Source organism: uncultured Paraglaciecola sp. (assembly GCF_913020055.1).
Classification (GTDB): domain Bacteria; phylum Pseudomonadota; class Gammaproteobacteria; order Enterobacterales; family Alteromonadaceae; genus Paraglaciecola.
Window position 1 is genome coordinate 1 of the sequence record NZ_CAJWCF010000023.1, and the last position, 47446, is coordinate 47446.

The 47446-nt window shown below is 41.0% G+C and carries 41 protein-coding genes, 1 other RNA gene and 1 pseudogene; 11 read left to right on the plus strand and 32 right to left on the minus strand.

All coding sequences use genetic code 11. The features are described from left to right. Positions 1-74 precede the first annotated feature (74 nt). The 7 genes and pseudogenes from QZ488_RS06885 to QZ488_RS06915 form a co-directional block, all read right to left on the minus strand. On the minus strand, positions 75-827 hold the full coding sequence (locus QZ488_RS06885) for a sulfite exporter TauE/SafE family protein (RefSeq protein ID WP_293747098.1): 753 nt from the start codon (positions 825-827) through the stop codon (positions 75-77). A 39-nt stretch (positions 828-866) separates the two neighbouring features. Then, positions 867-1350, minus strand: a pseudogene (locus QZ488_RS06890) (GNAT family N-acetyltransferase). 12 nt (positions 1351-1362) lie between these two features. Continuing rightward, positions 1363-1830, minus strand: coding sequence for a Cys-tRNA(Pro) deacylase (ybaK, locus tag QZ488_RS06895; protein ID WP_293747099.1), 468 nt, complete (start codon positions 1828-1830; stop codon positions 1363-1365). Between the two features lie 9 nt (positions 1831-1839). Next, entirely contained in the window at positions 1840-2130 is a 291-nt protein-coding gene (locus tag QZ488_RS06900) for a hypothetical protein (protein WP_293747100.1), read from the minus strand. A gap of 40 nt (positions 2131-2170) precedes the next feature. Further along, positions 2171-3385 carry an FAD-dependent monooxygenase gene (locus tag QZ488_RS06905; protein ID WP_293747101.1) on the minus strand — a complete coding sequence of 405 codons (1215 nt, stop codon included), beginning with the start codon at positions 3383-3385 and terminating at the stop codon, positions 2171-2173. A 4-nt stretch (positions 3386-3389) separates the two neighbouring features. After that, positions 3390-4709 (minus strand): Xaa-Pro aminopeptidase, encoded by a 1320-nt coding sequence (pepP, locus tag QZ488_RS06910; protein WP_293747102.1) that lies wholly within the window; start codon positions 4707-4709, stop codon positions 3390-3392. Positions 4710-4763: 54 nt separating this feature from the next. Beyond that, positions 4764-5333, minus strand: coding sequence for a UPF0149 family protein (locus QZ488_RS06915; RefSeq protein WP_293747103.1), 570 nt, complete (start codon positions 5331-5333; stop codon positions 4764-4766). Positions 5334-5497: 164 nt separating this feature from the next. On the opposite strand from QZ488_RS06915, the gene ssrS reads away from it, so the two are divergent. The 7 genes from ssrS to rpiA all read left to right on the plus strand — a co-directional run bounded on the left by ssrS (position 5498) and on the right by rpiA (position 11175). After that, positions 5498-5679, plus strand: a non-coding RNA gene (gene ssrS, locus QZ488_RS06920) — 6S RNA. A gap of 36 nt (positions 5680-5715) precedes the next feature. Then, entirely contained in the window at positions 5716-6126 is a 411-nt protein-coding gene (locus tag QZ488_RS06925; protein ID WP_293747104.1) for a hypothetical protein, read from the plus strand. A 182-nt stretch (positions 6127-6308) separates the two neighbouring features. After that, positions 6309-7199 carry a ribokinase gene (locus QZ488_RS06930; RefSeq protein WP_293747138.1) on the plus strand — a complete coding sequence of 297 codons (891 nt, stop codon included), beginning with the start codon at positions 6309-6311 and terminating at the stop codon, positions 7197-7199. 19 nt (positions 7200-7218) lie between these two features. After that, the gene (locus QZ488_RS06935) at positions 7219-8160 is read left to right on the plus strand and encodes a nucleoside hydrolase (RefSeq protein WP_293747105.1); all 942 of its coding nucleotides are present in this window, start codon (positions 7219-7221) and stop codon (positions 8158-8160) included. 68 nt (positions 8161-8228) lie between these two features. Beyond that, positions 8229-9851, plus strand: coding sequence for a GAF domain-containing hybrid sensor histidine kinase/response regulator (locus QZ488_RS06940; protein ID WP_293747106.1), 1623 nt, complete (start codon positions 8229-8231; stop codon positions 9849-9851). A gap of 20 nt (positions 9852-9871) precedes the next feature. Beyond that, positions 9872-10465 carry a 5-formyltetrahydrofolate cyclo-ligase gene (locus QZ488_RS06945; RefSeq protein ID WP_293747107.1) on the plus strand — a complete coding sequence of 198 codons (594 nt, stop codon included), beginning with the start codon at positions 9872-9874 and terminating at the stop codon, positions 10463-10465. Positions 10466-10518: 53 nt separating this feature from the next. Next, entirely contained in the window at positions 10519-11175 is a 657-nt protein-coding gene (gene rpiA / locus QZ488_RS06950; RefSeq protein ID WP_293747108.1) for a ribose-5-phosphate isomerase RpiA, read from the plus strand. Positions 11176-11240: 65 nt separating this feature from the next. Here the strand turns inward: rpiA and QZ488_RS06955 are convergent, their stop codons facing one another. Together QZ488_RS06955 and QZ488_RS06960 are read right to left on the minus strand one after the other, a co-directional pair. Next, positions 11241-12821 carry an alpha-L-arabinofuranosidase C-terminal domain-containing protein gene (locus tag QZ488_RS06955; protein ID WP_293747109.1) on the minus strand — a complete coding sequence of 527 codons (1581 nt, stop codon included), beginning with the start codon at positions 12819-12821 and terminating at the stop codon, positions 11241-11243. A gap of 9 nt (positions 12822-12830) precedes the next feature. After that, a complete protein-coding gene (locus QZ488_RS06960) occupies positions 12831-14459 on the minus strand; it encodes a DUF5597 domain-containing protein (RefSeq protein ID WP_293747110.1) in 1629 nt (542 codons plus the stop codon). Positions 14460-14766: 307 nt separating this feature from the next. Between QZ488_RS06960 and QZ488_RS06965 the strand changes: the two genes are divergently transcribed. Further along, complete coding sequence (locus QZ488_RS06965) at positions 14767-15654, plus strand: SDR family NAD(P)-dependent oxidoreductase (RefSeq protein ID WP_293747111.1); 888 nt, start codon at positions 14767-14769, stop codon at positions 15652-15654. A 64-nt stretch (positions 15655-15718) separates the two neighbouring features. Here the strand turns inward: QZ488_RS06965 and mtnK are convergent, their stop codons facing one another. The 3 genes from mtnK to QZ488_RS06980 all read right to left on the minus strand — a co-directional run bounded on the left by mtnK (position 15719) and on the right by QZ488_RS06980 (position 19188). Continuing rightward, the gene (gene mtnK / locus QZ488_RS06970; RefSeq protein WP_293747112.1) at positions 15719-16978 is read right to left on the minus strand and encodes an S-methyl-5-thioribose kinase; all 1260 of its coding nucleotides are present in this window, start codon (positions 16976-16978) and stop codon (positions 15719-15721) included. A gap of 69 nt (positions 16979-17047) precedes the next feature. Then, on the minus strand, positions 17048-18223 hold the full coding sequence (locus QZ488_RS06975; protein WP_293747113.1) for a dipeptidase: 1176 nt from the start codon (positions 18221-18223) through the stop codon (positions 17048-17050). 65 nt (positions 18224-18288) lie between these two features. After that, the gene (locus tag QZ488_RS06980) at positions 18289-19188 is read right to left on the minus strand and encodes a LysR family transcriptional regulator (protein WP_293747114.1); all 900 of its coding nucleotides are present in this window, start codon (positions 19186-19188) and stop codon (positions 18289-18291) included. Between the two features lie 152 nt (positions 19189-19340). Between QZ488_RS06980 and QZ488_RS06985 the strand changes: the two genes are divergently transcribed. Next, the gene (locus QZ488_RS06985) at positions 19341-20339 is read left to right on the plus strand and encodes an NADP-dependent oxidoreductase (RefSeq protein WP_293747115.1); all 999 of its coding nucleotides are present in this window, start codon (positions 19341-19343) and stop codon (positions 20337-20339) included. Positions 20340-20406: 67 nt separating this feature from the next. On the opposite strand, the gene mutT is transcribed toward QZ488_RS06985, so the two are convergent. The 20 genes from mutT to QZ488_RS07085 all read right to left on the minus strand — a co-directional run bounded on the left by mutT (position 20407) and on the right by QZ488_RS07085 (position 44527). After that, positions 20407-20808 (minus strand): 8-oxo-dGTP diphosphatase MutT, encoded by a 402-nt coding sequence (mutT, locus tag QZ488_RS06990; RefSeq protein WP_293747116.1) that lies wholly within the window; start codon positions 20806-20808, stop codon positions 20407-20409. Between the two features lie 83 nt (positions 20809-20891). Next, complete coding sequence (secA, locus tag QZ488_RS06995) at positions 20892-23585, minus strand: preprotein translocase subunit SecA (RefSeq protein ID WP_293747117.1); 2694 nt, start codon at positions 23583-23585, stop codon at positions 20892-20894. Between the two features lie 144 nt (positions 23586-23729). Next, positions 23730-24638, minus strand: coding sequence for a M23 family metallopeptidase (locus QZ488_RS07000; RefSeq protein ID WP_293747118.1), 909 nt, complete (start codon positions 24636-24638; stop codon positions 23730-23732). A 293-nt stretch (positions 24639-24931) separates the two neighbouring features. Further along, complete coding sequence (gene lpxC / locus QZ488_RS07005; RefSeq protein WP_293747119.1) at positions 24932-25846, minus strand: UDP-3-O-acyl-N-acetylglucosamine deacetylase; 915 nt, start codon at positions 25844-25846, stop codon at positions 24932-24934. A 152-nt stretch (positions 25847-25998) separates the two neighbouring features. Next, positions 25999-27171 carry a cell division protein FtsZ gene (gene ftsZ, locus QZ488_RS07010; protein ID WP_293747120.1) on the minus strand — a complete coding sequence of 391 codons (1173 nt, stop codon included), beginning with the start codon at positions 27169-27171 and terminating at the stop codon, positions 25999-26001. 99 nt (positions 27172-27270) lie between these two features. Next, on the minus strand, positions 27271-28500 hold the full coding sequence (ftsA, locus tag QZ488_RS07015) for a cell division protein FtsA (protein ID WP_293747121.1): 1230 nt from the start codon (positions 28498-28500) through the stop codon (positions 27271-27273). A 73-nt stretch (positions 28501-28573) separates the two neighbouring features. Further along, complete coding sequence (locus tag QZ488_RS07020) at positions 28574-29332, minus strand: cell division protein FtsQ/DivIB (protein ID WP_293747122.1); 759 nt, start codon at positions 29330-29332, stop codon at positions 28574-28576. After that, on the minus strand, positions 29329-30291 hold the full coding sequence (locus QZ488_RS07025) for a D-alanine--D-alanine ligase (RefSeq protein WP_293747123.1): 963 nt from the start codon (positions 30289-30291) through the stop codon (positions 29329-29331). The genes QZ488_RS07020 and QZ488_RS07025 overlap by 4 nt, the downstream gene beginning before the upstream one ends. Continuing rightward, complete coding sequence (murC, locus tag QZ488_RS07030) at positions 30288-31742, minus strand: UDP-N-acetylmuramate--L-alanine ligase (protein ID WP_293747124.1); 1455 nt, start codon at positions 31740-31742, stop codon at positions 30288-30290. Before murC ends, QZ488_RS07025 begins: the two co-directional genes overlap by 4 nt. Next, positions 31739-32827 carry an undecaprenyldiphospho-muramoylpentapeptide beta-N-acetylglucosaminyltransferase gene (murG, locus tag QZ488_RS07035; RefSeq protein WP_293747125.1) on the minus strand — a complete coding sequence of 363 codons (1089 nt, stop codon included), beginning with the start codon at positions 32825-32827 and terminating at the stop codon, positions 31739-31741. Before murG ends, murC begins: the two co-directional genes overlap by 4 nt. Beyond that, positions 32820-34160 (minus strand): cell division protein FtsW, encoded by a 1341-nt coding sequence (ftsW, locus tag QZ488_RS07040; RefSeq protein ID WP_293747126.1) that lies wholly within the window; start codon positions 34158-34160, stop codon positions 32820-32822. The genes murG and ftsW overlap by 8 nt, the downstream gene beginning before the upstream one ends. Continuing rightward, the gene (gene murD / locus QZ488_RS07045) at positions 34157-35464 is read right to left on the minus strand and encodes a UDP-N-acetylmuramoyl-L-alanine--D-glutamate ligase (RefSeq protein WP_293747127.1); all 1308 of its coding nucleotides are present in this window, start codon (positions 35462-35464) and stop codon (positions 34157-34159) included. The genes ftsW and murD overlap by 4 nt, the downstream gene beginning before the upstream one ends. A 17-nt stretch (positions 35465-35481) precedes the next feature. Then, the gene (gene mraY / locus QZ488_RS07050; protein ID WP_293747128.1) at positions 35482-36564 is read right to left on the minus strand and encodes a phospho-N-acetylmuramoyl-pentapeptide-transferase; all 1083 of its coding nucleotides are present in this window, start codon (positions 36562-36564) and stop codon (positions 35482-35484) included. Next, the gene (gene murF / locus QZ488_RS07055; protein WP_293747129.1) at positions 36558-37967 is read right to left on the minus strand and encodes a UDP-N-acetylmuramoyl-tripeptide--D-alanyl-D-alanine ligase; all 1410 of its coding nucleotides are present in this window, start codon (positions 37965-37967) and stop codon (positions 36558-36560) included. Before murF ends, mraY begins: the two co-directional genes overlap by 7 nt. Continuing rightward, complete coding sequence (gene murE, locus QZ488_RS07060) at positions 37964-39526, minus strand: UDP-N-acetylmuramoyl-L-alanyl-D-glutamate--2,6-diaminopimelate ligase (protein ID WP_293747130.1); 1563 nt, start codon at positions 39524-39526, stop codon at positions 37964-37966. Before murE ends, murF begins: the two co-directional genes overlap by 4 nt. Then, positions 39516-41354: a penicillin-binding transpeptidase domain-containing protein gene (locus tag QZ488_RS07065; protein WP_293747131.1), complete on the minus strand. Its 1839-nt coding sequence runs from the start codon at positions 41352-41354 to the stop codon at positions 39516-39518. Before QZ488_RS07065 ends, murE begins: the two co-directional genes overlap by 11 nt. Next, entirely contained in the window at positions 41351-41671 is a 321-nt protein-coding gene (gene ftsL / locus QZ488_RS07070) for a cell division protein FtsL (protein ID WP_293747132.1), read from the minus strand. Before ftsL ends, QZ488_RS07065 begins: the two co-directional genes overlap by 4 nt. Next, the gene (rsmH, locus tag QZ488_RS07075; protein WP_293747133.1) at positions 41668-42603 is read right to left on the minus strand and encodes a 16S rRNA (cytosine(1402)-N(4))-methyltransferase RsmH; all 936 of its coding nucleotides are present in this window, start codon (positions 42601-42603) and stop codon (positions 41668-41670) included. Before rsmH ends, ftsL begins: the two co-directional genes overlap by 4 nt. After that, complete coding sequence (gene mraZ, locus QZ488_RS07080; RefSeq protein WP_293747134.1) at positions 42603-43061, minus strand: division/cell wall cluster transcriptional repressor MraZ; 459 nt, start codon at positions 43059-43061, stop codon at positions 42603-42605. Before mraZ ends, rsmH begins: the two co-directional genes overlap by 1 nt. A 416-nt stretch (positions 43062-43477) precedes the next feature. Then, positions 43478-44527 carry a GGDEF domain-containing protein gene (locus QZ488_RS07085; protein WP_293747135.1) on the minus strand — a complete coding sequence of 350 codons (1050 nt, stop codon included), beginning with the start codon at positions 44525-44527 and terminating at the stop codon, positions 43478-43480. Positions 44528-44788: 261 nt separating this feature from the next. Between QZ488_RS07085 and glpK the strand changes: the two genes are divergently transcribed. Both glpK and QZ488_RS07095 read left to right on the plus strand, forming a co-directional pair. Next, entirely contained in the window at positions 44789-46282 is a 1494-nt protein-coding gene (gene glpK / locus QZ488_RS07090; protein ID WP_293747136.1) for a glycerol kinase GlpK, read from the plus strand. Continuing rightward, on the plus strand, positions 46279-47337 hold the full coding sequence (locus QZ488_RS07095; RefSeq protein WP_293747137.1) for an aldose epimerase family protein: 1059 nt from the start codon (positions 46279-46281) through the stop codon (positions 47335-47337). The genes glpK and QZ488_RS07095 overlap by 4 nt, the downstream gene beginning before the upstream one ends. Positions 47338-47446: the final 109 nt, after the last annotated feature.

The following is a 47446-nucleotide window of genomic DNA, read 5'->3' on the forward strand; positions in this document are numbered from 1 at the left end:
AATATATGGCAGCAATGAGTGTTGTTAATCAGTCAAATTGGTGTCTTGCAATTGGAGAGGGTCCATATATGGTATTAGAACAGCATCAAAACAGACGCTAAACCTGTCACAGCTATGACCAACCAACGATAATATTTTTCTTCGATACGTTTCACAAAAACAATGCCCACCCAAGCACCCAACGCGATAAAAGGTAAACTGATAAGATTTAACAAAAAAGAGTTCAGATCAATACTCTCCCAGCTAAACAAATGAAAGGGTACTTTAAACAGGTTAATCGCTAAGAAAAACCAAGCTGCGGTGCCAATATACTCGTTTTTGGGTAGTCGCATACTGAGTAGATACAAAGCCATAACAGAGCCCGCTAAGTTGCCAACCATAGTCGTCACACCGCCTAAAAACCCCATCAATAAAGCAAACCATAGGTAGTCTGGGATAGAATCTTTATTGGCTTTTTCCATCCATAACATCAAACCTAAGCTGACAAAAATAATCACACTCATGATGGTTTTAAATAATTGGTCGTCAATGACGTAACCCAGCCATGTACCAACCAATACGCCAATAGCTGCCGACGGAAATAACTTGATTAAGAAATACCAATTGGCATGCCTGTGGTAATACTTAACAGCAAATAAGTCAGCCATAATCAGCATAGGCAACATCAAACCTGCCGATACTTTCCCACCAAAAATAATCGCAAGCAAAGGCACAGCAAACATAGACGCACCATGCACCCCTGTTTTTGCCATGCCAATAAAAAACGCCACTAAAAATAGCAGCGCCAAAGTTGTGTAACTTAAGGAATAGGAAAACAGCTCTAACATGGGTAACAATCAATCATATTGAGCCGACTATTTTATCTATCAAAGTGCTTTTTCCCAAAATAATGCCTTACCCATTTTAGGGTCGAGTTCATAGCCAGCAAAACCAAACTTTAGGTAGGCATTTTTAGCCACTTGATTACCTTCCAACACTTCCAAGGTAATTTTGCAGCAGCCCTTTTCTTCAGCGATATTTTCAACATATTGCAACATTTTTTGACTGAGCCCTAACCCTCTAAATTCAGAGGACACCACTAGATCATGAATATTAATCAAAGGTTTTACACTTAAACGTTGAAAAAGCTTCAAAACAATTTACCAAGCCAGCAGGTTTGCCATCTACATAACAAATTACACTAAAGGCTTGGGGTAATTTTGCCAATTCAGATGCCAAATTATCTTTCACTGTTTGGCTTAACGCCGTTGCTCCCCCCATAGGATCAAGCGCGTAGTTCTCAAGTAGGAATAACATATCTTGAGTGTGTATAGTGTCCTGATAGTTCAGAGTAAAAACATCGATGTTCATTGAGGATTAACTTTATTGGCAGATAGAGGCGAAGAATGCCAGTGTAAGGGTTTGCAAGTCTAGTGGATTTAATTCAATTTCTAGACCCCTTCGGCCACCACTCACATAAATGGTTGGATATTGCTGGGCTGATTGATCAATGACTGTTTTCAACGATTTTTTCTGGCCAAGAGGACTGACACCACCCAACACATATCCCGTGCTGCGCTGCACTTCTGTTTTGTCAGCCATTTCGGCTTTTCTAGCACCACAAGCCTTGGCCACACTTTTCATACTCAACATTAAATTAACTGGCAGAACAGCCACCACCAACTCGGTAGTGTCTAATTTAACGACTAGTGTTTTAAATATTCGTTCAGACGCAACTGCCAGTTTCTCTGCCGCTTCTAATCCATAAGAAGCCTGCCCACTATCATGTTCGTATTGATGAACACTAAATTCAATTTTCGCCTTTTTAGCGCTGTTAACTGCTGGAGTCAAAATATAGGCTTATTTTTCAACCACACAATTTTTTTGAACTCTGGCTTTGACTTGGCGGATCATATTTATATCCCCTTCAGCTTCTGCATCAACTAAATCTAATTTGGAATCTTGGCATTTGAGTTTGTTGGCTTGGTTTTTCATATAGGCCTCGTCTTTCTGCTTTTGAATCACACCAGCCACACCAGTATATTGACCTCGGTCTTCTGGGCGTTTCTCTTTTTCGTAAGGTGGCGCTTGACGAGCACCACAAGCAACAAGTGTTAGGGTTAATGCACTAATAATAAAAATTTTGTTCACTGAATTTTCCTTTTAAAAATAAAACACGGCTATTGAAGCGCTACTCTAAATGAACTTTAGCTAATTCAGGCAATTCGCCTTCAAGACCCATGGCATGTTGAATAATTTTTTGTTTAGTAAATGATGAGTGATTAGCCAAACTTAAGCCAGTATCCCTGATTAATTTTTTAACCGGTTGATCTCCAGCAAATAAACGCTTAAAACCTTCCATTGCGGCAACCATTTTCACTGCTTCAGTTTTTCGCCAGCGTTCAAAAGGTCGTAAATTTTTAGCTAAGCCAAAATCCTTGTCTTGTTTGACCAATTTAATAATCTGTTCGGCCAATGCTGCAGCATCCAATATTCCTAAATTTGCTCCCTGACCTGCTAAAGGATGGATAGTATGCGCAGCATCGCCAATGATAGCGACTCTATTACCTACCCATTGGCGCGTATAACGCATTTTAAGCGGATAACTTTGCCTGTCACTGACTAATTCACAGATGCCTAATGTGCAATCGAATGCGGCAGTTAGAGCTTTGTTAAAATCTTGATTTGATAGTTTGAGCAGTTCAGCTGCTCTAGGTTCATCTTGAGACCAAACAATCGAACAATAATGGGGATCCCATAAAGGTAAAAAAGCCAAAGGGCCAGTAGGCGTAAAAACCTGCCGAGCAATGTGCTTGTGCGGCAAAGTAGTTTTTACTGTTGCGACTATCGCATGTTGATCATAATCCCAAAATGTTTGCGCTAAATTAGCCAGCTTTTTTACCATTGAATTAGCACCATCAGCGCCTATCACTAATCTGGCACTTAACTGACTACTGTCGTCTAAGGTAATAAAACATTCTTGTTGGCCAAATACTAACTGCTTTATCTTTTTAGGGGCAAGTAGCTCAATAAAACTACTGTTCTGGGCTTGTATCCATAAACTGTGTCGAATCGCTTGATTTTCTACAATATGACCAAGTTGTTGTTTTTCAACTTGCTGAGCAGAAAACTCGATTTTAGCAAAACTGTCTTGATCCCAAACCTGCATGTCCACATAACTGCAGATTCTACTTACATCTAAATGCTGCCACACACCTAAGTTACGTAAAATATTCTCTGTGGCTAAGGTTAGTGCGCTTACACGTAGTTGCGGATCACCACTTGGCATAGACTCACTAACATGTCCTTCAACCACAGCAACCGACAATCCACTGCCTTTTAAAGCAAGCGCTTGCGTCAGCCCAACTATGCCGCCGCCCACCACAACTATGTCGTATGCATGCATTCTTTTAGCTGCTCTTTTTAATCATAAGGGTTTCAATGTCGCTGATGGTTTTAGGTGCAGCTAAGGTCAGGTTTTCATAACCGGATTGAGTTATTAGTAAATTATCCTCAATCCGAATACCTATGCCCCGCCACTTTTTATCAACGTCAGCATCAGGTGCCACATAAATTCCGGGTTCGACTGTTAGTACCATTCCCGGTTGCAACGGTCGGTCCTGGCCATCAATTTTGTAATTGCCCACATCATGCACATCCAAACCAAGCCAATGACTCAAACCGTGCATATAAAACTGACGGTAGGTTTGCTGTTCAATATTGTCGACTAGTTCCCCTTTAAGGATACCCAAATCGATTAAACCTTGAGTGATCACTTTAATTGCCACATCACTGGCCTGGTTAATAGTGTTGTTAGGCTTAATCACCTCAAAGGCGGCGAGTTGTGCATCTAGCACTAGTTGGTAGAGTTGTTTTTGTGGTGCTGAAAAGGTGCCAGATATCGGGAATGTGCGGGTAATATCCGATGCGTACCCCTGCCATTCGCAGCCCGCATCAATTAACACTAGGTCACCGTCTTTCAATTCTTGATTGTTCTCGGTGTAATGCAAGATACAAGCATTGTCTCCCGCCCCAACTATAGTGCCATAGGCTGGATATTTAGCACCTTGCATGGCAAATTCATGATGAATTTCTGCTTCGAGGTGATATTCGTTTTTACTTTCCTCAACAAATTGCATCGCCCGAATATGCGCTTGGGTGGCGATAGATGCCGCTTGACGCATCAAATCTATTTCACAAGTAGATTTAATTAAGCGCATTTCATCTAGGATGATGCGAACGTCAATCAGACTAGAAGGCGCATTTTTACTTTGTTTAGGCGCTTCACGTAAAGATTGCAAGGTTGAAAAAACAAGATCATCGGCATCATGATTATGCCCTTGAGCAAAATACAGATGTTGGTGTCCATTGATTAAATCGACTAACCGGTCTTCTAGTTCATCTAATGCAAAGGCCATGTTCACAGGGTACTGCTGTTTAGCTTGTTTTGGACCAAACCTGCGACCATGCCAAATTTCCATATTAGGGTCTTTGTCTAGGCAGAATAAAATACACATACCATTTGAATATTCTTGATGGTTAGACAGCACTAACCATGCCTCGGGCTCCGGAAATCCACACAAAAATTGAAAATAGCTGTCTTGGCGAAAAGCATACTCAGTATCACGACTACGCGTGACTAAGTGAGCAGCAGGCACCAAACAAATACTGTTTGGTTGCATTGTTTGTAATAGGTACTTTTGACGGGTTAAAAATTCGGTATTATCCATAAGCAATGCTGTGACTCACTTTACAGTTTTACAAAAACCAAGACGTTAATTGAATTAATGAACTGTTTTAGGTTCACTTTGCTGTTGTTCTGGAGATTTACCTAACTCGTTAAAACATAACATAGCGGTAACTCGCACATATTCCATCACTTCAAATAAAGCCTGCTCTGACTCTTCATCTTCATTCATTTCATCGTCCATGCGGGCGATTTCTGCAAAATCTTCTAAGGCTTCTTTTACATCAGCAGAGCAACCGGTTAAATCATCCTGATGTAAACCAAACCCAAGCATAAAACCTTGCACCCAACTTAACAAAGCTTGGCCTCGCTCATTAATAGGTGACGAATCCTCTGGCAAACAAAGTACTAGCGCAAAGTCACTTTCAACTAATTGCTGACAAGTGGTGTCAAAAAGGCTTTTAAAGGCTTCGTCTACTTCTTTAGAAAATGACTCACCTTGATGAATGAAATCAGCTAATGGCTCTAACCAGTCTTGGCATTCTAATGGCATTCCACCACCTAACATGCCACAAAACATCCCCTGAACTTCGGCGGGAGAGGTTAAAATATTGTTGCGTTCAAGTAACGCGGTTAAAGTATCGAAAAGGTTGGTTGATGTATTCAAAATGCTCTCTCAATCGTTGGACAAAACAATGCTACCACTCTCAAGATGGCAAATACATGATAGTAGGTACGATAGCGCTAGTATATCTAACAGCTAACATATTATAATGGCTGTGTTTGTTGTGTGGCGAGTTTTTTACTGGCTTTACAACAAATTATTTTCTATGCCTCCTGGGGTGTTTGCCAGTTTAGTTATGTCCCTGGCCGATGCTTTTTACCTAGGGAGTTGATTCCACTACTATTGCGCAAGCTCGGCTCGTATCGAGAAGCCTAAGGTAGCGATGATACTTCCGCCCTGAACTTTCGGTTCACGGGCTTACACCGAACAGCGGCATTTTGGGAGGCATCCAAACTATTCAGAACGGATTGAGAGTAATAGTCATATGAATCAAGAAGAACAAGTACAAACTTACGGAAAAGATGTGATAGAAGCTCTGTCTTCGATAGTAAAGTGGAAATATGACGATTTTCATAAAGTGATGTTAGCTGAATTTTCGGTAGACAAACAAGATCAAGTTTTGTTTACCTTACAACAGGTATTACCTGTGAGTTGGGATATAAACACCATCAAAAAAGCACCTGGCGAAGTCAAACATTACGCAGGGTCATTCTCCAAACTAGTTAAGCAACAAAAACTATTCAGTACCAGTGTTGAACGTCATCCCAAAGTGATGGCAGCTTGGTGGCCTTGGGGTCATGGTGCTACCGTTTCTGTTAGGTTGTTTTTAACTGATACTTCTCCATATGTTGCCAAAACTGGTTTTATCAATAAGTTAACACGCCTTTTTGCTTAGGGGCTGTTGATCCTAAATAAATTTGCTGTCAGAGAAAAAATCAATATACTTGCATGTATGTAGACCAAATGGTCAACTTTTAAAATTAAGGAACCGGGTCTGATGACCTAATATATGGTTTTATTCTGCTAGAATAAATGCCATGCACTAGCACGTTAAAACAAGAGGCACAGCAACGTATTATGGCCGTTATCAACTTTGGTTCAATCAACATCGACCATGTCTATCAGGTCGACCATTTCGTTCAACCTGGTGAGACTATTGCGTCAAGCCATTATCAATGTCTATTAGGTGGTAAAGGCGCTAATCAATCTATCGCATTAGCCAGAGCCGGATCTGAAGTGCGTCATGTGGGAAAAATAAACGAAGCAGATGTCTCCTTCAAACAAACCATGATCCGAGATGGCATTGATTGTAAACATGTATCTTGCACCGAAATGGCCACTGGCCATGCAATTATTCAAGTCACGCCTTCCGCCGAAAATGCCATAGTGTTGTTTGGTGGAGCCAATCATGAAATGACACCTAAAGATATTATGCAGGCATTGGATACTGTGTCATCTGCCGATTGGGTGTTGACTCAAAATGAAACCAGCAATATCGACCAAGTGCTAATTCAGGCCAAAGAAAAAGGCTTACAGGTAGCATTTAATCCCGCTCCTATGACTGAGTCTGTTAAACATCTTCCACATGAATGTATTGATTTATTAATCGTTAATGAAGTGGAAGCTGAAGAAATTTCAGGACGCCAAGACTTAGACAAAATAGAAGACTACTTTCGCCAAGATTGGCCCCATGCTGAAGTGTTGATTACGTTAGGTAAAGCCGGCGTACGTATGCTCAAAAAAGATAAAACGATTAATGTACCCGCTTTTGAAGTAGAAGCTGTAGATACAACGGCAGCTGGTGATACATTTATCGGCTATTTCTTGTCTGCGTACAGTACCCACACAGATTCCAAAACCGCTTTAACACGAGCTTGCGCCGCCTCAGCCTTGGCAGTTATGCAAGTTGGTGCAGCACAATCTATACCTAGCATAGAAGACGTGAACCGTTTTCTTGCTAAGCAATAATTTTTCAGGGAGACACTAAATGAGCCACAAAATTATACTAGATACCGATCCGGGTATTGACGATGCAATGGCAATTTTCTTTGCCTTTCAACACCCTGAAATAGATGTGTTAGGACTGACCACTGTATTTGGTAACGTGCCTGTTGATATGGCGGCCAAAAACGCCATTACTTTGTGTGCATTGGCGGATAAAAAGATCCCAGTATGCAAGGGTGTGGGAATGCCATGGGTTGGCAAAGAATCAGGATACGCACATTTTGTGCACGGTGATGATGGTTTTGGCAATATCAATTTTCCTGCGATTAAAGGTGAACTAGATCCCCGCAGTTCGGCGCAGTTTATTGTTGATAAAGCACGTGAGTTCCCGGGTGAAATCACTGTTGTTGCTATTGGCCCATTGGGTAATTTAGCCCTAGCTTTGCGTCTTGAACCTGAACTACCAAAGTTGCTCAAAGCAGTTTCTATTATGGGCGGCGCTGCCTTTGTACGTGGAAATGTTACGCCTGTGGCAGAAGCCAATATATGGAATGACGCATACGCTGCAGAAATTGTATTTGGTGCTGATTGGGAACTCAATATGTTTGGTTTAGATGTGACTAACTCTTGCCCATTTACACCAGATTTTTTGACTCAACTTAAACAAAACAACCCTAAACTAGGTGGTTTTGTACACGATGCAGCGCAATTTTATGTGCAGTTTTACTCACAAAATAGAGATGAAGATGTATGTTTCTTCCACGACGCTATGCCCATTGCACATCTAATTGACCCAAGCTTGTTTGAATTACAAACCGGTCATGCAAGAGTGTCCACTGATCCTTTAAATATTGGTCAAACCTCAGTAGCGCTGCCTAATACTACGACTAGCCCTGACTGGCTTAACGCACAGAAAATCAATGTAGCAGTTAAGGTAAACAATGAACGTTTGACTCAGTTGTACATAGATACTTACGGCAGATAATATGGTTTGGTGAGAAAATAAATTATGTTATGGTCTTGTGTATTGCGAGACCAATTATGTATATACAAATGAAAATTGCCCCTCCAACATTAGACGAAGCAGCTCGCTTAAAAGCGCTCTACGACTATGACTTATTAGACACTGAAGCTGAAAAAATTTTTGACGACTTAACTCAGCTTGCCGCAAAAATTTGTGATACCCCGATAACTTTAATTAGCTTGGTTGATGCCGACAGGCAGTGGTTTAAATCTAAAGTTGGATTAGACGCAGAAGAAACCTCCAGAGATATCGCATTTTGTGCCCATGCCATTCATCAAAAAGAAATTTTTGAAGTCGAAGATACCCTGCTAGATGAACGTTTTTGTGACAACCCTCTCGTTACCTCCGCACCGAATATTCGTTTTTATGCAGGTACACCTTTAGTCAGCCACAACGGACATGCGATTGGCACATTATGCGTAATTGATGACAAACCTAATAAATTGACCGAAATTCAGCGTCAAGCCCTTGAAGTTTTAGGCAGATCAGTCATTTCACAAATGGAATTGCGAAAAAATATTAAAGAGCTGAAACAAGCCAACGAACATAAAACCGAATTTTTATCTAATATGAGTCACGAACTACGCACTCCACTCAATGCGATTATTGGTTTTAGCCGTTTGATGTTAGATGATATTAATCATCACAAATTACCTGCAAAATTTTCTGAGTATATAAGCCATATAGACTACTCAGGTAAACGGTTGTTAAGCGTAGTGAATTCAGTTATTGATTTAAATAAAATTGAAGCTGGCATGATGCAAGTCCAAGTCGAACTGATTTGCATAAGAGAGTTCATCAAAGATTTAGAAGGCATGTTAGCGATTACAGCCAACGAAAAAGATGTAGCTTTTTTGGTAAATATTAGTGATAACGTACCGACTCATTTAACTATCGATCACGCCAAAATCAGCCAAATTATTACCAACTTAGTGCATAACGCGATTAAGTTTACGGATAGCGGCAAGTGGGTCAAAGTTGAGTTTTCCCTTAATGATGAAAACCTTATGATCACCGTTGCAGATCAAGGGGCCGGCATTTCATCTACCGATCAAACAAAATTATTTGGTAAATTTCAACAAGTCGGACAGTCCAAAAGTTCAGAAGGTAGTGGTCTAGGCTTATCAATTACACTTGGATTAGTGGAGCTTTTAGGTGGCACAATAAAGGTTTTGAGTACCCTAGGTTCAGGCAGTATTTTTAAAGTGATGTTGCCACAACAAAGTCATCATGACGTTTTGCAAAAAAGTGTTGTTCAAGAAAAAGCAAATTTTGACCGCAGCAGCCAGATATTAATAGTAGAAGACAATGAAATCAATCAAGCAGTTATGCTTGCCGTATTTGAATCTTTGCATACCTCTGTCACTATTGCTGGGACAGGCGAAGAGGCTTTAGAGATAGTCAATGATAGACATTTTGATCTGATCTTAATGGACATTCACTTACCTGGTATTGATGGCCGTCAAACCTCCGAAAAGATTAAACAAAACTATCCACAGCTCCCCATTATTGCTTTATCAGCCGACGCATTTAACCAGCATAAGTTTAACGAAAATGATAAAATTTGGGTTGAGTATTTATGTAAACCCTTGGAAAAAGAAAAACTTGTTCAAGCACTCAATCGCTTTATTCCTCTTTCTCCAAATACCTAAATTATGTAGGTTTAAAAATAGTGCAAAGACAAAAAATACGCACAGAGTATCGCAATAAGCGTCAAGCATTGTCGGCTCAGCAACAATCCACAGCGGCAAATAATCTATTAACAAGCTGTCTTTCATCTACCATACTCGCTCAAGCAAAAACTATTGCCTGTTATATTGCAAATGATGGTGAAATTGACCCGAGTGCAATTATTGATTATTGCTGGCAACAAGGTAAACGTGTATTGCTACCAGTTTTACATCCTTTTAGTAAAGGGCATCTGCTGTTTGTGGAATATCATCCTAACTCAGCCAGCCGAAAAAACGTTTATGGCATAGATGAACCCATAGTCACCAGCACAAACATACATACTCTAGACACTATTGAACTGATATTAACGCCACTGGTTGCCTTTGATGCCCAAGGCAATAGATTAGGCATGGGGGGCGGATATTACGATCGTACTTTAGCCCCTATTCGTCGAGATTCATTACCCACTCAACTCGTTGGATTGGCGCATACTTGCCAACAAACAGATAAGTTACTCGCCGATAGTTGGGATATCCCGTTAGATGGTATTGCCACGCCAGAACAATTTTTTGATATAAAAAAACACGGTGCTTGAGTTACACTTTAAACAACCAAGCGTTTATGCAGATCAATAGGCCCTAAAAACACATGACACAAGATGAAAAAAAGAAAGCCGCAGCCCAAGCAGCCTTAAAATATGTAAAAAAAGACACTATTGTCGGTGTTGGCACAGGTTCAACCGTTAATTATTTTATCGATGCACTAGAGGATGTAAAACGTGACATTCAAGGAGCAGTGTCGAGCTCAGAAGCATCAACGGAACGTTTAAAAGCCATGGGCATTGAAGTATTTGATCTCAATTCAGTGGATAAATTTGATATTTATGTGGATGGCGCAGATGAAATTACCAAACACAAACATATGATTAAAGGTGGTGGCGCAGCACTTACTCGAGAAAAAATCGTTGCGGCTGTTGCTGAGACCTTTATTTGTATTATTGATGATACTAAACAAGTGCCTATGTTAGGTCAGTTTCCATTGCCAGTTGAAGTGATCCCCATGGCCCGTTCTTATGTGGCCAGAGAAATAGTCAAACTAGGTGGCGATCCCGCCTATCGCCAGGGTGTTGTCACGGATAATGGTAATGTAATTTTGGATGTGCACAATTTGACAATACTCAATCCAGTTGAACTAGAAAGACAACTTAACGCCATAGTTGGCGTGGTAACCAACGGTTTATTTGCTAACCGTGGTGCTGACATAGTATTAATTGGCAATAATGATGGTGTTGAAACAATAAACTAATTGAACCACTTAATTCGCGGCTCAAAACCTTCTGTTGTGGCCGCGAACAATCATCCTATCAAATCCTACTCAATCGAAAAAACCACAATAGATTTAGGCGCCAGCATAAAACTCAGATCACCATTTTTTGCGTTGACTGAAATTGAAGCAGGTTGAATAACATGTGGATTTTCAAAGGTATTGTGAGTATCGAGTTTATTACCCGTTAATATTTGGCCAACGGCTGTATGCAGCGATTGTTCTGCTTTTATCGTAAGGCTCTCGGCATTATTTGCATCAACATTGGCCAGTGCCAAATAGAGTTTTCCATCTTTACCTATTCCTGCTGAGGCACTGATTTTGGACAACTTTTCGTCGCCAAATTGATATTGCTCACCGCCTAAAATGGATACGGGAATAGAAACCGCATCTTGAAATGGCACATACATTTTAAATATATGATAAGTAGGCGTAAGCAGCATTTTTTCTTTATCAGTTAAAATCATGGCCTGCAAAACATTCACCATTTGTGCAATATTGGTCATATGAATACGTTCAGCATACTGATGAAACAGGTTCAAATTTAATGCTGCGACCATAGCGTCGCGTAACGTATTTTGTTGATATAAAAATCCAGGATCATCACCTTCAGCGGCATCATACCAAGTGCCCCATTCATCCACATAAAAGCCCACTTTTTTATCGGGATCATGCTCGTCTAAAATGGCCAGGTTATTCTTTATAAACCCTTCCATACGTAAAGTATTTTTTAAAGTTGAAAACCATTCTTTTTCATCAAAATTCAGTGCACTGCCTTTCTTATCCCAATTGCCGGTTGGTAGAGTGTAATAATGATGACTGATAGCTTGCATGCGCATTGCCCAAGAACTTTCAACATTTTTAATCAGGTGTTCTGTCCATTCCAGTTGTTCGGTATGGCCACCGCTGGCGATCATAACTGGCTGATTGTCGCCAGGTGTTTTTAAAAAGCTCGCATAATGTTTATATAGGTTGGTGTAATACTCGGGGGTCATTGAACCACCACATCCCCATGCCTCGTTACCTATGGCAAAATAATCCACTTTCCAAGGCTTATCTCGCCCATTCTTACGGCGCAAATTAGCATGGGTACTTTGGGAGTCACAGATCATATATTCTATCCACTGCGCCATTTCTTTTGACGTGCCCGTTCCCAAGTTACCGTTAATATACACTTCGGCTCCAAGCAGCTCGGCAAAATCAAAAAGTTCGTGGGTACCAAAAGCATTGTTGTCGGTCACACCACCCCAGTTGGTATTGACGGTTACGGTTCGTTGATCACGTGGTCCTATTCCATCTCGCCAATGGTATTCGTCAGCAAAACAACCGCCAGGCCAACGCACTAAGGGAACTTCCAGTTCCTGCAATGCGGTTAATACATCAGTACGAAAGCCATTAACATTTTCAATTTTTGAGCCTTCACCTACCCATACGCCTTCATATATGCCTCGGCCTAAATGTTCCATAAACTGACCATAAATATTCTTATTAATGATCGCACCCGGGCTGTTGGTATCGAGTTGAATGACCGTTTCAGCATTAGGCTGAGAGATAAAAAGAACAGCCATCAAACAATAGAGAGCAGGTAGTTTTGTTACTCTGCTTTGGAAAACTTTATTAAAATTCATGTGGGTTTCTCATTCGTAGTTGTAAAGTGCTAGTTTCTGAATCTGATAATTGTCCATAAAAATACGCACATGCCTTCCTTGATGTGTTTGGTCACCATTTAAATGTCTAACAACAGTCCATTTTTCATCATCGAACCGGCCTTCATCCACTTTTAAGATGCCGACATTTAGCTCTGGATTAGTAAGGTTTTTGAAGGTTATAACAACGCCCGTTCCGGCAATATAAAACTCATTTTCAGTTGTTTGAACTATGATGGCCGCGGCTGTTTTCCATACATCATCTTTGGCGCTCGCTTCCCACCCTAAGGTATGACTGTGCTTAACCGTAAATTCATAGTCGCCCATAGTTAGCACTGTTTGTTGATTGTTTTTATCTATCAACACCGCATCTATTTTTCCTTGCCCCTGATGTTTGGTTATCACAGGCGTTAACTGGTTAAGTAAATAATACATTTTGCCCAAGTCTTCGTTTTCAGGCTGATCTTTTGATTCAATAGAAAAAAGTGAGAAACCTATCGCTTCATAGTGACCAATTACAAAAGCAGCTTTAGCCGCCGCGGTGTTATCAAAGCGATGTTCGGGAATAAATAATGGATTTTGCTGCCGGGTATATAAATCACTCCAATGTTTGATATCCGGCACATAAAAATCAGGCGCAAGAAAGTCGATAGATGGCGCACCCGCTTTCCATACATCCATTAAGTGTGGAAGAGGCCCAGCACTAGGGTATCCCTTACCTGGTTTAGCATTGGGGCTATTTAATGCAGCATTAACAAACATTGGAAGTGGATAAACCGCTTTACCTGATTGAATTAAAGCATGGGTGAATTGTGCGTAAAACCAAGCCATAAAAATTTCGTCAGTATGGGTGCCAATACCAAAAACATCTTGCCATGTGCCTGATGTTTTAAAGCCGTTTTGTTGCCAAACCAGATAAAACTCTGGCACTAGGTTTTGTTTGTGTAGCGCTAGGTAATTTAACAAGTTTGATGGTACATCTTGCTGAAATTGCTGATTAGCGAGTGCGCTATGATCTCTTGCAGTCGGTAACATGCCAATTTCGTTTTCTGTTTGCAGCATAATGACAGTGTGTTTTTTACCATCCACCTTTTTGATGTGGCGCACTAATGCGGTATAGGCACTTACGTCAGCCTGTAAATTGTTTTGGCTAAAAGGGGTTAAAATTTCATGGCTGTTGCCGTTATTATCTTTTATCCGGGGAAAACGCTGCTGATCTTGCTTCACCCAAGATGGGACGTGGCTAGACATGCTATTTTTCCAAGCACCAAACCATAAAAACACCAATTTTAAATCTTGCTTTCTCGCCTCATATATCAATTGTTCAACTAATTTGAAATCAAACACCCCCTCTTTTTGTTCAATTAATTCCCAGTAAATTGGCACTAAAACAGTATTAAGGTTTAGTGCTTTAAGCTCTGGCCAGACCGACTGCATTGATTCCATGCTAGTTGCCGTGGAGTTACCTAACTCTCCGCCCAATATAAGATAAGGTTTTGAATTGACAATCAGCTGTGTGGTATTGCCCACTTTATTCAGATGAGGAATTTTGTCTTTAGAAAATGATGTTTGAGGTAGCAGTAACACCAAGAAAATTACGAATTTGTTGAACAGTTTCAATGTGATAATTCCAGTTGCACAATATCGACTCAATGCTTGAGCTTACCAGAACAACAAAACCATTTACGTTTGTTAAATTTCAAACAAGGATTACGAAAATCTCTTTATCACTTGCAATATTTAACTAACAACACATTTAAAAGCTGCATTAATTTGGCCTGAGCACACCTAGCTTTTAAGAACATACAAACATTCATTCTATGAAGCTTTGCCAATTCGCTAAATAAAGTTTTTTTGAATCAAACCAACACCTACTATCGATTCATACTCAGAAAATCAATATTCAAAATCATTAAGGGATACCATCATGTCGAACGAATTTGCAGGTAAAACAGCTATTATTTCCGGAGGAGCAGGAGGCATTGGTTTTGCTCTTGCTGAAGAATTTGGGCAACTGGGTATGAACATAGTGATTGCTGATATTGACCAAACCCAACTTGCAGCGGCAGAACAAACATTACGTGACGCTGATATCCAAGTCTTAGCTTGTCCACTAGACGTCACCAACTATCAACAGTGGGAAGACACTGTAGCTGCCGCCGAAGCAAAATTTGGTAATATTCACATGTTGGTGAATAACGCTGGTGTCGGTGGTGTTCCTGGCTCCATAGAAGACACCAAACTCGAAACGTGGAAATGGGTTATGGATGTAAATGTAATGGGCGTAGTGAATGGTACACAAGCTGTTGGCCCAAGCATGAAACGCCATGGCCAAGGTGGTTGGATTATTAATGTAGCCTCAATTGCTGGCATGAATGGTGTGGCTTATTCTGGTGCCTATGCCGCTTCAAAAGCAGCGGTCGTTTCCATGTCAGAGAGTTGGGCCGTTGAATTGAAAAAGTATAATATTGCCGTGTCAGCGTTGTGCCCTGCTTTTGTTAAAACTAGAATTCATGAATCATTACGTAACCTTCAACCCGAATATAAAGAAGTTAAAAATCAAGGGGCCAATAAAGCAAAGTCTGGAGGCGGAAAAAACATCGCCAAAGAATTAGTGGAATCTGGTATTCCCACTTCTGTGTTAGCTAAACGTGTAGTGGAGGCCCTGCAATCAGGACAAACTTATATATTCACTCACCCAAATTTCCGCGCACCAATTGCTTATAGAGCATCATTGTTAGATGCAGCATTTGCCGATGCTGAAAATAGCCCAATTGTGAGTCACTTAAAAGATGATGAAATAAAGATGTTATAAGCGTTTTTTACCACCGTGGATATCAATTATTCACGGTGGTAAAAATTTGAAACTTTGCTTTAGATTAAACGTTAAAAACCGTTTCTGAACTGATAACCCCTGCCAATTTATTCACATCAGCTATGTTTTTAAAGGATTGGCGATTAACTAAGATTGTTGTGGCCATTTTGAGCGCTTGTGTTTCTAGTTTAGCCCTCAAGGTATTATCCTCAAATTGCATAAAATCAGCCACTTTTGCCACACCTAAAATTCTACGTATTATTTTGCATGCAGCGAACCCTAGGGACTCGTTTAACAATTGCTGCATAAAAACTTGCCTAAAGGTTTGATGACTGTCGCCGCTCAGATCTTTACCCATAAATGTTTGTTCTTGCTTCAGTTCATGTTCTGACCACAAACATAAGAATTTTTCTTCGAATTTGTACCAAAGCTGGTCAATAGTCTCCAGTAACCATTGGCTATAATTAACAGACTCAGCTGATTTTCGATGTGCATGGGAAAAATAGTTTATGTACAAATTGGCAATCAGAGCGCCAATGTCAAATCCCATGGGGCCAGCAAATGAAAACTCCGGATCAATTACAAAAGTTTGTTGCTCGTTTACCATAACTGAACCGGTATGTAGATCGCCATGAAGTAACGCTTCGGGTTTGTTCATGAATATATATTTCATTTCTGCTACTTGCGCGCGCACAGTTGGATTTTTTTGAATCGAATCAATAACAGACTGAGGTAGAGCTGGGTTGTAATCGTTCATTTCATGATGTTCAAAAGGATAAGTAAATACAAAGTCTTCGGTGATTTGACACATATCCTGATTGCAACTTTTACTGACCATGGCTTTTTTATCGCCCGATGACAGAGCGAAACCAGACGAATAAAATAATGTTTCTGCTAGAAAAGTAGATAAGTCTTCGGCCAATCTAGGTAAATACCGTGCTTGTATTAACTCAGTGCGCAAAATCGCATGTTTACTCAGGTTTTGCATGATAACAACTGACAAAGCTTCAGATTGGTAGTATACCTCTGGCACCATTTCTGGACACACACTAGATTGATAATGTAAGGCGTTAATTTCTGCGGTCATACGTTGACGGGTCAATGGCCACTGCTCACCCATCACTTTAATGTAGGGTGGTGCCTGTTTAACAAAAACCGATTGATTCGGATCTTGTTTGTTAGTCACCACGAAGGCGAAATTCATATTGCCATCGTTTATTTCTTTCACATCTAAATTATCGAAAGAAGAAAACCTCTGCTGAACTGCGGGCAGTGATTGCAGATAATCAATAAGATTACTGTGGTTAAGTTGATAATATTCCATTAAGGGTGGTTTACCTTTGATGACATTGTAATTGGATTAATAGGTTTATTGCCGTTGGTTGAGTTGCCGTTAACCCGGCAAATGTAGTTGCAAGTATCGCAGCATATTACCACCCATCACTTGCTTAATTTGTAGTTCGCTCAGCCCTAAATCTAACAGAGCTTGTGTTAAGTAAATTAACTCCGACGTATCAAAAGGCACACTCGTTGCGCCATCGTAGTCAGAGCCTAGAGCAATATGCTCACTACCGACTAATTCAATGCCATATTTAATCGCTTTAGCAATCTCGATTACGTTTGGCTCACACACGGCACCATCCCAATAACCCACAGCAATAAGTCCGTCGTTGGCTGCAATCTGTTGCATCAAATCATCGGAGATATTCCGTGGTGAAGGGCAATGTCCGTAAAAACCAGTATGGCTAACCAATAAGGGTTGATTACTCATAGCCAATACGTCTTTGACTACTTGTTCGGTTGAATGCGACACATCCACCATAATCCCCAATGATTGCATTTTTTGTATGGCTTCTCGCCCAAAGGTTGTTAATCCCTCACCACTTTCTCCATGTAACGAACCACCTAACTTGTTATCAAAAAAGTGCTGCAAACTCATCATTCTAAAACCACTGTCGAATAAGCGTTGAATATTATTCAAATCACCATCAAGGGCATGTGAGCCTTCAGTGCCTAACAACAAACCCAATAATTGCGGATTCGCTTTTCGCTCTAATATAAATCTTGCAAGTTCGGATTTTGAAGTGATTAGGGAAACATGCTGCGGAAATTCATTCACCAACTCAAGGGCTTTGCCGGCCTGAAATAGTGCTCGTTCAGCCAAACTGTCCCATGTTTTAGCTGGCCAAAGGCTAACTAAGGCTAATTTTGTAATATTGTCACTGGCATCAGTGCTATTTTCTTCATAATTAATACCATCAGGAGACTTAGTCACTGTAGTCAGCATTTGTAAAGCAACGTTACCTTGTTGCAACCTAGGAATATCCATATGACCATAGTCATGCTTATCCATTAAGTCTCGTTTCCACAACAATGTATCGCTGTGCCAGTCACCAATAATCAATTGAGCATGCAAGGTCCGAGCTTGCGCAGATATCACCGGTAAATGTGAGTCGTGCAAAAGATTTGTTTGTTTATCGAGATAAGCGGGGAAAAATACAAAGAAGCCGATTGCAAAAAGAATGACTAAACACGCGGTAATTTTCAAACTGACTTTTTTAAATGGCATACATTTTAATCTACTAGTTAAAAAAGCATGATATAAGATTTATCAGATTGAATAAATATCAAACCTTAATACTTCACCCTTGCCACTAAAAAATCTACCGCAGCTTTTACTTTAGGCACAAGATATCGTTGTTTTTGGTACAACAGATAAACTGCCATATCGTTATTTTGGCTAATTTGCACTTGCGGCTCTATCACTAATTCAACTAATTCACCACTTGCTAGGTGATGAGCAGCAGCCCAACGTGGAGCCATTAACACCCCTTTTCCTTGAGCTGCCAATTCACCTAACCACTTTCCATTATTAGAAACGGCTACTTGCGGCCCCGAGACATCATGCCATTGACCATTGATATTACTTAACCAAGGCGTAGGACCATTAGGCGTGCGAAAATATAAACCTTTGTGCAGCTTTAGTTCAGTTGCATGTTTAGGGTTACCCATCTCAGCTAAATAACTCGGCGCTGCTACGGGGATAAATTGATTGCCCATTAATTTAATCGCTAACACTCGTTCATTGGGTGCATAACCGCCGCGGATAGCCACATCAACATCATCTCGACTCAAAGCTGATAACTCATCGCTTAGACTGACATCTAGAACGATCTCTGGATAAAGCTGACTAAATTCGTCAAGTAGTGGTAGTAAAATCCGCTCGCCAAAGCCCACCATCGAACTAATATGTAAATGCCCCATGGGTTTCGCTTGGTAGCTGCGTACCGCCTCATTACTTTGCTCAAGTTGATTAAGAATATCTAACACCTGACTATAATAACGCTGCCCCACTTCGGTTAATTTCACGTCTCGAGTAGAACGCTTCAACAAAGTAGCGCCTAAGCTATTTTCTAAGTCGGCCACTCGCCTTGATAACGATGAAGGCGGCACGCCAAAAACAACTGCAGCTTTAGTAAAACTGCCCGTTTCTGCTACTTTACTGAAATATCTTAACGCTCTAAATTGATCCATTACACTCTCAAATATTATATTCAAGCCGACATTATTGTCTTTTTAACAATAAAGATAGCGTTTTTCGGCTATATATTTTGCTATTTTATTTAGCAATACTAGCTGCACTTAGATCATATTCTTAATAGTAATCACACATTGGAGTTCTAAATATGAGTACATTTACCGCTATTAATCTAGTTGCCCGACCTGCCCCTGGCCCTATAGGAGCAGAACTTTTTGAAGTCGTGCAAAAACCAATGCCTAGTGTTGGTCCTGGGCAAATTTTAGTTAAACAAACCCATATGTCACTAGATCCAGCGATGGTGGGTTGGATGAGCCCTGATCCAGAAAGTTATATTCCTCCTGTTGGTTTAGGCGAAGTGATGCGCTCTTCTGGCATAGGAGAAGTAGTAGAGAGTAATCACCCCGACTTTACTGTTGGTGAACGTGTCATGGGTATGACGGGATGGACTGAGTACCTATTGAGCACGGGTGAAGGCCTTAGAAAAGTGCAGCCAGGTTTAGACCCTGAAATGGTTTTATCCGTATTTGCTTTACCCGGTTTAACGGCAACTCAAGGTTTATTCGGTTTTGGTAAACCTAAAGCGGGTGAAACCATAGTAGTAAGTGGTGCAGCGGGATCAGTAGGTTCTATTGTAGGCCAGTTAGCCAAAGCAGAAGGGCTAAACGTGGTGGGTGTTGCAGGCTCTGATGAAAAGTGTGACTGGATAGTCAATGAGTTGGGTTTTGATGGTGCGATTAATTACAAAACAGATGATATTGATGCAAAGTTATCTCAGCTAGCTCCTAAGGGTGTAGATATTTACTTTGAAAATACTGGAGGCCCTATCCAACATCACGTTATCAATCATATGAATGCCCATGGTAGAGCAGTGGTGTGCGGTATGATTTCTGATTATACCGCTGATACGCCTAGCGCCGGTCCAAATTGGATACCGATCATCAAAAAACGTATTACTATTCAAGGTTTTGCTATGCCAGACCACTTTGGTCAGCTACCTGAGCTAATTGGTAAACTCACCCCTTATGTCATGCAAGGTAAAATCAAACACCGTGCACATGTATTAAATGGATTAGAGTCAGCTATTGATGGCTTAAATCTATTATTAAGGGGTGGCAATAAAGGTAAGTTAATCGTTAAATTGTAATACTGATTATTAACTTATTCAAAAAGAAGACATCGCAGTGATGTCTTCGAATTTTGGTTAGTTGACACTATTTAGTTTCAATAAATAAACTAACTAATTTATCAATAATCACTTGGTTAGCTTCTGGAAAGGTAAATTGACTTAGGTTAGCGATCTCCATCCATTGACTTTGTTGGCCTTCTTGGTGACTTGCTTGGCCTTCAAACTCTTCTACTAAGCGTACATCTAAGCGTACCTTTTTGTCACCATAGTCATGTTCAATCAGCATAAACTGACTTTGCTTAGTTACCTGTATGCCAATTTCTTCTGATAACTCTCTAGATAATGCTTGTTCAATCGTTTCATTAGCTTCACGCTTACCACCAGGAAATTCCCATTTTCCACCTTGGTGTAAGTTATCTGCTCGTTTGCTGATGTAGATTTTATTACCTTGTTTGATTACACCAACAGCCACTTCAACTACTTTCATTTGAGTCTCTCCAATACCACTTTCCATAAACTAAAAAGTCGGACATAAGTCCGACTTTTTCATTGTCATTTAGTAAGTATGAATTAACTCAATTTACCATGACACTGTTTATACTTTTTACCTGAGCCACAAGGACAAGCGTCATTTCGACCTACCTTGGGACCTTCACGTAATACCTTTTTAGGTTGTTCTGGTTCGCTTGCTGATTCGTGCTCAAAGTTCTTTGGCGTTTCATCAGCCTGACGTCTTTGCTCTTCAACAGCTTCGACATCTTCCTGTGCTTTAACCTGAACTTTACTTAAGATAGTGACCACTTCAACTTTTAGTGCTTCTAACATCTCAGAAAACAGCTCAAAAGACTCGCGTTTATATTCTTGCTTAGGATTTTTTTGCCCATAACTACGCAAGTGAATACCTTGACGAAGATGATCCATAGCAGCCAAATGTTCTTTCCAATGACTGTCTAGGTTTTGCAACATGACGGCTTTTTCAAATTGTTTTATGACTTGTGGACCAACAATTTCTTCTTTCGCTTTATAGGCTGCAGATACTTCTGCCAACACGCGCTCTCGAAGTTTTTCTTCGTACAATTTATCGTCTTCATCCAACCATTGTTGTACAGGCATGTCAGTTAAAAACTCGGCTTTAAATCGTTCTTCTAACCCAGCGATATCCCACATTTCCTCTAATGATTGTGGAGGAATATACTGGTCTAGAATTCCATTTACCACGTCTTCACGAATGACTTCAATTGTTTCGCTGATTTCGCCTTCATCTAATAATTCATTACGTTGCTCGTAAATAACCTTACGTTGATCATTTGCCACATCATCATATTCGAGCAATTGTTTACGCATATCGAAGTTTCGACCTTCAACTTTACGCTGCGCGTTTTCAATCGCACGTGTAACCCAAGGGTGTTCAATCGCTTCGCCGCGCTCCATACCTAAACGCTTCATCATATTGCCCATTTTTTCCGAGGCAAATATACGCATTAACGCGTCATCTAATGACAAGTAAAAACGTGAAGAACCAGCATCACCTTGACGACCTGAGCGGCCACGTAGCTGATTATCGATTCGGCGTGACTCATGACGTTCTGTGCCGATAATATGCAAACCACCCGATGCGAGTACAGCATCATGAGCGACTTTCCATTCTTCTTTAATCTTTTCTACTTTAGCGGGTTTAGGATCGTTAATTTTGTCCAATTCAGCCTGCCAATTACCACCTAAAACGATATCAGTTCCACGGCCTGCCATATTCGTAGCAATAGTAATGGCACCAGGTTTACCGGCCTGTGAAACAATGTCCGCTTCTTGTTCGTGAAATTTGGCATTCAATACTTTGTGCGGTATTTTTGCTTTTTTCAGGATCCCTGAAATCAGTTCCGAATTTTCAATGGATACTGTCCCCACCAACGCTGGTTGACCGCGTTTGACACAATCTTTTATATCTTCAACAATCGCTTCGTATTTCTCTTCAGCGGTCAAAAATATCAAGTCGGCCTTATCAATACGTACCATAGGTTTATTAGTGGGGATAACAACTGTATCTAAACCGTAAATACTTTGAAATTCGAACGCTTCAGTATCAGCTGTACCTGTCATACCAGAAAGTTTGTCGTACAAACGGAAATAATTCTGGAAGGTAATAGAGGCTAAGGTTTGGTTTTCATTCTGTATATTGACACCTTCTTTAGCTTCTACAGCTTGATGTAAACCTTCCGACCAACGACGTCCCTCCATGGTCCGTCCAGTATGCTCATCAACGATAACAATTTCGTTATCCTTAACAATATAATCCACATCTCTGGCAAAAAGTTTGTGTGCTCGCAGTGCTGCATTAACATGATGCAATAATGAAATATTGGCCGCTGCAAACAAAGATTCCTCTTCTGGTAAAATGCCTTCTCGCTGTAAAACTTGCTCTACAAATATTTGACCATTTTCTGTCAAGTGGATTTGTTTACCTTTTTCATCAATGGTGTAGTGACCGTCGCCTGCTTCACCTTCTTCATCTTCTTTTTCTTGCTTGACGAGCTCAGGAATAATGACGTTAATTTTACGGTATAACTCAGAGCTATCTTCAGCTTGTCCAGAAATAATCAAAGGTGTACGCGCTTCATCGATTAGTATTGAGTCAACTTCATCAATTACCGCAAAATGTAAGGCTTTTTGAACACGATCGCCCGGACTAAACGCCATGTTGTCTCTTAAATAATCGAAACCAAATTCGTTATTTGTTCCGTAGGTAATATCGGCTGCATAAGCTTCTTTTTTCTGCTCATGATTCATACCGGGAATATTACAACCTACCGTTAAGCCTAAAAATTCGAATAACGGCCGACTCCAATCGGCATCACGACTGGCTAAGTAGTCATTAACGGTAATAACATGCACACCTTTACCAGATATCGCATTTAGGTAGGAAGGCAAGGTTGAGGTCAATGTTTTACCTTCCCCTGTGCGCATTTCAGCAATTTCACCTTGGTGTAACACTTGCCCCCCAAGCATTTGTACATCAAAGTGACGCATTCCAAATACTCGTTTACTCGCTTCACGCACAACAGCAAAAGCTTCAACCATAATATCTTCTGTGGTCTGCTCTTTTTCTAAGCGTTGTCTAAATTCGCTCGTTTTATCCTTAAGTTGCTCATCAGTTAAGGCTTCGTATTCAGTTTCTAGCTGATTGATAAGGACAACAGACTTGCCGAGCTTTTTGATAGTACGGTCGTTACGGCTGCCAAAAATTTTGGTGAAAATACTAGAAAACATCGATTTACAGCTTCCAATCTAAAGGATTAATAATTTTACTTGTACACAAATTTACCAACAATTTATGAACAAACCCTGTACTAAAATAAAACAATCGGCTCATAGAGCCGATTGTCGATAATAAATTTATGCACCCGCAAAATGCTAGGAGCTTTTTCGATATACGTAAGGCAACGGATCTTGCTGTTTACCTTTTTGTATCACCTCATAATGCACATGGGCTCCGGTAGAGCGCCCCGTATTACCCATTACAGCAATACTTTGCCCTTTCGTTACCACGTCACCAATCTTAACATTAAGTTCTTTATTGTGCCCGTAACGCGTGACTAACCCATTACCATGATCGATTTCGACTAACTCGCCATAACCATAACGAGTACCAGACCATGTGATAATACCTGCACCTGTTGCCAGAACGGGTTCACCTTCTTTTCCTGCAAAATCAAGGCCTTTATGCATTGCAGGCAAACCACTAAATGGGTCTTTACGTATTCCATAGTAAGAAGATAACCAACCAGAGGATATAGGTTTACCCTCTAATCTGCTCTCTTGATTTATATGGTGACTTAACATGATAGATTCAAGGGCGGTAAGTTCTTGTGCTTTATTTTGTATTTTTTCAAGCATATCGGTCATTTTCGATAACAGCTCATCTTGCACTTGAATTTCTACTGGGCTGTTGTCGGCAGGACCGCCCATAGCGGGTATTTGATTAAAACTAAATTCATCTGGGTTGAGGTTTGCTTGTTCTACCAATCTAGACCCTAACGCATCTAAGCGTTGAATTTGACTCTGCATATCTGCCAACTTAAGCATCATGCCAGTCATGCGTTGCTCTGTAGATGTTTTAAGTAAGTCGACTTCGCTGGCTTGTTGTTCTAACCCCGATTTAGCATGCTGGATCCTAGCAATGTTTTCTTCTGGGGAGTGGGTAGAACGGCTGGAAACAAGAAAAAAACCGCTTATCACTAATAGCGATAACAGCAATTTTTGCTTATTTATGTTTAGCACAAAACGTGCTTTATTACTTTTAAAGAGTAACGTTAATGTCATTACTATTGACTGCCTTTTCAACATGGACTCAATATACCGTTAAGCTTAATTCACTAACACCTAAACTAACAGCATTTCAAGTTATACTAATCACAACATACTGTTGATTTTTTATACGTATCGGTTCCCTGTTTGGGATACTTTAATTGGCTTCAAATCAAAAGGTTAAGATTAATACATTAAATATTGGTATTTGTACTAGCAGAGTATCATACAGCTGCGCCAAATATTATTGATAAGTTTACAAAAATATTAATCGTCTAGGTAAAACCCTAGAGTCGAACGAAAAACGATTAGTGTGTGAGTAATGCTGATGCAAAACGAATAGGCATTTCTTCTGGTGTGTCGTAACTCACAAATTCCCAACATTCTTTGTTTTGCAACATAGCATTGAGTAATTTGTTGTTTAAACCATGGCCTGTCTTATATGCCACTAGTTCACCAATGATACTGTGACCACCTAAATATAAGTCACCGATTGCATCGAGTATTTTGTGTTTTAAAAATTCATCCGCATAACGCAATCCTTCAGGATTTAACACGCGATATTCATCTAACGCCACAGCATTTTCCATGCTGCCACCCAAGGCTAAATTGTGCGAGTTCATATATTCAAGATCTTTCATAAATCCAAATGTACGCGCACGACTGACTTCATCTACATAAGAAGAAGAGTCAAAATCTAGCACCATATGTTGGCGAGTTTGACTGATGACGGGATGTTCAAAATCGATCCTAAAATCAACCCTAAAACCATCATAAGGACGAAGCTCGGCCCATTTATCGCCGTCTTCTACCTTGATGGATTGTTTAATTTTTATAAACTGTTTGGGTGCATTAATTTCTTCAATGCCAGCTGATTGCAACAAAAAGATAAACGGACTCGCACTACCATCCATGATAGGTAACTCATCGCTGTCCACTTCTACAATAATATTATCGATACCTAATCCAGCTAAAGCTGACGCTAAGTGTTCCACAGTAGAAATTGTCGCACCATCAGCATTACTAATGCATGTACACAGCATAGTATCGCCTACCGCATCTGCGCGAGCGGGAATATCAGCATAAGGCTCAAGATCAATGCGGCGAAATACAATTCCAGTATTCGCAGGCGCTGGCCGGAGAGTCATAGTGACCTTGTCACCTTTATGCAGTCCAATCCCTGTCTCTTGGACAGATTGTTTGATGGTGCGTTGTTTAATCATAACCTTTAGTTCAATAGCTCATAACGGTATAAAAAGCGGCGCGTATAGTACTTAAAACACTTAGCATTGTCAAAAAACTGTCAGATTTAACATAGTGATTCACCTTGACCACTCAATAGACTGTTTCAATACAAAATAATTCATTTTAATAACTAGTCAGCTTGTTTACGTAAAAATGCCGGAATATCTAAATATTCCAAATCATTTCCTTGCTCTACTTTTTCTTCGTTCACTACGGTTTTTGCTGATTCAGGCATCACACTAGCACTAGGCATCACGTTAGAGCCGTTAGCTTGCAGTTTGAACTCGTTAGTATCGGCAATTACCTTACTTGCTCTATTTGAGACCAAAGAGATGTCTGGTTTCTTTTCAGCGCCAATACCTGTAGCGACAACGGTTACGCGCAACTCGTCGCTCATTTCCATGTCGATAACGGTACCCACAACAACAGTGGCGTTTTCAGAAGCAAAGGCTTTAACAGCATTACCCACAGTTTCAAACTCATCAATGGAGAAGTCTGGGCCTGCAGTGATATTGACCAAAATACCTCTAGCACCAGACAAATCGATATCTTCTAATAAAGGACAAGCAATAGCACTTTCAGACGCTTCTTCAGCACGATCTTCACCCGATGCACTGCCATGGCCCATCATTGCGGTACCCATTTCAGACATAACGGTTCTTACATCGGCGAAATCCACGTTAATTAAACCAGGACGCGTAATAAGTTCTGCAATACCTTGTACAGCACCACTTAATATATCGTTAGCCGCACTAAAAGCTTGTAACAATGGCGTGCCTTTACCCATCACTTTGAGTAATTTTTCATTCGGGATGGTAATCAAAGAATCAACATATTTTGATAACTCTTCTATGCCTTGATCAGCAAAGTCTGTGCGTTTTCTGCCTTCAAATGGGAAAGGTTTAGTCACAACAGCTACGGTCAAAATACCTAGCTCTTTGGCGACTTTGGCCACTTCTGGCGCAGCGCCTGTGCCTGTACCACCACCCATACCAGCTGTGATAAATACCATGTCAGCGCCTTCAAGGCTTTGACGTATAGTTTCTCTGTCTTCTTCTGCTGCTTGGCGACCGATATTTGGATTAGCACCTGCGCCTAAACCTTTAGTTACACCAGAACCAATTTGCAACGTGACGTTTGCCGAAGAACTACGCAACACCTGCGCATCAGTATTGATGGCGATAAATTCTACCCCTTCAATATTCTGTGCCACCATGTGCTCAATTGCATTACCGCCACCACCACCAACGCCAATAACTTTGATGACTGCTTCTTCGCTATGACTATCCATTAACTCAAACATTTTTACTCTCCGGTTTGTACATAAAAGCAGTCAGGAATTCATCCTTGCCTGCTGCCCATTTTTTTTTATCGTTTAAAGTATGTGTTTAAAGACCAATTCTTAGAACTCACCCTTGAACCAACTTTGAATCCTTTGCCATACACCATCACTTGCCTTATTTTTCGAAGCAAGCTGACTGATGACATGTTCTTTTCCGTATTGCAGTAAACCTACTGCTGTTGCAAATTTGGCATCTTCGACGTATTCAGATAACCCTTTCATTCCTAAGGGGTCACCAACGCGAACAGGCATTTGGAAGATTTCTTCAGCAAACTCAACTGCCCCTTCCATTTTTGCTGTGCCACCGGTTAATACTATGCCCGCGGCAATTTGTTCTTCTAATCCACTGCCACGTATTTCGTCATGCACCAATTCAAATAACTCTTGGTAACGTGGCTCAATAACCTCTGCCAATGTATGTCTAGACATGGCTCTAGAAGGCCTACCTCCCACACTATGCACTTCAATATTTTCTTCCATGCTGACCATGTCTTTTAAGGCACAGGCATAGTTAATTTTAATCTCTTCAGCATGACTGATAGGAGTACGGAATATTTTGGCGATATCACTGGTAATCTGATTACCTGCTGCGGGAATAACCGCAGTATGCCGAATAGCACCATCAGTGTAGATAACCATATCGATAGTACCGCCACCGATATCCACTACGCATACACCTAATTCTTTTTCATCATCGGTTAACACGGCATAACTAGACGCCAGGGCTGAAAAAATTAATTGGTCAGCAGTTAATTCACAACGTTCAACACATTTAACCAAATTCTTGGCCATGTCATCGGCACAAGTAATAATGTGCGCTTGCGCTTCCATTCTGACGCCGGACATTCCAATCGGATTTTTAATGCCTTCTTGTACATCAATAGTAAATTCTTGGGGTAATACGTGTAACAAACGACGCTCAGCAGCGATAGGTACAGATCGCGCAGCATGTACTACATTGTCTACATCTTCCTGCGTCACTTCCTGATTATTAATCGGCACCATGCCACTTTCGTTTTGGCACTTTACATGGCGACCAGAAATCGCCATAAACACAGAAGAAACACTGCAGTCTGCCATCAGTTCCATTTCGTGCACCGCACGTTTAACTGATTGCACCACAAGGTTGAGGTCGTTTACGCCTCCCTTATCCATACCTTTAGACGCATGACTACCTACACCCACAATGCTAATGGAGTTGTCATGTAACAACTCACCAACTACGGCTTTCACATTGCTGGTGCCAATGTCTAAGCCAACAATTAGCTTTCTTTCTGTACCCTTAGACATATTGTCCCGCTCTCACTATCATCACACTCACGTTAATTTTATCTCTTTTATCCAGTTATTATACTGGTCCAGTTTATGCTGCTTTATCTAAGGTCTTCCAACCTACGGCTAATCCTGTGTCGTAACGCAAGTCAACATAATCGACTTGTCGGTCTTGCTGCGAAATAAGCGGCAATAAATCCACAAATCGCTGTAATCGGCCAATAAACTCAGTGCGGCCTAAATTCAATTTAATGCCATTATTTAACTGAACATTCCAAGCAAAACGCTCACTTAAAAACATTTCCACAATATACAAATTTGACGTTTCTAATAACGATTGCATATTACGGTAACCCTGCAAGGCAGTCTGTTCGCTGCCACCCGGTCCATATAAATTAGGTAGGGTTATTTTTGAATTTAAATCAACAGCACTAATTTGCGCGTCAAACGCATCACCGTATTGGTTTAGTAGCATATCCCCGTTCCAAATAGCCGCCGGCTGTTGCTCAACCACAAAAATTTCTAAACCACTTGGCCAGCGCTTTCTAACGGACGCTCGATATACCCATGGCATAGCTTCAACCGTTTGGTGAGTTTGATTTACATCTAACTCAAAAAAACTGCCCGGTTGTGATTGTTTGATCAACGCGACTATCTGTTGATCATCAATAACTACTCTATCCCCAGAAACCACAATGTCCTGTACAGGTGCTTGTTGTTCATCTTCCAACCAAGCATTCAATTTAGCCACAGCAAATACTAAAAGCAGCAATAAACAGACAAAAAACGCCAGTCCCATAAAAAAATGCGAACTTTTACGTGGTTTATCTAAAGCTGCCACTTCACTCATCTGCAAACCTCGGTAGTCTTAAGCACAGCTAAAGACAACTCAGCAAAGCTCATTCCGGACTGCTTTGCTGCCAATGGCACCAAACTTTTTTCAGTCATACCAGGCACGGTATTCGCTTCTAATAAATAAAAGCGACCTAACTTATCCTGCATAAAATCCACGCGGCCCCAGCCTGATCCTGCCAAAGCATCAAAAGCCTCAAGCGCTAATTCACTCAGCTGAGCTTCTTGTTTATCAGGCAAACCACTAGGGCAGCTATATACAGTACTATCTGCTTGGTATTTTGCAGTGTAATCATAAAAATCACGGGGAGTGGACATACTGATAGATGGCAAAGCACTGCCATTCAATATGCTAACGGTATATTCAGAACCATGAACGAACTGCTCTATCAAGACTTTATCATCATATTTGAATGCGTCTTTAATGGCAGTTTCTAGTTGTAGCGCACTATTCACTTTGGCCATACCTATGCTGGACCCCTCCTGCGCAGGTTTGACCATTACCTCATTCCCCAAGTCGGCCATTATAGCCTCGCATGATCCCGCATCAAAGCTTCTTTTATCAGCTATTTTATATTTTGCTGTTGGTAAGCCTAAACTCTGCCATACCTGCTTGCTACGGATCTTATCCATACATAACGCAGAACCTAATACGCCGGTTCCTGAGTAAGGCAAATTAAGCTGTTGCAGTGCGCCTTGCAATGAACCATCTTCCCCCCCTCGGCCATGCAGCATAATCACAACCCGCTCGAATTTTTCAGCTAACAAATCAGTTAATGGGTGCTCTGACGGGTCGAAAGCGTGTGCATCCACACCCATAGCAAGCAGCCCAGACAATACCGCTTTACCTGAATTAAGAGACACTTCTCTTTCAGCTGATGTACCACCATACATCACAGCGACTTTGCCATAATGATGGGAATCTAAATTAGCAGATGTTAAATGCTGTTCACTCAAGTCTCTAACCCTTTACTTAATAATGCTGGTTCTAATTTGTTTGTTTGCAAAAACTGGGCGATTTGGCCAATATTGCCTGCCCCTTGAGTCAGCACAATATCTTGATCGTTTAGACTTTCAGCTAACAATTTAGGCAATTCAGAAATGTCTGATACATAAATAGGCTCAAGTTGCCCACGTTGACGAATAGAACGGCAAAGTGAACGACTATCCGCTCCATCAATGGGCTCTTCTCCAGCGGAATACACTTCTAGTAATAACAACACATCGACCTGCGACAGCACTTTTACAAAATCTTCATATAAGTCTCGGGTACGAGTAAAACGATGTGGTTGATAGGCCATGACTAAACGCCTATCAGGCCAATTGTTTTTTGCTACAGCTATAGTTGCTGCCACCTCTGTTGGGTGATGTCCATAGTCATCTATTAAAATCGCTTGGCCTTTAGACGTTGCATAATCGCCTAAAAATTCGAAACGCCTACCGATACCTGAAAATCCTGCTAGGGCTTTCACAATATATTCGTCTTCTAGCCCTTCATCAGTCGCTACTGCGATAGCTGCCAAAGAATTCAGTACATTGTGATGTCCTGGAATATTAACCGTAATAGTTAGTGCAGGTAAGTTTTCACGCAACACATCAAAGGTACTTTGATTAAAACCTAATTGGATATTTACAGCGCGCACATCCGCCGTCTCAGAAACACCATAGGTGATATATTTACGACCGACCCTTGGCAACAGCTTTTGAATAACGGGATCATCAATACACAATACTGCCAAACCGTAAAAAGGTAAGTTGTGCAGAAAATCAATATAGGTATCCTGCATCTTTTGGAAGTCACCTTGATAGGTTTCCATATGATCTGCTTCGATGTTGGTTACCACAGACACCATAGGTTGCAGATGCACAAAAGAAGCATCACTTTCATCCGCTTCGGCGATGAGATATTGGCTATCGCCTAGTCGAGCATTGGTGCCGGCACTATTTAACAAACCACCAATCACAAAAGTAGGATCTAGTTTAGCCTCGGCGAAAATAGTTGAAATGAGACTAGTAGTAGTTGTTTTTCCATGGGTGCCTGCGACAGCAATACCATGGCGAAAACGCATCAATTCCGCCAACATTTCGGCACGGCGTATAACCGGAATACGCTTCTCATTAGCGGCGCTTATTTCGGGGTTACTATGGTCAATGGCACTCGACACAACCACTACATTTGCCAGCTCAATATTACTGGCTAGATGTCCAAAATAAATAGTCGCCCCTAAATTCTGTAATCTTTCTGTCATGCCATTGGCCTGACGATCAGAGCCTGAAATAGCATAACCTTCATTCAGTAATACTTCGGCAATGCCGCCCATGCCTGCACCACCTATCCCGACAAAATGAATATGTTTAATTCTACGCATTTCGGGTACGTGATAATGAGCTGGTGTTTCTATATTCATGCTGCTTTCTCGCTAAATTCAATACAACAATGCGCGACTTGTTTTGCAGCATCCAAACGAGCAACGGTTTTAGCACGTTTGCCCATGTCTATTAATGTGCTTGGCGATTGCACATATTCTTGTATTAGTGTGTGTAACTTGTGAACTGTAAGTTCACTTTGAGGTAATAAACGTGCCGCATGCACGTTTGCCAAAGACTGGGCGTTTTTAGTTTGGTGGTCGTCAACCGCATAAGGCAAAGGTACAAATATTGCCGCGACCCCCGCTGCCGCCACTTCAGCTACAGTTAATGCGCCAGCTCGGCAAATGACCAGATCGGCCCAAGCATAAGCTGCGGGAATATCATCAATAAACTCTGTAATTTGATAAGTATTTTCTGCAATTGCTTGTTGAGTGTATGTATACTTTACACTGGCTAAATGACCAGCTCCTGTTTGATGTCGTACATTGACTTGTTTTATGTCAACCAATGCCAAAGGTATGTTTTCATTTAACACTTGTGCACCCAAACTACCGCCAATAACAAGCAAATTGAGCGGTAAATCAACACTTGTTTTAACTGGTAATTCTGCAAACTCTTGACGTACTGGATTACCGACCCACGTATATTTAGGATTTTCCCCTAATTGTTGTTCAGGAAAAGTTTTATCAAAGCCAGTAAAGACTTTCCTAGCAATACGCGATAACAGTTTATTAGTTAACCCGGGTACTGCATTTTGTTCATGTAAAATTAAAGGTAAACCATTCAACCATGCAGCTACACCGCCTGGTCCACTGGCAAAGCCCCCCATACCGATAACAACATGAGGTTGAAATTGTTTAATCACCTTATGTGCTTGTATAGTTGCTTTAATAATCTTAAACGGTGCCAATAACAAAGTACCAATGCCATTTTTACGCACACCTACTACATCAATAAAACTGATAGGATAACCAGCTTGTGGGACTATTTGAGCCTCCATACGTCCAGCCGTGCCTAACCAATGAATTTGCCAATTTTGCGCTGCCAATTCAGCAGCCACCGCTAAACCAGGAAAAACATGCCCACCGGTTCCACCAGCCATAACGAGTAAACGTTTAGTCATTTAGGCCTCCTGCTTTTGAACTTGGGTAAGGCTCTAACTGCGCCTCTTCAATTACATTTTCCAAAGCAGAATTTACTTTTTGTTTAGCTTTACTGACTAACGCTCTTTTTTTACCTTTCGCGGCACTTGATTTGTTGATCGCTTGTATACCGTCTACTCGCATTTCAAAATCAATACGCACCAAAATTGCTACTGCTATAGACATCACTATCATGCTTGAGCCACCGTAGCTTAATAACGGAAAAGTTAGCCCTTTAGTGGGCAGAATACCGGCACTCGCACCTACGTTGACAGCTGTTTGTAAACTAAACCAAATACCAATCGAATAAGCTAAATAAGCTTCAAAGGGACGTTCTTTACGCAAGGCTAAATTGCCCATTTTCATGGCTTTCATGACAATAACCAACATGATGACCAAAACGCTCAAAACACCAGCGAAACCCAATTCTTCAGCTAAAATGGCCATAATAAAATCAGTGTGTGCTTCGGGCAAATATTCTAATTTTTGTAGACTATTACCTAAGCCTTGCCCAAACACATCTCCACGGCCATAAGCCATCAATGATTGAGTTAATTGATAACCACTACCAAATGGGTCAGCCCATGGGTCTAAAAATGAAGTAATACGCCTGACTCTGTATTCTTCAAACACAATAAGCAACACTACAGCCAAGGTGCCAGCTATGGCTAAACTGAAAAACTGCCATAATTTAGCTCCAGCCAAAAACAACAAACCAATAGTGGTGAATAACATAACCACTACAGTACCTAAGTCAGGTTGTAACAGTAGTAATAAGGCAAGGGCAAAAAACACGACAAGGGGTTTAATAAAACCTTTTATATTTTCTGTTACTTCTTCGTATCGGCGCACAAGGTACCCAGCCAAATAACAAAAGAAAAACAACTTAGCGGGTTCGGCGGCCTGAATCGTTATAGGGCCAACCACTAACCAACGAGTACTACCATTAACAGTGCGTCCTATGATTAACACTGAAATCAATAAAGCTACGGCCAAAAGTAACAACCAGACATTACTCATACGCCACCAGCGCATGGGTATTTGCATAACAATCATGGCTGATATCATCGCCAGCACAATATAAATTCCATGGCGAATAGCAAAGTGAAATGGATTGCCAAATAACCTATCTGCCACTGGCATTGAAGCGGACGTTACTACAACTAAGCCTATGGTTAACAAAGAAATAGCTAACAGTATGAGTGAGTGATCATATGGCTGAATATTGGCTTGAATCGGAGTATGTGTATTGTCATGTTTAGACACAAACAATTGTCTAAGAGATGTCATTTTTGTTTCAATCATTGCACTCATGCTGCCAGCTCCTGCACAGCTTGAGCAAAATATTCGCCCCGTTGTTGGTAGCTAACAAACATATCTAAACTGGCGCATGCTGGTGAGAGCAACACTACATCCCCTGCCTGGCTATGTTTAGCCGCCACTTCAACAGCTTCTTCAATACTCTTTACTTTTACGTTGTTTGCATGCAATCGCGCTATTTCATCGCCGTCTTTACCAAGGGTTATGAGTAGCCCTACAGATTGCGTTAAGCACTGTTGCATAACAGAAAAGTCTGCACCTTTGCCGTCACCTCCAGCAATCAGAATCAATTTACCTTGGATATTGGAAACTAATCCATTAATTGCAGCTAAAGTAGCACCAACATTTGTCGCTTTAGAATCATTGATCCAGCACACATCATTATACTTTGAGACTGTTTGACATCGATGCGCTAATCCACCGAACGCTTGAGCACCTTGTCGGATGCTGCCGTCATCTAAGCCAAAAACTTTGGCTAAAGAAGCTGCAGCCTGTATGTTCAACATGTTGTGAGCACCCACTAACAGACAACTTTTGCTGTCTAAGAAAACCTTACCGTCATACAAAATACTGGCTTGAGTATTATCCCAAGAAAAACCAGTCGCACTTTTGGATAACCCATAACTTATGGTTGCTTTTGCGTTTACTGGATAAGACAGAATATCGTCTCTATTACAGACCATAAATTGACAATGTTGATACACTTTGAGTTTGATTTTCTGGTAAGTCGACAAATCACCATGGCGGTCTAAGTGATCTTCAGTAATGTTTAATACCGTTGCCACAAAAGGCCTAAAAGAGTAGGTGGTTTCTAACTGAAAGCTCGACAATTCAAGCACAATCACATCGGCCGATTGCTCTAACAAATCCAAAACAGGCACGCCAATATTGCCGCCCATCAACACCTTTTTACCTGCGGCTTTACACATATCTACAACAAGGCGAGTAACAGTAGATTTGCCATTTGAACCTGTAATCGCAATTACCGGACAAGTGTTAAACTGCGCAAATAATTCAATATCACCAATCACATGCACACCAGATTCTAGGGCATTTTGAATAGCTGGGGTGTTTAGATCGACACCTGGGCTTAGCACTATTAAGTCGGCTTGAGTTAACTTGCTAATATTCAACTCACCTAGAAATAAAGGTATATCTAAGCTAAGTGTTAATTCACTGCGGCTGTCCATGGCAGTAACATGTGCACCTTTAGCCAATAAAAATCGTACGCAAGATAAGCCTGTCAGGCCCATTCCTACTACTACGATATTTTTATTAGCTAAAGTTAGTTTGTTCACTGTTAAATTGTTTTCCTTTATCGCAATTTCAAAGTGGCTAATCCCACTAGTACTAACATCAAAGATATAATCCAGAAGCGCACTATGACTCGTGGTTCAGGCCAACCTTTAAGTTCGTAATGATGGTGTATTGGGGCCATCCTAAAAATACGTTTTCCGCGCATTTTGAAAGAGCCTACTTGTAAAATAACTGACAATGTCTCTACAACAAAAATGCCACCCATGATAAATAAAACGATCTCTTGGCGAACCAACACAGCCAAAATTCCTAGCGTCCCACCTAATGCTAACGAACCCACATCGCCCATAAAAACTTGAGCTGGGTAAGTATTAAACCAAAGAAATCCAAGCCCAGCACCAACGATAGCGGTACACACAATAACCAACTCACTGGTTAAAGGTAGATAAGGAATAGCGAGGTAAGCAGAGAAATTTATATTGCCTGTCACATAGGCAAATATGGCAAAAGCACCAGCAACCAACACTGTTGGTACAATTGCTAGTCCATCTAGGCCATCAGTTAAGTTGACTGCATTGCTGGTTCCCACAATGACAAAATAGGTGACAACAATAAACAACATGCCCATTTGCGGCATAACGTCTTTAAAAAATGGTACTAACAAAGCGGTTTCAGCAGGATTTTGTTGGCTTGAATACAAGTAGAAAGCAACGGCAATAGCAATCACTGACTGCCAGAAATACTTCCAACGGGCGATTAAACCTTTTGCGTCTTTACGAATAACTTTGCGGTAGTCATCTACGAAGCCGATGACTCCGTAACTAACCAAAACAAATAATGTGACCCATACATACCTATTGGTCAAATCACTCCACAACAATACACTCGATACAATCGCAGCTAAAATGAGTAATCCGCCCATAGTGGGGGTACCTGATTTAGCCAAATGGGATTCAGGGCCATCATCACGAATAGTTTGGCCAATTTGCATACGCTGTAACCAACGGATCATTTTTGGTCCAATAATCACCGCAATCAGCAAGGCAGTTAGAGTGCTTAAGATAGCGCGCAAGGTCAAATAAGAGAAAACTCCAAAGCCAGGATCAAACTGTTGTAGCCACTCTGCCAACCAAATTAGCATGCCATTCGCTCCCTAAAACGTTCAAGCTTTCCCAAGGGGGATTCCTCCAACGCTTTGACCACCAATTCCATACGTGCACTACGCGAACCTTTGACCAATATACTGATGTCACATGCTTCAGATAAGGTTTGTTGATTAATAAACTCAATCATCTGTTCCAGCCCACTAAAATGGCGGCCATGTTCGGCAAATACATCACTTGCATTTTGACTTAATACGCCCAAGGTATAGAGCTTATCGATACCTTTTTGTTTGGCATACTCACCTACTTGTTCATGGTAATAACGGGCTTTTCCACCCAACTCAGCCATATCTCCGAGCACCAATATTTTTCTGCCAGCAAAACTAGACAACAAATCTATTGCAGCATTGACTGAACCTACATTTGCATTGTAAGTGTCATCCAAAATTTTCACTTGATTGGTCAGTTGTTTAACTTGTAAGCGCCCCGCTACATGAGGCATATCGCGCAACCCCTCACGCACATCTTCTAAAGTCGCGCCAACATGTAAAGCTAACGAAGCTGCGACCAAAGCATTGCCCACATTGTGTAAACCAGGTAATGACAAATCAATTGAAATGCGACCTTTAGGGGTCACTAATTCAAATTGAGCACAACCATCCAAGCCTAAGATAACGTCTTGTGCATAGACACCAGCTTGTTTTTCAGCTGAAAAGGTTTGTACCTTGTTGTACTTAAGTTTACCCAACCAGTAGTCGGCAAATTGGCTATCTACATTGACTATCGCTAGCCCATCCTTCTCGGATAAACCTTTAAATATTTCACTTTTTGCTCTGGCCACGCCAAGCAAACTACCGAAACCTTCCAAGTGCGCTGCCGCTGCGTTCACAATGGTCGCTACATCAGGTTTGACTAAATTAGTCGTATAGGCGATTTCACCTAAATGGTTGGCACCCATCTCAATCACAGCAAACTCATGTTCTGGCTCTAGTCTTAACAATGTCATAGGCACACCTAATTCATTGTTTAAATTGCCTTTAGTCGCCAACACTTTGCCACGGCGAGATAGAATCGCAGCAACCATTTCTCTAACAGTTGTTTTACCACTACTGCCTGTAATGCCCACCGTTTTTGGTGCAACTTTGGCTTTTACCGCGGCACCCAATAAACCAAGCGCAAGCGTAGTATCTTCAACCAAAATATAAGGCAGTTGAGTATCAACTTCACGTGATAAAATTAGCGCAATAGCCCCTTTCTCTTCAGCTTGCTGAATAAACTTATGCCCATCAAAATTGGGGCCCCTTAGTGCCAAAAACAAATCAGTAGGCTGAATACTTCTGGTATCAGTACTGACACCTTCGATGATCAAATCCTGCTTTTTCTGAGCTATTAACTGCCCATTAACCTGTTCTGCAACCCAGGATAGTGAAACCGGGATCATATTATTTTCCCCTCTTGAAGAAGTGCAACAAATTGACGTTCATCGTACGCCAACGTTTGATTACCTATAATTTGATAATTTTCATGACCTTTTCCCGCGACTAAAATCATGTCGCCAGGGGCTGCCATTGAGGCCGCGGTCTTTATTGCTGTTTTACGGTCATGCTCAATCAGAACCTGCTCGGGATTAAGGCAGCCAGATAGAATATTTTGAATAATGTCTTTAGGATTTTCACTGCGCACGTTGTCATCAGTTAAGATAACTTGATAAGCATATCTCTCAGCAATTTCGCCCATCAATGAGCGTTTGCCTACATCGCGATCACCACCACATCCAAACACACAATATAATTTTCCGTGACAGTGTTGTTTAGTGGCTAACAAGGCTTTTTCTAGCGCATCAGGTGTGTGCGCATAATCCACCACTATGGTTGCCTTGTTTTGGCGGCTATACAGCTCCATTCTTCCAGCAACGGGTTTCAACTTTTGCACTATGTAAGCAATCTGTTTTAGATTTTTACCCAAACATAATTGGCTGCAAATCGCAGCTAGTACATTGGCCACATTGAATTCAGCCAATAATGACAAACGTAGTTCACACTCTCCCCAAGAGGATTGTATCGATAAACCAATGCCCTCAGAGGTATATCGCACATTATTCGCTACACAATATTTATATTTGCTTGGTAAATCAGTAACGCTGACATTCTGTCCATAGAGCACAACTGAGGTTGTATCAGAAATATTTGCCAACCAATTTTTATGCTCAGGATCATTGACGTTAAGTACAACGTAAGCCAATTCAGGTTGCTTTAATAAAAGCCTTTTTGCTGCTGCGTATTCAGCCATTGAACCGTGATAGTCAAGATGATCTCGGCTTAGATTAGTAAACACTGCAATATCGGTTTTAACCGCTTTGATCCGGTTTTGTACCAGAGCATGGGACGAGGCTTCTAATGCAACTTGATACGCCCCTTCAGCAACGAATTCAGCGAATAAGCGTTGCATACTAATAGCATCTGGTGTGGTGTTAACGGTATCTTCTTGGGTCTGAGAATCAGCGGTCGACGAATACATACCAGCACCTAAGGTGCCAATGGAAGCCGCTTGTTCTCCCATTAAATTAGCCAATTGGCTGGTTAACTGCACAGTAGAGGTTTTACCATTAGTGCCCGTTACTGCAATCACAGACATTGAATTCGCCGGAAATTGATAAAAGTGCCCAGCTAACTCGGAGAGTTTTTCAGCGAGTTGATAAAACGACACTATGACGCTTTGTTCGCGCATTTCTAGATGGCCATGGTGAGTCGAATCATCACATTGTGCGACTATGACTTTGGCACCTAAACTGATCGCTTGAGGAATAAAGTCTCGACCATCCAATGCATGCCCATCAATAGCAATAAACGCCTTATGAATTGCCACATCTCGGCTATCTAAGACCAAGTCACTGATCATGATGTCGGGTGCATCAATGCCAAAATTGGCCAATAGAGGTTTAATACTTTGATCAAACGCCTGAGGAAATTGTCTATTAATACTTACCATATCAGCCTGCATTTGCTGCCCTCTTGTTAACATCAACAGAGGAAACGGCCAATGATGAAACAGTTTTATCATCAGGGGGCACATTCAACATTTGTAAACTGGCTGCCATAATTTTAGAAAAAACTGGGGCTGCAGTTTGTCCTGCATAATAAAGCTCACCTTTAGGCTCATTAATTAAAATGACCACGGCCAATTGCGGATTAGACACAGGGGCAACGCCGGCAAAAATGTTAACGTATTCTTCACCGTAACCATTGGCAACAGCCTTACGACTAGTACCTGTTTTTCCTGCAACTCTATAACCCGGAACGTGTGCTTGTTCTGCCGAACCATTTTGTTCTGTCACACTTTCCATCATTTGTAATATTTGTTTGGTCGCTTGAGCGCTGATAACACGCTCACTTTCTACAGGTGTGTCTGGTTTAATAATACTCAATGGTCGGCGAATGCCACCGTCACCTAAAATGCTGTACATACGAGCCAACTGCAATGCGGTGACGGATATTCCATAACCAAAAGATAAAGTAGACAATTCAAAATCTGACCAGCGGTTTCTTTCGTTAAAGATACCGTTGCTTTCGCCCAGCAAATTAGCGCCACTGTCACTCATTAAACCGACGTTGTAGTACATATCCAGTAGGAAATCTTTAGGTACAGACAAGGCCAACTTTGAAGTGCCCATATTGCTAGACTTACGAATAATTTCGGTTAAATCAATTTCGCCATAATTGCGCGAGTCTCTGACAATATTTCCGCCTAAATGCATCCAACCCGGAGAGGTATCAATCAAGGTGTCTACTTGTGCAGATCCAAACTCTAATGCACTTAACACCGCTAGAGGCTTAATTGACGAACCCGGTTCGTAGGCATCAGTTACTGCTCGATTACGAATTCTATGGGCTGAAACACCTGAACGATTATTTGGATTAAATGAAGGGCTATTGACCAAGGCTAGGATTTCACCAGTGTTAACTGCTACTACTACAGCCGACCCAGACGTTGCTTCATAATATTGAACCGCTTGTTTTAATTCTTTATAAGCCAAAGCTTGTATGCGCTGATCAATGGTTAACTGAATATCTTGCGGTTTTTCACCTTCTTCAGATTCAATCAACTCAACCATTCGGCCTTTTCCGTCACGTCTAATTTTACGTGAGCCTTGTGCACCTGCTAACCACTTGTTGTATAACTTTTCAATCCCCTCTATGCCGGCATCATCCACGTTAGTAAAACCTACAACGTGAGCGGATACTTCACCACTTGGATAATAACGTCTAGATTCATCACGAAGGTAAATTCCATCTAACTTAAGTTGTTCAACATATTCAGCCATTGCAGGGGAGACTTGACGCTGCACATATACAAAACGTTTTTTGGGATTGCTGACTTTTTCTTTAAGCGTATCTAAATCTTGACCTAATATTTCAGCCAGTGCCTTCCAGCGTTTTTTGTTTTCTCGTTGTTTTGCTTTCAAATCAAAACTGGGGTCTTCTTCCGCTTTTTTTGCTGCTTCTTCGATTGATTGGGCAACGGCCTTAGGATCTGCCCAGATTGCTCTAACTGGTACACTCACAGCCAATTGCTGACCATTTCTGTCAACAATCAAACCTCTATGTAAAGGATTGGCATGAGTACGCAAAGTACGGTTATCGCCACGCTGAATAAGTAAATCTGGTGAAACAACTTGTATGTAGGCTGCACGAATACTCAAACCAACAAACACCAGAACAATGGCGGTAATCACTATAATAAAACGCCAATGCAATAAACTTGGCGCACTGTTTACTTTTGCTTGATTGGTTCTACCTTTACTTTTGGTATTAGCGGTGACTCGGCTCATTTAATCCTCACCACTACTTCTTCGCTAGGTAAAGGACGATGCATGTTGAGCTGACTTTTAACAAGCGCCTCAATACGGTTGTGTTCAGTCAATGCACTTTGTTCAAGCACCAAGTGACGCCACTCAACATCCAGTTGATCTTTCTCTTGCATCAAGCGTTCGATGGCTATCGACATTTGCCTATTATGGTGGGCACTAAGTATCACTAAACCCGCACTAACTAAGAGTGCTAGAAACAACAAAACCCGCACTGGATGGCGGGCTAAATCAGCAACTACAAAACTGAATAAATTAAAGTTCGTGTTCGGGGCACTCATAACTTCTCTGCCACTCTCAACACAGAGCTTCGAGCTCGCACATTTTTTTGTAATTCTTCGGCTGATGGCTTAATCGCTTTGCCAATAGGTTTCATCGCTTTAGCCGCATCTATCTCTGCTTGCATAATAGGCATGCCATGAGGCACGTTTAAACCGCGACTTTGCTCACGTATAAAACGTTTGACTAAACGGTCTTCTAAAGAATGAAAACTAATAACAGCTAACCGTCCACTTGGCGCCAATATATTTAAAGCCGCTTTCAAGCCGGTTTTGATTTCATCTAACTCACTGTTGACATAGATACGTATCGCTTGGAAACTGCGAGTCGCTGGGTGTTTATATTTATCTTTGACCGGCACCGCCAGATCAATGATTTCGGCTAACTGAGCCGTATCGGTAATAGGTTCAATTTGCCGTGCATTGACAATACCGTGAGCAATACGTTTACCAAATTTCTCTTCACCAAATTCTTTGATGACTTGGGTGATGTCTTGCTCATCAGCCACCGCTAACCACTGCGCGGCACTTAATCCTCTGGTTATATCCATACGCATATCGAGTGGGCCATTACGCATAAAACTAAAACCGCGACCAGCATCATCCAATTGTGGTGAAGACACCCCAAGATCCATTAAGATCCCGTCAATCTTGCCAATTAGGCCTAACTCTTCAGCCACTGCCTGTAATTCAGAAAAAGGACGATGATGAATAGAAAAACGTGTATCGTCAGCAAAGGACTTTGCCGCTTCAATGGCACTTAGGTCTCGATCAATCGCAATCAACTGACCTTTTGCTGATAGTGCTTTTAATATTTGTGTAGAGTGGCCACCTCGTCCAAAAGTCGCATCCATATAGATGCCATCAGGCTTAATCGCTAAGCCTTCGATAGACTCCTGAAGTAATACTGATAAATGTGAAAAATCATTTTCCATTAAAGTGAGAAATCCTGCAGTCGTTCAGTCAATTCAAAGTTAGCTTCTTGCTCTGTTGCTACATCTAAATTGATTTGTTGTTGCCATACGTCTGCGTCCCAGATCTCAAATTTATTGAACTGGCCAACTAACATAATTTGTTTATCGAGCTTGGCGTGTTGACGCAAAGGAGCGCCTAATAAAAACCGCCCGTTTTTGTCCATATCACCTTCACTGGCATAACCCAACAATAAGCGCTGCATTCTGCGCTCATGTGGATTCATGCTAGAAAGACGGCTTAATTTAAGTTCAATTTCTTCCCATTCAGAAAGTGGGTAAAGCAGCAAACAAGGTTGTTGCGTATCAATAGTGCAGACGAGTTGTCCCTTACAATCATCCAGCAAGGACTGCCTATACCTGGTAGGTATAGTGACTCGACCTTTAATATCTAGATTGATTGCATTAGCGCCGCGGAACATAATTCCCCTAACCTTTTTTATTTTTATCTATCGAAAATTAACTTGTAAGCACAACACTCAACAAAATCTGATCTTATTATTCTTTGTTTTTGGGATTATTTAATCCGCCAGATCCACTTTATGCCACTTTTACCCACAATACACAGTTTAGGTACCACCGGTCTATCATGTCAAGGACTAAAAGCAGCAAATTGATCGGTTTCTAGGCCTCGTCATCACTGGTTTTTTAGAAGTGTTTGAAATAGTAGAAAAAAACGACTAGCTGGCGCAATTTGGTAACAGAAGGAATAATAGCTTTACAGATTTTAATCGAAGGGGGTTAAGTCACAAGTGAAGATTGATATGGGATTTTTTATTCAATCAAACAAAATCCGTTATTGTGCAGTCTCGATGCAGTTCAACAGAGTGTTAGGTTGCTAATTTTTTTCAGTAAATATCTCGACCCTATTTCGACCATTTTCTTTTGCTTTGTAAAGAGCTTGGTCAGCATTAGAAGTCAGTTGTTCAGCGTTAAGTTCATCTTTATTAAAATCAATTTCGGTTACACCAAAACTGCAACTAACGTGGATAGGTTTATCAGCTAAAACAAAATTATGCTGACTGACTTTCTCTCTTATACGATTAGCTAGCTTTGCTCCGTTTTCTGCACTTGTATTGGGTAAAGTAATAATAAATTCTTCACCACCAAAACGAGCTATCCAATCAACGTTATTGCGGATAGATGTACTCACCAGTTGAACAAATTCTTTTAAAACAATGTCTCCAGCATTATGGCCTTCTTGATCGTTAATCTTCTTAAAATGATCCAAGTCAGCGAATATAACCGTTAGCGGGATTTTAAATCGATATGAACGCTGTATTTCTTTGTTTAAACTATCTTCCAAATATAATCGGTTATAACAGTGAGTTAAAGGATCTGTTAAGGATAGAGTTTTAACCTTACTATTGAGCTTTATTAACTGACGCGTCAGTTTATATACCGCCAAAGCGAATGCACTTAAGTAAATAAGCAAGAAAATACTACTTGCAATAATTGTGTTCAATTGCTCATCTAAAAGATGCAGATCGGGTAACGTAATTGCGCCTATGAGAACGGTGGAAACTACCACTAACATAGTGCTAAACATCAAACGATAACTGCCGACAAAAAGTGCATTTGCTATCAAAATAGTAATAATAGTGGATGCAAAAGAATAAGTGGGTGTCGCCAGCACTATTAGGCTAGTAAAGAAAGCATCCAAATGCATATTGATTTGTTCCTGTCTTCGTCCATTTGAAGAGAGATTTGTTGCTAGTAGTGCGAAATGTGGCCAAAATAAACAGGTGGGAATAATCCAGATAAATTGTGAATCGAGTAAAGATGAACCTAAAACTAACCACGCAATGAGTAAACCATAAGTTGTCGCGAGAACTCTAGGTATATGGTTAATCCGTCCGAGAGGGTGTATATCTTTTTGGTATATCAAATTAACCGTTAAACAGCAGATGAAAAATTCAGCATACTATAGATATATGCACAATCAAAAGGTATTTTCTGTGGGATCCTATGGTCAAAAAATACCACCAATCCCTTAATTTCAGTCCACTATTTCAATTTCAATTTATATATTTGGTTATGTTCTCAGCATAAAAAATATTATACTTGCCAACCGCTGTTAGAAAAACATTAGCTAACAACTAAACATCTGAAATAATTGAAAATTTTCACATATTCAAAGGAGCATCCTATGCCGTTGGAAAACTGCATTCTGTCTATTGACCAAGGAACGACGTCTAGCAGAGCCATCGTTTTTGCTGCAGATTCAAGTATTGTTGCTGTAGCACAGCAAGAGTTTTCTCAGCATTATCCAAATGATGGTTGGGTAGAACATGATCCAGAAGATATTTGGTCAACAACAGTCAACGTATGTAAACAAGCCATTGCCCAGGCCACAGCAAAAGACGCAAAAATTGCAGCAATAGGTGTCACAAACCAAAGAGAAACCACATTGGTCTGGGACAAAAAAACCGGAAAAACCTTATACAACGCCATAGTATGGCAAGACAGGCGCACTGCTGAGCAATGCAGAAAGTTACAAGAAGCAGGACAATTAACCGCAGTTCAAGAACGTACAGGATTGTTGCTGGACCCTTATTTTTCAGCGACAAAAGTAGCTTGGATCTTAGATAATGTCGAAGGCGCAAGACAAAAGGCCGATGCCAACGAGTTAGCGTTTGGCACAGTAGATAGTTTTCTTATCTGGCGCTTAACAGGCGGTAAAGTACATGCCACTGATGTGACTAATGCCAGTCGCACTAACCTGTTTAACATTCACACTTTAAGTTGGGACGACAAGTTACTCGACATATTTAACGTACCCAAATCAATGTTGCCTGAAGTGAAAGAATGCGCTGATGATTTTGGTCATACTGTAGAAGGACTTTTCAGCTACTCCATGCCTATAGCGGGAGTTGCCGGAGACCAACAAGCAGCAAGCATTGGCCAATGTTGTTTCAAACAAGGCGATATCAAAAGTACCTATGGCACGGGTTGTTTTGTATTGTTAAATACCGGCGAAAAAGCGCTGTTATCCAAAAACAAACTACTCACAACTGTGGCTTACAGCATCAAAGGTCAAACCCACTATGCATTAGAAGGTTCGATATTTATTGCTGGCGCTGCCGTGCAATGGCTCAGAGACGGTTTAAAAATCATTCAAAACGCGTCAGAAACTGAAGCCATGGCCAAAAGCATCCCTGATGATCATGGAGTGTTTTTGGTACCTGCTTTTGCTGGATTGGGCACGCCCTATTGGGCACCTGATGCCAGAGGGGCAATATTTGGTTTAACTCGGGCTACCAGCGGTGCTCACCTAGCAAGAGCTGCACTTGAGTCTGTGTGTTTGCAAACATCAGATTTACTAAAAGCCATGAGTGAAGATGGCGTCAACCCTAAAAAAATAAGAGTTGATGGTGGCATGGTTGCCAACAGTTGGGTCTGTCAATTTCTGGCTGGAGTACTCGATATAACAGTCGAACGGCCCAAGGTAATGGAAACCACCGCATTAGGCGCCGCTTATTTAGCTGGTTTACAAGTCGGTATTTACCAATCAACTGACGAGTTGGCTAGCATGAACCAGATTGACAACCATTTTGAACCTGAAATGGATGCGATAAACCACGAAAAATTACTGAAAGGATGGGCAAGTGCCATTCAAAGTACTTTGGGGTTTAAAGCATGATAAAGCAGTCAAACTTTGGAAAAATGCCAGATGGCACTATAGTCGAAAAATTTTGCTTAACTAATCATCAAGGTTCAAGCGTCGAGATCCTTAATCTTGGCGGAATTATTCATCGTTGGTTGATCCCCAACAAGCAAAATAAACACACCGATATTGTTTTAGGTTACGACACAGTAAATGACTACTTAGCAGACGACAGTTTTTTAGGTGCTTTAATCGGAAGATACGCAAACCGCATCAACAAAGGAAAATTTACTTTAGCAGGTAAAAAATATCAAACCGATATCAACCTAGGCGACAACTGTCTACATGGTGGTAGCCAAGGGTTTAATTCCAAAGTGTGGCAATGCACCGTATTGTCTGACGCCGATAATCCTTCAATTATGTTGACCTTATCTAGTCCAGACGGCGATCAAGGTTTCCCTGGCGAAATTAAGGTCAAAGTGATTTATACCTTAACTGAACAGAATCGTTTAAAAATAGAGTATTTGGCAGCTGCAGAGCAAACAACCTTATACAACCCTACAAACCATAGTTATTTTAATTTGTCAGGTCACAATAGTGGTTCGGTCGAAGCGGATCAGATTCAATTATTAGCCAGTCACTACACACCTACCGACGAACGTGCGATACCCACTGGTGAGATTGCAGAGGTAGACAACACACCTTTTGATCTTCGAGAACTCACCGCAATTAGTCAGCCATTAGCTTCAAACCATCAACAGATTGCATATGGAAACGGCTTAGATCACAACTTATGTTTAGACGCTTATGCCCCTCAAACAAAAGTTGCATTTTATGCTGGTAAAGCGATATCACAAAACAGCGATGTTGTTCTTAAGGTATACACCAACATGCCAGGCATACAGATTTTTACTGCAAATCACTTTGAAAACAAAAAAGGCAAAGATAGCGTGCTATATCAAGCCCATCAAGGAGTGTGTTTTGAAACACAATTTTACCCTGACTCACCTAACCAACCGCACTTTCCAAGCGCCACGTTAGAAGCAAACAAAGAGTTTTACTCTGTGACTGAGTATGAAATTTTGTTTTAGAGTTACTTCAACCTCACCAATTTTTTAATATCTTTTGGCTATGTTTGTATTAACTGTTGTTGAACACTAAACATACTGTTTTTATTGAACTTTTCATCATTGTCCAAAT

Coding starts and splice junctions, on each gene's coding strand:
- QZ488_RS06885 (WP_293747098.1), bottom strand. CDS start 827: ATGTTAGAGCTGTTTTCCTATTCCTTAAGTTACACAACTTTGGCGCTG.
- QZ488_RS06905 (WP_293747101.1), bottom strand. CDS start 3,385: ATGCATGCATACGACATAGTTGTGGTGGGCGGCGGCATAGTTGGGCTG.
- pepP (WP_293747102.1), bottom strand. CDS start 4,709: ATGGATAATACCGAATTTTTAACCCGTCAAAAGTACCTATTACAAACA.
- QZ488_RS06925 (WP_293747104.1), top strand. CDS start 5,716: ATGAATCAAGAAGAACAAGTACAAACTTACGGAAAAGATGTGATAGAA.
- QZ488_RS06930 (WP_293747138.1), top strand. CDS start 6,309: ATGGCCGTTATCAACTTTGGTTCAATCAACATCGACCATGTCTATCAG.
- QZ488_RS06935 (WP_293747105.1), top strand. CDS start 7,219: ATGAGCCACAAAATTATACTAGATACCGATCCGGGTATTGACGATGCA.
- QZ488_RS06940 (WP_293747106.1), top strand. CDS start 8,229: ATGAAAATTGCCCCTCCAACATTAGACGAAGCAGCTCGCTTAAAAGCG.
- rpiA (WP_293747108.1), top strand. CDS start 10,519: ATGACACAAGATGAAAAAAAGAAAGCCGCAGCCCAAGCAGCCTTAAAA.
- QZ488_RS06955 (WP_293747109.1), bottom strand. CDS start 12,821: ATGAATTTTAATAAAGTTTTCCAAAGCAGAGTAACAAAACTACCTGCT.
- QZ488_RS06965 (WP_293747111.1), top strand. CDS start 14,767: ATGTCGAACGAATTTGCAGGTAAAACAGCTATTATTTCCGGAGGAGCA.
- mtnK (WP_293747112.1), bottom strand. CDS start 16,978: ATGGAATATTATCAACTTAACCACAGTAATCTTATTGATTATCTGCAA.
- QZ488_RS06975 (WP_293747113.1), bottom strand. CDS start 18,223: ATGCCATTTAAAAAAGTCAGTTTGAAAATTACCGCGTGTTTAGTCATT.
- QZ488_RS06980 (WP_293747114.1), bottom strand. CDS start 19,188: ATGGATCAATTTAGAGCGTTAAGATATTTCAGTAAAGTAGCAGAAACG.
- QZ488_RS06985 (WP_293747115.1), top strand. CDS start 19,341: ATGAGTACATTTACCGCTATTAATCTAGTTGCCCGACCTGCCCCTGGC.
- mutT (WP_293747116.1), bottom strand. CDS start 20,808: ATGAAAGTAGTTGAAGTGGCTGTTGGTGTAATCAAACAAGGTAATAAA.
- secA (WP_293747117.1), bottom strand. CDS start 23,585: ATGTTTTCTAGTATTTTCACCAAAATTTTTGGCAGCCGTAACGACCGT.
- QZ488_RS07000 (WP_293747118.1), bottom strand. CDS start 24,638: ATGACATTAACGTTACTCTTTAAAAGTAATAAAGCACGTTTTGTGCTA.
- lpxC (WP_293747119.1), bottom strand. CDS start 25,846: ATGATTAAACAACGCACCATCAAACAATCTGTCCAAGAGACAGGGATT.
- ftsZ (WP_293747120.1), bottom strand. CDS start 27,171: ATGTTTGAGTTAATGGATAGTCATAGCGAAGAAGCAGTCATCAAAGTT.
- ftsA (WP_293747121.1), bottom strand. CDS start 28,500: ATGTCTAAGGGTACAGAAAGAAAGCTAATTGTTGGCTTAGACATTGGC.
- QZ488_RS07020 (WP_293747122.1), bottom strand. CDS start 29,332: ATGAGTGAAGTGGCAGCTTTAGATAAACCACGTAAAAGTTCGCATTTT.
- murC (WP_293747124.1), bottom strand. CDS start 31,742: ATGAATATAGAAACACCAGCTCATTATCACGTACCCGAAATGCGTAGA.
- murG (WP_293747125.1), bottom strand. CDS start 32,827: ATGACTAAACGTTTACTCGTTATGGCTGGTGGAACCGGTGGGCATGTT.
- ftsW (WP_293747126.1), bottom strand. CDS start 34,160: ATGAGTGCAATGATTGAAACAAAAATGACATCTCTTAGACAATTGTTT.
- mraY (WP_293747128.1), bottom strand. CDS start 36,564: ATGCTAATTTGGTTGGCAGAGTGGCTACAACAGTTTGATCCTGGCTTT.
- murF (WP_293747129.1), bottom strand. CDS start 37,967: ATGATCCCGGTTTCACTATCCTGGGTTGCAGAACAGGTTAATGGGCAG.
- murE (WP_293747130.1), bottom strand. CDS start 39,526: ATGCAGGCTGATATGGTAAGTATTAATAGACAATTTCCTCAGGCGTTT.
- QZ488_RS07065 (WP_293747131.1), bottom strand. CDS start 41,354: ATGAGCCGAGTCACCGCTAATACCAAAAGTAAAGGTAGAACCAATCAA.
- ftsL (WP_293747132.1), bottom strand. CDS start 41,671: ATGAGTGCCCCGAACACGAACTTTAATTTATTCAGTTTTGTAGTTGCT.
- rsmH (WP_293747133.1), bottom strand. CDS start 42,603: ATGGAAAATGATTTTTCACATTTATCAGTATTACTTCAGGAGTCTATC.
- mraZ (WP_293747134.1), bottom strand. CDS start 43,061: ATGTTCCGCGGCGCTAATGCAATCAATCTAGATATTAAAGGTCGAGTC.
- glpK (WP_293747136.1), top strand. CDS start 44,789: ATGCCGTTGGAAAACTGCATTCTGTCTATTGACCAAGGAACGACGTCT.
- QZ488_RS07095 (WP_293747137.1), top strand. CDS start 46,279: ATGATAAAGCAGTCAAACTTTGGAAAAATGCCAGATGGCACTATAGTC.